General features: G+C 73.3%; 49 protein-coding genes and 1 riboswitch (2 of these 50 cut by a window edge). Of the genes, 28 read left to right on the top strand and 21 right to left on the bottom strand.

Going from position 1 to position 57,671, the window contains the following annotated elements:
• A protein-coding gene (locus tag O7625_RS30110; protein WP_282343358.1) for an AraC family transcriptional regulator crosses the window boundary here: on the top strand, positions 1-19 show its end. The gene continues 848 nt to the left of window position 1, outside the view; the window shows 19 of its 867 coding nt (coding positions 849-867); its start codon lies beyond the left edge, outside the window; its stop codon occupies positions 17-19.
• Here the strand turns inward: O7625_RS30110 and O7625_RS30105 are convergent.
• Complete coding sequence (locus O7625_RS30105; protein ID WP_282343357.1) at positions 16-1,155, bottom strand: site-2 protease family protein; 1,140 nt, start codon at positions 1,153-1,155, stop codon at positions 16-18. The two genes, O7625_RS30110 and O7625_RS30105, sit on opposite strands and share 4 nt — an antisense overlap.
• 136 nt (positions 1,156-1,291) lie before the next feature.
• Between O7625_RS30105 and O7625_RS30100 the strand changes: the two genes are divergently transcribed.
• From O7625_RS30100 to O7625_RS30070, 7 genes are all read left to right on the top strand, one after another.
• Positions 1,292-3,397, top strand: coding sequence for a prolyl oligopeptidase family serine peptidase (locus tag O7625_RS30100; RefSeq protein ID WP_282343356.1), 2,106 nt, complete (start codon positions 1,292-1,294; stop codon positions 3,395-3,397).
• A 198-nt stretch (positions 3,398-3,595) separates the two neighbouring features.
• Positions 3,596-3,796: a hypothetical protein gene (locus O7625_RS30095; RefSeq protein ID WP_067306804.1), complete on the top strand. Its 201-nt coding sequence runs from the start codon at positions 3,596-3,598 to the stop codon at positions 3,794-3,796.
• Between the two features lies 1 nt (position 3,797).
• Complete coding sequence (locus O7625_RS30090; protein ID WP_282343355.1) at positions 3,798-4,337, top strand: DUF6879 family protein; 540 nt, start codon at positions 3,798-3,800, stop codon at positions 4,335-4,337.
• Positions 4,338-4,351: 14 nt separating this feature from the next.
• Positions 4,352-6,532, top strand: a complete 2,181-nt coding sequence (locus O7625_RS30085; RefSeq protein WP_282343354.1) for a tetratricopeptide repeat protein — start codon at positions 4,352-4,354, stop codon at positions 6,530-6,532.
• Positions 6,525-6,932: a hypothetical protein gene (locus O7625_RS30080; RefSeq protein ID WP_282343352.1), complete on the top strand. Its 408-nt coding sequence runs from the start codon at positions 6,525-6,527 to the stop codon at positions 6,930-6,932. Before O7625_RS30085 ends, O7625_RS30080 begins: the two co-directional genes overlap by 8 nt.
• A 55-nt stretch (positions 6,933-6,987) precedes the next feature.
• The gene (locus tag O7625_RS30075) at positions 6,988-7,269 is read left to right on the top strand and encodes a hypothetical protein (RefSeq protein ID WP_282343350.1); all 282 of its coding nucleotides are present in this window, start codon (positions 6,988-6,990) and stop codon (positions 7,267-7,269) included.
• The gene (locus O7625_RS30070; protein ID WP_282343348.1) at positions 7,266-7,676 is read left to right on the top strand and encodes a hypothetical protein; all 411 of its coding nucleotides are present in this window, start codon (positions 7,266-7,268) and stop codon (positions 7,674-7,676) included. The genes O7625_RS30075 and O7625_RS30070 overlap by 4 nt, the downstream gene beginning before the upstream one ends.
• Before the next feature lie 9 nt (positions 7,677-7,685).
• On the opposite strand, the gene O7625_RS30065 is transcribed toward O7625_RS30070, so the two are convergent.
• From O7625_RS30065 to O7625_RS30055, 3 genes are all read right to left on the bottom strand, one after another.
• On the bottom strand, positions 7,686-8,417 hold the full coding sequence (locus O7625_RS30065) for an NPCBM/NEW2 domain-containing protein (protein WP_282343346.1): 732 nt from the start codon (positions 8,415-8,417) through the stop codon (positions 7,686-7,688).
• Positions 8,418-8,575: 158 nt separating this feature from the next.
• The gene (locus tag O7625_RS30060) at positions 8,576-8,776 is read right to left on the bottom strand and encodes a DUF397 domain-containing protein (RefSeq protein WP_282343344.1); all 201 of its coding nucleotides are present in this window, start codon (positions 8,774-8,776) and stop codon (positions 8,576-8,578) included.
• Positions 8,769-9,647 (bottom strand): helix-turn-helix transcriptional regulator, encoded by an 879-nt coding sequence (locus tag O7625_RS30055; protein WP_282347146.1) that lies wholly within the window; start codon positions 9,645-9,647, stop codon positions 8,769-8,771. The genes O7625_RS30060 and O7625_RS30055 overlap by 8 nt, the downstream gene beginning before the upstream one ends.
• 504 nt (positions 9,648-10,151) lie before the next feature.
• Here O7625_RS30055 and O7625_RS30050 point away from each other — a divergent pair.
• Entirely contained in the window at positions 10,152-10,406 is a 255-nt protein-coding gene (locus O7625_RS30050) for a hypothetical protein (protein ID WP_282343342.1), read from the top strand.
• A 225-nt stretch (positions 10,407-10,631) separates the two neighbouring features.
• On the opposite strand, the gene O7625_RS30045 is transcribed toward O7625_RS30050, so the two are convergent.
• Positions 10,632-11,477, bottom strand: a complete 846-nt coding sequence (locus tag O7625_RS30045; RefSeq protein WP_282343340.1) for an alpha/beta hydrolase — start codon at positions 11,475-11,477, stop codon at positions 10,632-10,634.
• Positions 11,478-11,897: 420 nt separating this feature from the next.
• Positions 11,898-12,785 carry a L,D-transpeptidase gene (locus O7625_RS30040; RefSeq protein WP_282343339.1) on the bottom strand — a complete coding sequence of 296 codons (888 nt, stop codon included), beginning with the start codon at positions 12,783-12,785 and terminating at the stop codon, positions 11,898-11,900.
• A gap of 241 nt (positions 12,786-13,026) precedes the next feature.
• Here O7625_RS30040 and O7625_RS30035 point away from each other — a divergent pair, with 241 nt between their 5' ends.
• Genes O7625_RS30035 through O7625_RS30020 form a run of 4 tightly spaced genes read left to right on the top strand, consistent with a single transcriptional unit; the run spans position 13,027 to position 17,797 of the window.
• Complete coding sequence (locus tag O7625_RS30035; protein ID WP_282343337.1) at positions 13,027-14,829, top strand: hypothetical protein; 1,803 nt, start codon at positions 13,027-13,029, stop codon at positions 14,827-14,829.
• Positions 14,826-16,292: an NADH-quinone oxidoreductase subunit NuoF family protein gene (locus O7625_RS30030; protein ID WP_067309415.1), complete on the top strand. Its 1,467-nt coding sequence runs from the start codon at positions 14,826-14,828 to the stop codon at positions 16,290-16,292. The genes O7625_RS30035 and O7625_RS30030 overlap by 4 nt, the downstream gene beginning before the upstream one ends.
• A gap of 21 nt (positions 16,293-16,313) precedes the next feature.
• On the top strand, positions 16,314-16,943 hold the full coding sequence (locus O7625_RS30025; protein WP_282343335.1) for a redoxin domain-containing protein: 630 nt from the start codon (positions 16,314-16,316) through the stop codon (positions 16,941-16,943).
• Positions 16,943-17,797 carry a cytochrome c biogenesis protein CcdA gene (locus O7625_RS30020; RefSeq protein ID WP_282343333.1) on the top strand — a complete coding sequence of 285 codons (855 nt, stop codon included), beginning with the start codon at positions 16,943-16,945 and terminating at the stop codon, positions 17,795-17,797. The genes O7625_RS30025 and O7625_RS30020 overlap by 1 nt, the downstream gene beginning before the upstream one ends.
• A gap of 48 nt (positions 17,798-17,845) precedes the next feature.
• Here the strand turns inward: O7625_RS30020 and serS are convergent, their stop codons facing one another.
• The 5 genes from serS to O7625_RS29995 form a co-directional block, all read right to left on the bottom strand.
• Complete coding sequence (gene serS, locus O7625_RS30015; protein ID WP_282343332.1) at positions 17,846-19,132, bottom strand: serine--tRNA ligase; 1,287 nt, start codon at positions 19,130-19,132, stop codon at positions 17,846-17,848.
• Between the two features lie 643 nt (positions 19,133-19,775).
• Complete coding sequence (locus O7625_RS30010) at positions 19,776-20,852, bottom strand: MerR family transcriptional regulator (protein WP_282347145.1); 1,077 nt, start codon at positions 20,850-20,852, stop codon at positions 19,776-19,778.
• Between the two features lie 46 nt (positions 20,853-20,898).
• Complete coding sequence (locus tag O7625_RS30005) at positions 20,899-22,080, bottom strand: saccharopine dehydrogenase NADP-binding domain-containing protein (RefSeq protein ID WP_282343330.1); 1,182 nt, start codon at positions 22,078-22,080, stop codon at positions 20,899-20,901.
• Positions 22,081-22,171: 91 nt separating this feature from the next.
• Positions 22,172-23,344, bottom strand: coding sequence for an alcohol dehydrogenase catalytic domain-containing protein (locus O7625_RS30000; protein WP_282343329.1), 1,173 nt, complete (start codon positions 23,342-23,344; stop codon positions 22,172-22,174).
• Positions 23,341-23,754 carry a hypothetical protein gene (locus O7625_RS29995; RefSeq protein WP_282343327.1) on the bottom strand — a complete coding sequence of 138 codons (414 nt, stop codon included), beginning with the start codon at positions 23,752-23,754 and terminating at the stop codon, positions 23,341-23,343. Before O7625_RS29995 ends, O7625_RS30000 begins: the two co-directional genes overlap by 4 nt.
• Before the next feature lie 185 nt (positions 23,755-23,939).
• Between O7625_RS29995 and O7625_RS29990 the strand changes: the two genes are divergently transcribed.
• Positions 23,940-26,894: a LuxR C-terminal-related transcriptional regulator gene (locus O7625_RS29990; protein ID WP_282343326.1), complete on the top strand. Its 2,955-nt coding sequence runs from the start codon at positions 23,940-23,942 to the stop codon at positions 26,892-26,894.
• Positions 26,895-27,181: 287 nt separating this feature from the next.
• Here O7625_RS29990 and O7625_RS29985 read toward each other — a convergent pair whose 3' ends face one another.
• Positions 27,182-27,727 (bottom strand): thioredoxin domain-containing protein, encoded by a 546-nt coding sequence (locus O7625_RS29985; RefSeq protein ID WP_282343324.1) that lies wholly within the window; start codon positions 27,725-27,727, stop codon positions 27,182-27,184.
• A complete protein-coding gene (locus O7625_RS29980) occupies positions 27,724-28,221 on the bottom strand; it encodes a redoxin domain-containing protein (RefSeq protein WP_282343322.1) in 498 nt (165 codons plus the stop codon). The genes O7625_RS29985 and O7625_RS29980 overlap by 4 nt, the downstream gene beginning before the upstream one ends.
• A gap of 324 nt (positions 28,222-28,545) precedes the next feature.
• Between O7625_RS29980 and O7625_RS29975 the strand changes: the two genes are divergently transcribed.
• Entirely contained in the window at positions 28,546-30,579 is a 2,034-nt protein-coding gene (locus O7625_RS29975) for a hypothetical protein (protein ID WP_282347144.1), read from the top strand.
• A gap of 175 nt (positions 30,580-30,754) precedes the next feature.
• On the top strand, positions 30,755-33,514 hold the full coding sequence (locus O7625_RS29970; RefSeq protein ID WP_282343320.1) for a cellulose binding domain-containing protein: 2,760 nt from the start codon (positions 30,755-30,757) through the stop codon (positions 33,512-33,514).
• Positions 33,515-33,805: 291 nt separating this feature from the next.
• On the opposite strand, the gene O7625_RS29965 is transcribed toward O7625_RS29970, so the two are convergent.
• Complete coding sequence (locus tag O7625_RS29965) at positions 33,806-34,204, bottom strand: hypothetical protein (protein ID WP_067309380.1); 399 nt, start codon at positions 34,202-34,204, stop codon at positions 33,806-33,808.
• Positions 34,205-34,349: 145 nt separating this feature from the next.
• Positions 34,350-34,493, bottom strand: a complete 144-nt coding sequence (locus tag O7625_RS29960) for a hypothetical protein (protein ID WP_282267280.1) — start codon at positions 34,491-34,493, stop codon at positions 34,350-34,352.
• Positions 34,494-34,836: 343 nt separating this feature from the next.
• Here O7625_RS29960 and O7625_RS29955 point away from each other — a divergent pair, with 343 nt between their 5' ends.
• Positions 34,837-35,199 (top strand): STAS domain-containing protein, encoded by a 363-nt coding sequence (locus O7625_RS29955; RefSeq protein ID WP_067309377.1) that lies wholly within the window; start codon positions 34,837-34,839, stop codon positions 35,197-35,199.
• A gap of 211 nt (positions 35,200-35,410) precedes the next feature.
• A complete protein-coding gene (locus O7625_RS29950; protein ID WP_282343316.1) occupies positions 35,411-35,884 on the top strand; it encodes an SRPBCC family protein in 474 nt (157 codons plus the stop codon).
• A gap of 59 nt (positions 35,885-35,943) precedes the next feature.
• On the opposite strand, the gene O7625_RS29945 is transcribed toward O7625_RS29950, so the two are convergent.
• The 4 genes from O7625_RS29945 to O7625_RS29930 all read right to left on the bottom strand — a co-directional run bounded on the left by O7625_RS29945 (position 35,944) and on the right by O7625_RS29930 (position 41,802).
• Positions 35,944-37,002, bottom strand: coding sequence for a hypothetical protein (locus O7625_RS29945; RefSeq protein ID WP_282343314.1), 1,059 nt, complete (start codon positions 37,000-37,002; stop codon positions 35,944-35,946).
• Between the two features lie 3 nt (positions 37,003-37,005).
• Positions 37,006-37,137, bottom strand: a riboswitch (cyclic di-AMP (ydaO/yuaA leader).
• A gap of 209 nt (positions 37,138-37,346) precedes the next feature.
• The gene (locus tag O7625_RS29940; protein ID WP_282343312.1) at positions 37,347-38,261 is read right to left on the bottom strand and encodes a cation diffusion facilitator family transporter; all 915 of its coding nucleotides are present in this window, start codon (positions 38,259-38,261) and stop codon (positions 37,347-37,349) included.
• Positions 38,262-38,372: 111 nt separating this feature from the next.
• Entirely contained in the window at positions 38,373-40,490 is a 2,118-nt protein-coding gene (locus tag O7625_RS29935; protein WP_282343310.1) for an AAA family ATPase, read from the bottom strand.
• A 346-nt stretch (positions 40,491-40,836) separates the two neighbouring features.
• A complete protein-coding gene (locus tag O7625_RS29930) occupies positions 40,837-41,802 on the bottom strand; it encodes an alpha/beta hydrolase (RefSeq protein WP_282343308.1) in 966 nt (321 codons plus the stop codon).
• A gap of 134 nt (positions 41,803-41,936) precedes the next feature.
• Here O7625_RS29930 and O7625_RS29925 point away from each other — a divergent pair, with 134 nt between their 5' ends.
• Entirely contained in the window at positions 41,937-42,578 is a 642-nt protein-coding gene (locus O7625_RS29925) for a carbonic anhydrase (protein WP_282343306.1), read from the top strand.
• A 202-nt stretch (positions 42,579-42,780) separates the two neighbouring features.
• Here O7625_RS29925 and O7625_RS29920 read toward each other — a convergent pair whose 3' ends face one another.
• Positions 42,781-43,110 (bottom strand): hypothetical protein, encoded by a 330-nt coding sequence (locus tag O7625_RS29920; protein ID WP_067315918.1) that lies wholly within the window; start codon positions 43,108-43,110, stop codon positions 42,781-42,783.
• 319 nt (positions 43,111-43,429) lie between these two features.
• On the opposite strand from O7625_RS29920, the gene O7625_RS29915 reads away from it, so the two are divergent.
• Together O7625_RS29915 and O7625_RS29910 are read left to right on the top strand one after the other, a co-directional pair.
• The gene (locus O7625_RS29915; protein WP_067315921.1) at positions 43,430-43,918 is read left to right on the top strand and encodes a DUF3145 domain-containing protein; all 489 of its coding nucleotides are present in this window, start codon (positions 43,430-43,432) and stop codon (positions 43,916-43,918) included.
• A 591-nt stretch (positions 43,919-44,509) separates the two neighbouring features.
• Complete coding sequence (locus O7625_RS29910; RefSeq protein ID WP_282347142.1) at positions 44,510-46,240, top strand: glycoside hydrolase family 3 N-terminal domain-containing protein; 1,731 nt, start codon at positions 44,510-44,512, stop codon at positions 46,238-46,240.
• 69 nt (positions 46,241-46,309) lie between these two features.
• On the opposite strand, the gene O7625_RS29905 is transcribed toward O7625_RS29910, so the two are convergent.
• Complete coding sequence (locus O7625_RS29905; protein WP_282343303.1) at positions 46,310-49,003, bottom strand: sugar-binding protein; 2,694 nt, start codon at positions 49,001-49,003, stop codon at positions 46,310-46,312.
• Between the two features lie 418 nt (positions 49,004-49,421).
• On the opposite strand from O7625_RS29905, the gene O7625_RS29900 reads away from it, so the two are divergent.
• The 7 genes from O7625_RS29900 to O7625_RS29870 form a co-directional block, all read left to right on the top strand.
• Positions 49,422-50,585 (top strand): ROK family protein, encoded by a 1,164-nt coding sequence (locus O7625_RS29900; RefSeq protein ID WP_282343301.1) that lies wholly within the window; start codon positions 49,422-49,424, stop codon positions 50,583-50,585.
• Between the two features lie 42 nt (positions 50,586-50,627).
• Positions 50,628-51,671: an extracellular solute-binding protein gene (locus O7625_RS29895; RefSeq protein ID WP_067314426.1), complete on the top strand. Its 1,044-nt coding sequence runs from the start codon at positions 50,628-50,630 to the stop codon at positions 51,669-51,671.
• Between the two features lie 198 nt (positions 51,672-51,869).
• Positions 51,870-52,943, top strand: coding sequence for an ABC transporter ATP-binding protein (locus O7625_RS29890; RefSeq protein ID WP_282343298.1), 1,074 nt, complete (start codon positions 51,870-51,872; stop codon positions 52,941-52,943).
• Positions 52,944-53,058: 115 nt separating this feature from the next.
• Positions 53,059-54,840 carry an iron ABC transporter permease gene (locus O7625_RS29885; protein WP_282343296.1) on the top strand — a complete coding sequence of 594 codons (1,782 nt, stop codon included), beginning with the start codon at positions 53,059-53,061 and terminating at the stop codon, positions 54,838-54,840.
• On the top strand, positions 54,837-55,799 hold the full coding sequence (locus O7625_RS29880; RefSeq protein WP_282343294.1) for a creatininase family protein: 963 nt from the start codon (positions 54,837-54,839) through the stop codon (positions 55,797-55,799). Before O7625_RS29885 ends, O7625_RS29880 begins: the two co-directional genes overlap by 4 nt.
• A 2-nt stretch (positions 55,800-55,801) precedes the next feature.
• Complete coding sequence (locus O7625_RS29875; RefSeq protein ID WP_282343293.1) at positions 55,802-56,806, top strand: amidohydrolase family protein; 1,005 nt, start codon at positions 55,802-55,804, stop codon at positions 56,804-56,806.
• Between the two features lie 9 nt (positions 56,807-56,815).
• Positions 56,816-57,671, top strand: partial view of a lyase family protein gene (locus tag O7625_RS29870; RefSeq protein ID WP_282343291.1) — the 5' portion only. The gene runs 596 nt beyond the window's last position; 856 of the gene's 1,452 nt are visible here — the first part of the coding sequence; it begins with the start codon at positions 56,816-56,818; its stop codon lies off the right edge, out of view.

The following is a 57,671-nucleotide window of genomic DNA, read 5'->3' as shown; positions in this document are numbered from 1 at the left end:
GGAGCGGGACGCCGGCTAGCGGTGTCCGGCGGGCTGGTCGCGCAGGCTGGCCCGCTGGACGGCGCGGCTGATGTCGCTGGGGGAGACGATGCCCACGAGCTGGTCACCGGTCACCACCAGCGCCCGTCCGTCGGCACATCCGGTGAGCCGGGGGAGCAGGTCGGTGAGCTGCTCCTCCGGCCGGGCCAGCACCAGGTCGTCGGCCCGGCAGGACACCTCGCCCAGCGTGGTGGCGGCCCGCCGGTCGGCCGGGGTGCCCCGGACCCGGTCCAGGGTGACCAGGCCGACCGGCCGGCCGTCCTCGGTGAGCGGCAACGCCGTGTGCCGGTAGGCGAAGAGGTAGTGGTCGACGAAGTCGGCGACGGTCAGCTCCGCCGAGGCGGTCTGCGGTTGCGGGGTCATCACCTCGCCGACCCGGACACCGGACAGCGCGCTGCCCAGCCGGGCCTGGCGTTCCTCCACCCCGGCCGCGCCGATCAGGAACCAGCCGATCAGCGCCAGCCAGATCCCGCCCACCCCGTAGCCGGCCAGGAACTGCCAGAGGCCCAGGCCGATCAGCAGCACGCCGAGCACCCAGCCGGCGCGGGCGGCCACCACCGACGCCCTGGCCCGGTCGCCGGTGGCCTTCCAGACGGCGGCGCTGAGCAGCCGGCCGCCGTCCAGCGGAGCGGCGGGCAGGATGTTGAAGACCGCCAGCAGCACGTTGATCCCGGCCAGCCAGGACACCGAGCCGAGCAGCAGCCCGTCCTGCCCGGCCAGGGCCAGCAGCACCGCGATCGCCCCGAAGAAGACCCCGAGGAACAGGCTGACCAGCGGGCCGACCCCGGCGATGCGCAGCTCCGCGCCCGGGTCGGGGGCCTCGCCGCGTAGCTCGGCGACGCCACCGAAGAGCCACAGCGTGATCCCCGCCACCTCGATACCGTGCCGTTTCGCCACCACCGCGTGGGACACCTCGTGGGCCAGCAGCCCGAGGAAGAAGACAACCGCCGCCGCCAGCCCGGCCGACAGGTACGCCCAACCGGGCCGGTCGGGGTACGAGCGGGGGAACTGGTCGGCCGAGAGCAGCCACCCGATCAGCGCGAAGATGACCAGGACACTCCAGTTGACCCCGACGGGCACCCCCGCGATCCGGCCGAGCCGGAAGGTCGCCCTCATGCCTGCGGCATACCCGGCGACGCCGCTCCCATGCCCGGGCGTCAGCTTCCCGACGCCCCGGTCGCCGACCGGGCAGCCCCGTCGGGTCGGCCGAACCCGGTCGGCGCGGTTGACCGGTTCGGGAATAGTGGCAGGGGTGACGCTGATCGATGAGGGTGACGATCCGTACCGCTGGTTGGAGGACCTGGAGGGGGCGGACGCCGCCGGCTGGGTCCGCGACCGCAACGCGGCGACCGTCGCGGCGCTGACCGGCGACGACGCGTTCGTCGCGGCGCAGGCCGAGATCCGCCAGGTGCTCGACGCCGACGACCGCATCCCGTACCCGGGCTGGCGCGGCGACGGGCACTACTACGACTACTGGCGGGACGCGGCGCACCCCCGGGGGTTGTGGCGGCGTACCACGTTGGCGGAGTACCGGCGGCCCGAACCGGCCTGGGACGTGCTGCTCGACCTGGACGCGCTGGCCGCCGCCGAGGACGAGAACTGGGTCTGGGGCGGGGTGGCGGTGCTCAAACCCGGCCACCGGCGCTGCCTGGTCAGCCTGTCCCGGGGCGGCAAGGACGCGGTGGTGGTCCGCGAGTACGACCTGGACACCCGCACCTTCGTCGCCGACGGGTTCAGCCTCGCCGAGGCCAAGAGCGACGTCACCTGGATCGACGTCGACCGGATCTACGTCGGCACCGATCTCGGCCCCGGCTCGCTGACCGCCTCCGGCTACCCGAGGGTGATCCGCCGGTGGCGGCGGGGCACCCCGCTGACCGAGGCCGAGATCGTGTACGAGGGACAGGTCGACGACGTGTCCGTGTACGCCTCGCACGACCCGACGCCCGGGTACGAGCGCGACTTCGTGGGCCGCAGCCTGGACTTCTACCGGACCCGGAGCCTGCTGCTGACCCCCGACGGGAGGCAGCTCCCGGTCCCGGTCCCCGACGACGCCCAGTGGGACGTGCACCGCGAGTGGCTGCTGGTCCGGACGCGCTCGCCGTGGGAGGTCGCCGGGGTCACCCATCCGGCCGGGGCGCTGCTGGCGGCCCGGTTCGACGACTTCCTCGCCGGTGACCGTGAGCTGACGGTGCTGTTCGAGCCCGACGAGCGGACCGCGCTCAGCTACCACGTCTGGACCCGGCACCACCTGATCCTGGCCACCCTGGTCGACGTACGACGGCGGTTGGCCGTGCTGACCCCCGACGGCCCGGAACCGGCCGACGCCCCGCAGCCGGCCGACGGGTCGGCGGCTCCCGACCGGCCGGCGGCGGGTGGTGGCGGGTGGTGGCGGCGGGAGCCGTTGGCCGGGGCGGCGGAGGACGACGACAGCTGGATCGTGGACACCGATCCGGATCTCGGCGACGACTACCTGATCGCCTCGACCGGCTACCTGCGGCCGGCGACGCTGGGGCTGGGGCGGATCGGCGGCCCGGTCGAGGTCCTCAAGCGGGAACCGACGTTCTTCGACGCCACCGGCCTGACCGTGCGCCAGTTCTTCGCCACCTCCGCCGACGGAACCCGGGTGCCGTACTCCGTGGTGGGCGACCCGACGGCGGTCGCCGGGCCGACGCTGCTCACCGGGTACGGCGGGTTCGAGGTGTCGCTGACCGCCCACTACGACGGGGTGGTCGGCCGGTGCTGGCTGGCCCGGGGCGGCAGCTACGTGGTGGCGAACATCCGCGGTGGCGGGGAGTACGGCCCGCGGTGGCACCGGGCGGCGCTGCGCGAGAACCGCCCCCGGGCGTACGAGGACTTCGCCGCGGTCGCCGAAGACCTGGTGGCGCGGGGGATCACCACCCCGGAGAAGCTCGGCATCGAGGGCGGCAGCAACGGCGGGCTGCTGATGGGGGCGATGCTGACCCGCTACCCGACGCTGGTCGGCGCGGTGGTGGCGAACGTGCCGCTGCTGGACATGCGGCGCTTCCACCGGCTGCTCGCCGGGGCCTCCTGGATGGCCGAGTACGGCGACCCGGACCTGCCCGCCGACTGGGCGTTCCTGCGGGGCTACTCGCCGTACCACAACGTGCGGCCCGGGGTGCGGTACCCGCCGGTCCTGCTGGTCACCTCGACCCGGGACGACCGGGTGCACCCGGGGCACGCCCGCAAGATGGCCGCGCTGCTGGGCGAGCACGGCTACGACGTGTCGTACTACGAGAACGTCGAGGGCGGGCACGGCGCGGCGAGCAACAACGAACAGCGGGCTTTCCTGTCGGCGTTGACGTTCCGCTTTCTGTGGCGGCGGTTGGGTGGCCGTTGATCGGGTTCGTGCGGGGTGCACCGCGATATCTCCCGGGAATAACGGTCCCCGACATCGGCGGTAACGGGAATTCCAGAGTGGACGTGAATGCGTATTCACTCTATTCATTTGTCGGTGACGTGACTCGATACCGTAGTTCCTTGAAGTCGGCGTGTGCAAATGACTACTATCTGTAGTTGCCGACTTCGGGGAGGGGCCATGAGGCTTCGTTTTCTCGCCACGTCCAGCAACTCTGGATCGTGTCCGAGCCTGTACGAGACCGACAACGGTGACATCGTGGTGCAGGGCTACCGGTTGACCGACCCGGAGGCGCTCGGCCAACTGCGGGACGTGTTGCCCGACGAGACATTCGTCGTGGTGCCCCGGGAACTGATGTCCTGGTTCGAGCAGAAGGACTGAGATGGGGTCGCTCGTCACCGACCCCGCCGCTTTCCGACGCCTTTTCGAGAGTTTCCAGCACGCCGCCTTCAAGCTGGAGGTCCGCCGGTCGTACGGCGTGCCCGCCGAGGACGAGCCGTTCCGGGTCTTTCTCACCGGGGCGGACCCGGGCGTCGACTGGCTGCGGCCGTGGCTCGACCTGATGCGGGCCGAGACGGCGCGGGGCAAGCGGGTGGAGCGGGTCCGGGTCGTCGACGAGCCGCCGAGCGACTACCTGCGGTTCGAGATGTCGGTGACGCCCCACAACATCGCGGCGGGCGAGGACATCCGCTACCTCGACCGCCGCCGGGCGACCGAGCTGGCGCTGCCGCACTACGACTTCTGGCTGTTCGACTCGCAGCTCGTCGCCTTCCTGCACTTCACCGAGGACGACCGGTTCGTGGGCTTCAGCACCACCGAGGACCCGGCCGAGGTGTTGCGGCACTGCCAGTCCCGCGACCGGGCCTGGACGCGGGCCACTCCCTTCTCGGCGCCGCCCGCCCCCGTCGCGGCAGCGGCCTGATCGCGGACCATCGCGTGGCCAGTGTCATGGGTGACGACCGGAACCGGGCGGACAACGACTTTTCCGGCCGCAGCGCGGCGGTGGTCCAGGCCGGGCTCATCCAGGGCGACGTGCACCTGCGGACGGTCACCGAGACGCCGTTGCCGTCACCACGGCAGTTGCCGCCCGCGACCAAGGGTTTCATCGACCGCGAGGTGCACATCCAGCAACTCGACTCGCTGCTCGACGAGGTGGAACTGATCACCGACAAGGCCCGGTTGCCCGTCGTCACCATCTCCACCATCTCGGGCAGCGCCGGGGTGGGGAAGACGGCACTGGCCGTGCACTGGGCGCACCGGGTGCGGGAACGCTTCCCCGACGGTGACCTCTACATCAACCTGCGCGGCTACGACGCCGTGCCGCCGCTGACCCCGCACGAGGCCCTCGACGGGTTCCTCCGGGCGATGGACGTGCCCGCCGAGAAGGTCCCCCGGGACCTGCACGACCGCACCGCGCTCTACCGGTCGCTGACCACCGGCCGGCGGATGCTGATCCTGCTCGACAACGCCGCCACCGCCGAGCAGGTGCGGCCACTGCTCCCCGCCGCACCGAGCTGCATGGTGCTCATCACGAGCCGCAGCCGGCTCTCCGGGCTGGCCGTCCGCGACGGTGCCATCCGGGCGGTGCTCGACGTGCTGTCGCGCCAGGACGCGACCCGGCTGCTCAGGGTGACCATCGGGGCCGAACGGGTGGACCGGCAACCCGAGGCGACGGCGCGGCTGATCGCGCTCTGCTCACACCTGCCGCTCGCCCTGCGGATCGTCGCCGACCGCGCCCGGCTCGACGAGGAGCGACCGCTCGGGGAGCTGGTCGAGGAGTTGGCCGCCGAGGAGAGCCGCCTCGACGCGCTGGCCGTCGAGGACGACGACCTGTCGGCCGTACGCACGGTCTTCTCCTGGTCCTACCAGGCCCTGCGGGCCGAGACGGCGCGGATGTTCCGGCTGGTCGGCCTGCACCCCGGAGCCGACATCGCGCTCGACGCGGCGGCCCGCCTCGCCGGCTGCGCCCCGTCGGTCGCGCGCCGGCACCTCGAATCGCTCGTCGGACTGCACCTGCTCACCCGCAGCGGACCCCACCGGTTCCGGCTGCACGACCTGCTGAGGCTGTACGCGATGGAACGAGCGACCCTCGACGAGAGCCCGGAGGCCGTCCACGCCGCCCGGGAGCGACTGCTGCGGTGGTACCTGCACCACACCTACGCGGCCTACCGGGCGATCCTTCCGCAGGGCCGGCCGCTGCCCGGCGTCGACGTCCCACCCGACGCCACGCTCGACGACGCGCTGCGGTGGTGCGAGCACGAACGGCTCAACCTGCTCGACGTCGTCCGCGCCGCCCCCGGGTGGGGCCACCACCGGCTCGGGTGGCAGATCGCGCTCGCCAGCATGGCCTTCTTCGAGCGCAGGTCCTACTGGAAGGCGTGGATCGACAGTCACCTGGCGGGCCTGGACTGCGCCCGGCACCTGGGCGACCGCCGGGCCGAGGGGTGGCTGCTGCTCAGCCTCGGCGACGCCTGGTGGGACCGGGGCGACCTCGACGAGGCCGGACGCTGCTACGCCGGCTCACTGGACGCGGCACGGGACGTCGCCGACGCGTGGACCACCGGGTACGCCCTACGCGGATGCGGCCTGGTCGAGGAGGACCGGGGAGACTTCGCCGAGGCGACCCGCTACGCCCGGGAGGCGCTGCTGACCTTCCGGCAGTCGGGCGAGGAACGCGGCACCGGCCTGGCCCTGATGAGCCTCGGCAACGCGCTACGCGGCGCCGGCCGCCACGCCGAGGCCCTCGCCTCGTACGACGACGCGATGACGGTCTTCGAGCGGCTGCGGAACCGGTGGAGTCAGGGGCTCGTCGCTCTCCACCGGGGGCAGACGCTGCTGCACGCCGGTGAGCCCGCCCCGGCGTTGGCGGCGGTCACCTCGGCCGGCGCGCTGTTCCGCGAACTCGGCGACCGCCGGCACGCCGCCCTGGCCCGCTCGTACGAGGGCGACGCCCAGCTCCGGCTCCATCAGCCGCACGCCGCCCGCGAAGCGCTCGCCGACGCGCTGCTGACCCTGCTGGAACTCGACGACCCCCTCGCGGCGGACGTGCGCCGACGCCTGGCCGCCCTCGACCACGACACCACCACTCCGGACCAGCAGGGGGAGCAGGATGGATGACCCGATCATCACGGCGGTCGCCGTGGCACTGTCGACCCGCGCCGTCGAAGGCCTCACCGACGCGGCACGGGAAGCCCTGGCGTCGGTGATGCGCCTCGTCCGTCGCAAGGCGGCGGAGCACCGCGCGCTGCGGACCGCGCTCGCCGCCGAGCCCGCGTCCGGCGGGGGCGACGACCGGGCCGTCGCGGTGCGCCGGGCACTGGCCGACGCCGCCGACCATGATCCGGACTTCGACCAGGAGCTACGCCGCCGCTGGGCGACCTTCCACCAGACGACCGTACGGGCTGACGCGGTGACCAACACGGTGTCGGGTCAGGTCACCGGCCCGGTGGTGCAGGCGCGCGACATCTCCGGCGGGGTGCACCTGGACCTGTCCGCACAGCAGCACCCCCGACGGTGACGGCGCGTCATGACGTGATGGCCAATCGTCAGTATGCAGCGGCTATGCTGAGAGTATGACTCGCCGTATCACGATCAGCTTGCCCGACGACGTGGCCGCCTACGTCGAACGCACCCAGGGCAACACGTCCGGTTTCATCGCGGGAGTCCTCCGGCGGAAGATGCGGGCGGACGGCCTCCGGGCGCGCTGGGCGCAGCTCGGTTACGTCGTCACCGATGACGACGTGGATTCGACGAGGAGTCGTCTGGCAGCTCTTCCCCCGATCAGTGACGAGCAGCATGCCCGGAATCTCGAATGGCTTCGCCAGTTCGACGAGGACGGCAGCGCCGCCGCGTGAACGGCCTGGTCCTCGACACCTCTGCGCTGCTCGCTTACGCCTCGGGAACCAGTGTCGAGCCCGGTTCCATGATCACTCTCGCCGAGGAGGACCCGGAGCAGCAGCTGTGGGTGCCCGCGCTCTGCCTCGGGCAGGCGCAGCTCGAACTGGCGGGTACCGCCTCCGCCGCCCTCCTCGACCTGCTGTTCACCGAGGACCGTGACATTCAGGTGGCCGTCTACGACGCCGCCACGAGCCGGCGGGTGGCGCGGCTGGCGGCGCGTACACAGGTGTCGTTGGATGCCGCGCAGGCCGTCACCACCGCCGTGCTCTACCGCTGCCATCTGGTCACTCGGGATCCGAAGGCCCTGACGCCGGCGCTGCCCCCGGGAATGGAGCTCCTCGACATCAGCGAGACCTGGGACTGACGGTACCGGTCAGCGCGGGGCGGCGGTGAGCACCGCCTTGCCGAAGGCGACGTGGGCCACGTTGGCCTGACGGCCCGAGTTGGCATTCCGTCCGGTGCAGCGGATCTTCAACTGGGTGGTGCCGGTGATATCGACCTTGACATGGGTGGCGGGCCCCAGCTTGGCCACCTTGTTGCTGTCGAGTTGCCCTCCGCTGTCCCGGTAGAAGGCCACGTCGGCCACCAGCCCGGAGGCACCCGGGGTGTTGTCGTCGATGCCCAGCCAGAAGTCGAGGGTCCGCATCCCTGCGACGGGAAAGACGAAGTAGGTGTTGGTGCCGTTGCAGCTGAGTTCGACGCTCCGGTCGTAGGGCTTGTTGCCCATGGTCACCAGCCCCTTGACGTAACCCCCGTTACGGTCCTCCGCGTCGAGTTCGTCGAGGTGGCGGACCGAGGCTTCCTCAGGGCTGTCCTCCGGGGTGGGTGTTGGGTCGACCGTCTCGGTGGGTGTGGGACGCGCCTCATCGCTCGGGCTCTCCGCGATGTCGGAGGTCGGGTCCTCGGAAGCCGGCGGCGGCAGGTACGCGGAAGGACTCGGCCCGGCCGCCGAGGTCGGTGCGGGATGGTTGGCCTGCGGGAATTCGATGCCGAACAGATCACGCCCAAAGCCGAGTGTCGCCACCAGGAGGCTCGCCGCGCCGATGACGACTCCGGCGAGAGCCAGCTTCTGATGATCCTTCACCCAGCCGAAGTAGCGTGACACAGTGCACCTTCCGGGCGGCGAATTCGACGTGGCCCCCACCTGTTCAGGTCGGGGCGGCCGATTGTGTGCCGTTCGGTCTGGCGTGTCGAGGTGGGTGTCGCAAAGCTGACGCCATCCGCGTCGCGCACCGGCACCGGATCGAGGGCGGGGCAGCCCTTTCAGTACCGGGGCGGCTGCTGCTTGAGGCTCGCCAGAAAACGCGTCCACGTTCGGGGTGCGAAGGTGAGGACTGGGCCGGTGGGGTCCTTGCTGTCGCGGAGCCCGACGACGCCGGGGAGGTTGTCCGCGACCTCGACGCAGTTGCCGCCGTTGTTGCTGCGGGTGGGCTTGCGCCAGACGGCACCGGTCAGGTCAGGCACGGGCGTACTCCTCTGCGACATCCTGGATCAGGCTTTTCGATCGGGAATCGTTCAGGGCGCGACCTGCCATGTCGGCCCAGATAGCGCGGTAGGCCGCCGTCTCGTGCGGCTTGTCGAGATAGATCGCTCCGGTGGCCGCCTCCAGATAGGCCACCGGCGGCTCCGACTCCCTGGTGCTTCCGTCCTCGGGGAACTCCAGGATCGAGAAGGCTCCGGCCATCGCCCCGGCATGCAATCCGGCAGAAAAAGTAAGCACCTGCACGGTTACGTTCGGTAGCTCTGCGGCCTTCAGAATCTGGTGTAGTTGATCGGTCATGATCGTGGCGCTACCGACCGGGCGGCGCAATACCGCCTCGTTGATTATCACGCTGAGTTGCGGAGCGGCGAACCGGGTGAGAAGTGCCTGCCGTTCGACACGGAGTTGGACGGCTCGCTGCTGCTCGTCCGTGGCTGTGGTGTCGACGGCACCGCCGGGCATCCGGAAGACCTGCTCCGCGTAGGCGCGGGTCTGGAGGAGGCCGGGGACCAGCTCCGACTCGTACTGACGGATGCGTGAGGCGGCCGATTCCAGTCCGATGTAGAGCTGGAACCAGCGGGGGAGGCCGGAGCCGATGTAGTCGTGCCACCAGTTCTTGTTCTCTCGGGTGGCCGCCGTCATGGCGAGGAGCAGTTCGCCGTCCTCGACGGAGGCGCCGTAGAGGTCGAGCATCTGCTGCACGTCGGCCTGCCGGTAGCGGACGTGTTCGGCGCCGTTCTCGATCCGGTGCAGGGTGGCCCGCGCCCGGTCCAACTGTTCGGCGGCCTGCTCCATCGTGAGCCCGGCCGCCCGGCGCAACGACTCGAACTTCCGCCCGATCTGACGGCGGAGCATCGTCGTCCCGCTCACGGATTGTGACACCATCGTCCTCCCGGCTTGGCTGGCCTGCACACCCTCCCGTCCAATTTTGACGGCCGAATGGTCAAGCAGTAATGGACACATTACACAGGGTGCTCATCTATGGCCAGGGGCCAGGTCGCGCAGGGCAATTGAGCTGTTGCAATCAGTGGTCGCCGGTGCTTGACTGCTTCGGCGGTCACCGGGGAGTTCTCGCTGCTCAGTGGCCAGGTGAGCCCCGCTGTCGTACGGCCGGTCGAGGCTGCGACGGCGGGTGCCGGGGTGGGTCCGCCGGTGCGCGGCGGGCCGGTGGACCCACCCCTCCACGGGTCGACCTCAAGGAGAGGCAGGTTCCACCATGCGTGACTTCTTCCACCGGGTTCCGCAGGGCCGGCGGCCGGGGCCGGTGTCGATCGGGCACTCGTCGCCCGTACCCCCTCGGTCGGCGTCCGGGCGGCAGGCCGGGCGGACGGACCGTCGCAGCGGGCGGGAGCGGGGCCGGTGACCGGGCGGTTCGTCATCCACCTGCCGGTCGTCGCCAGCGACCTGCTCTCCGCGCAGCGGTTGGCCCGGGTGGTGGCGCACTGGACGCACGTCCTGCCGCAGACCGACCCGGGCGGCACCACCGTCTCCGTCGAGGACGACCAGAGCGTCCACCACTGGGTGTTCTGCGACCGGCTGCTCTCCAGCGGCCTGCGCTGCCTGCTCCGGCCGGACCACGAAGGCGGCTGCTCCCGGCGGCGCGGGTGGCGGTGAGCGGACGACCGGTACCGCGCTCCTGACCGAACACCCGGTCACCGTGACGCCGCCCTGCTCAGCGCCGGGAGTGATCGGGACGCCGGGGGTGCTGTCCCGCTCCCCGCCGGGCGTCACCGTGACGTCGGGGGTGCTGTCCCGCTCCCCGCCGGGCGTCACCGTGACGTCGGGGGTGCCGTCCCGCTCCCCGCCGGGCGTCACCGTGACGCCGGAGGGTCGCCGTGCTCAGCGCCGGGGTGCGTCGCCCGCCGCCACCGGGGCCTGCGTTATCCGGGTCGCCCAGTCCAGGGCGTGGTCGGCGACCGCCTCCCAGCCCGGCTCACCCACCGTGAAGTGCGAGCGGCCGGGGAACTCGTGGTACGCGGTCACCGCCCGCGACTTCTGGTAGAGCCCGGCGTTCGCCTTGACCAGCGAGGGCGGGGCGACGTGGTCCTCGCCGCCGGCGATCAGCAGCAGCGGCGGCCGGTCGTCGCGGCCGGTGTCGACCGCTGCGGCCGAGTCCGGGTCGAGGTTGGCGAATGCCCCCTCGAAGAGGACGTGCCCGGCGGCCGGGACGGCGTAGCGCCGCCAGGCCCGGTCGGAGTCGTCGGGCTGGAGGGTGTTGCCGAAGGCGTACCGGAACTCGTCCGGGCTGATCTGGACCCCCCGGTGCCGGTTCACCGGGCTGTGCAGCACCGGGTACGACGCCCGCAGCGTGCTGATCGGCAGCCGGAGCACCCCCTTGACCGGGGCGGACGCCACCGCCACGACGGCCGCGCCGAGCTGCCGGTCGGCCAGCACCTGGGCGACCAGTCCGCCGAACGAGTGGCCGATCACGATCGGTGCGCTCGGCAGCTCACGGATCACCGCCGCGTAGTGGTCGATCACCTGCCGCAGGGTGGTACCGGCGACCGTACCCGGGTCGGCGCGCAGCGCGGTCACCTCCCGGTCGAAGCCCGGCCAGGCCGGCGCGAGCACCCGGAACCCGCGTGCCGCGTACCGCTCGGCCCACCCCTCCCAGCTGCGCGGTGTCATCCACAGCCCGTGCACGAACACCACCGTGTCGACCGGCCCGCCCGACGTGCTCCCCATGTCGTCCTCCCCACCTCACCCACCCCGCCCCGACCCGGCCCGCATACCCACCTCCCACCCCCCGATGCCCCCGACCTCACCCGTTCCCGCCTCCGCCCCCGTGCCCCGCCGTCCTACCGCCGCCGCCCCTTGCCCCTTGCCCCTTGCCCCCGAGCTTCCCCAGGCTCCCGCCGCCACCCCGTTGATCAAGAGGTTTGCGTCATGCCGCCCCGTGATCAAGAGATTTGCGTCATGCGCCGGCGGGATCCCTGACCTAAACCTCTTGATCACCGGGCCGGGCCGGGCTGAGCCGGGCCGGGGCCGGGCCGGGCCGAGCCGAGCCGGAGCCGGAGCCGGGCCGGAGCCGAGCCTGAGCCGGGCCGGGGCCGGGCCGGGGCGAGCGAGGCACCCGGGGTGAGCCGGGCCGGGGTCGGGTGGGGGTCAGGAGGTGGGGAGGGCGTCGACGACGACCAGTTCGGTGCCGGGGCGTATCTCGGCGAGGAGGGTCTGCTGGGCGGTGCGGGTCAGGCGGATGCAGCCGTTCGTGACGTCCTGGCCGAGGGTGTCGTCGTCCTGCCAGGTGTGCAGGCCGATGTGCGCGCCCTTGAGGCCGCTGGGGACCGCGTCCGGGTCGTCCGGGACGGCGCCGAGCGCGAAGATGTCCACCCCGCCGTAGACCGGTTCGGGTGGGGGCGTGGTGCCGAGGATGAAGGTCCGGCCGAGCGGGGTCTCCTGGCCGGGCAGGCCGAGGCTGACCGGCCAGCTGCGTACCGGCTTGCCGTGCCGGTTCCAGGTGAGCTGGTGGGTCCGTCGCTGCACCACGATCTGGTCCCGCAGGGCGACCGGGGTCCAGCCACCCTGGGGCAACCAGGCCACCCGGCGGCTCGCCGAGGGCAGCAGGACCGCCGTCCAGCCGGTGCGGCGCTCCACCACCGGCATGGTCAGCTCGACCCCGCTGATGGTGGGCGCGAGCAGGGCGCGCGGGCGTCCGCCGGGTGCGTCGTACGCGGCGATCTTCCGGGTGGGGGTGAGCCCCTCGGTCAGCGGGGTGACGTCGAGCGGGCGGGGGTCGGCCGGGAAGCCGGCGGGGGCCGGGTCGTAGTCGACCACCGGCAGCCCGGCGGGGGGCGGTGCGGCGGGCGGCACCGTCTCGTCCTCGCCCGGGGCGGCCACGGTGGGCGACGGTGGGGCGGCCCGTTGGCCGGGAAGGGGCGTGTCGGCCCGTAGCGCCGCGCCGACCAGCAGGGCCAGTGCCAGCAGCATCGGTACGCCGACGACAGCGGCGAGCGGACCCCGCCCCCAGCGCTCGATCATCCGGTCAAACAGCACAAATACACTCTAACGGGTACGAGGCTCCCGCCGGTGGCGAATCGTCCGGACGGGAGCCCCGCGTCGTCGGGAGCCGCCGGGGCGGTGCGCCGGGGGCTACACGCGTCCCGGGCCGGGCCGGTTCGAAGATCCGCCGAGAATTTTCGGCACCGGTGGTGATCCGTACGCGCCGGAGGTCCGTACTGGAGGTGGGAGCAAGGTCGGCCGGTGGTGGCGCCGCCGTTAGACGATCGAGGAGCAGATGGCCCGGGCAAAGCAGAACGAGCAGGCCGCGACCGTCCGGACCGCCACCAGCAGCCGTGGTGTCCGGACCGTGTCGAAATCCACGATGGCGTTGATGGTGGCGTCCGCCCTGGGCCTGTTCTGGGCCGGCGTCGAGATGACCGGCAACGGCACGGCGATGTACGCGTACGGCTTCTTCTTCACCGAGTTCTTCGCCGGGGTGGTCGCCCTGGTGGCGCTCAGCCTCACCGTGATGATGGGCCTGCTCGCCACCGACCGGCTGGTCCTCATGATCCGGCACCGGGTGCTGCTCCAGTCCGCGCACCGCGCCACCGGTGTCCTCGGCGTCGCCGGCCTGGTGTTCCACGTCATCACCAAGATCGCGATCGGCCGGGCCGGTCCCACCGACGCCGTGGTGCCGTTCATCGGCGGCAGCGGGCTCTACGTCGGCCTCGGCACGGTGGCCGCGTTCCTCATGGTGAGCGTCTTCTGGACCGGCATCGTCCGGGTCCGGTTCGCCGGCGTCGGCCCCAAGTGGTTCTGGCGCAGCCTGCACTCCCTGGCCTACCTCTCCTGGCCGTTCGCCCTGTTCCACGGGCTCAACGCCGGTCGCGCCGCGAAGTCCTGGGTGGTGCTCAGCTACCTGGCGTGCGTGCTGCTGGTGGTGGTGGCGCTGATGGTGCGGCTGTCGGTCTACCTCGGCAAGCGCACCCGCGAGCAGCAGCAGGCCGCCGCCCTGAACAAGGCGATGACCGCCAAGGCGGCCGACGAGGGCAAGGGCCGGACGCTGCTCAGCGGGCTCGGCCGCAAGAAGGAGGAGGAGACCAGGGACAGCCGGACCAGTTGGGCCGAGACCGCCCTGGCCCCGTCCTGGAACGCGCCGACCGGCACCGCCCGGCGACGCGACCCCGAGCGGTTCACCGTGCCGGTGGTGCCCGAGCCGGGCACCCTGCGCGAGCCGGTGCGCGGCGGTCGCAGCACCCGGGAGGCGGAGCCCACCCCGCGCCGCGAGCGCGACCTGGAGCCGGCGGCCCGCCGCCGGACCGTCGAGCGCGACGAGCGCGCCGAGCGGCCCCGCCGCCGCGACGAGGACGTGGCTCCGGTGTCGGGCAGCCGTCGTTCCCGGTACGAGGAGGAGGACGCCCCGGTCTCCGGCGGTCGTCGTTCCCGGTACGAGGAGGACGTGGCGCCGGTGTCGGGTGGCCGTCGCTCCCGCTATGAGGAGGACGTCGCCCCGGTCTCCGGCGGTCGTCGTGCGCGTTACGAGGAGGACGTGGCTCCGGTGTCGGGTGGCCGTCGTTCCCGGTACGAGGAGGACGTCGCCCCGGTCTCCGGTGGCCGTCGTGCGCGCTATGAGGAGGACGTGGCTCCGGTGTCGGGCAGCCGTCGTTCCCGCTATGAGGAGGAGGACGCCCCGGTCTCCGGCAGCCGTCGTTCCCGGCGCGACGACGACGTGGCCGCCCGCTACTCCGCCCCGCCCCGGCGGCGCACCGACGCACCCGAAGAACCGTGGGACAGCCCGAGCCGTTGGGAGGGGTCCAACCGGCCCGTCTCGGCCGAGCCGATCTCCGCCGCCCCGCGTAGCGGCTCCGGCCGGCACAGCGTCGAACCGGACGTGCCGGAGGAGCCGGACTACTGGCGTCCGCCGGCCCGCTACGTCGCCGACGACGTCCCCGTCGACGACACCCCGACCCTGGTCGACCTGGCCTCCCGGCGGGCGCGCAAGGCCACCGGCGACGGCCGGGGCCGACGCAAGGGCAAGGCCAACGCGGACGCCGTGGACGGGGCGTACTGGGCGGGGCTGCGCGGTGAGGCCAAGTGATGCGGACCAAGGTCCCCCCGGTCGCCTGCGTCGGCGAGCCCCGGCTGACCGCCGGCTTCGCCGAGTTCGGCCGGCTCGACCTGATGGCGCACGAGACGGTGCACGGCCCGATCGGTCCGATGGAACCGGCCAACCTGCTCCGGCTGGCCGAGGCCATCCAGCTCAAGGGCAAGGGCGGGGCGGGCTTCCCGTTCTACCGCAAGTTCAAGGCGGTGCTGGAGTCCTGCGAACGGCAGGACCTGCCTGCCGTGGTGGTGGTCAACGCCACCGAGGGGGAGCCGGCGAGCTGGAAGGACAAGGTGCTGCTCACCCGGGCCCCGCACCTGATTCTCGACGGTGCCGCGCTGTCCGCGTACGCGCTGGACGCCGAGGAGATCGTGCTCTGCGTCGCCGACGACCTGATCGGCCGGGACTCGCTCACCGAAGCCCTTGCCGAGCGCCGGATGCCGGTGCCCACCAGCATCGTCACCGTGCCGCACCGGTTCATCTCCGGCGAGGGCGGCGCACTGGTCAACGGGATCAACGGGCTGCCGCACATCCCACCGGGCACCAAGAAGCGGTCCAGCGACTCGGGCGTGCGTAACCTGCCGACCCTGCTGTCCAACGCCGAGACGTACGCCCAGGTGGCCATCGCCGCCCGGCTCGGCCCGTACGAGTACGCCGCCCTCGGCACCGACGACGAGCCGGGCACGGTGCTGCTCACCGTCACCGGCCAGGCCAAACGCCCCGCCGTGGTGGAGTGCGCCGCCGGCACCCCGCTGCGGGACATCCTCGAACTCTGCGAGGTGCCGGAGGGGCCGGGCATCCTGATGGGCGGCTACCACGGCCGGTGGATCACCTGGGAGGCGGCGCAGCGGGCCGAGATCACCCGCAGGAGCCTCACCAGCGTCGGCGGCACCCTCGGCGCGGGCATCATCATCCCGCTCGGTCGGGACACCTGCCCGCTCGGCGAGGCCGCCCAGGTGGTCCGTTACCTGGCCGGGGAGTCCGCCGGGCAGTGCGGGCCGTGCAAGCGCGGCCTGCCCGACCTGGCCCGCGCCGTCGACCTGGCGGTCTCCGGCAGCGCGCCGGTGGAGGTCGTCCGGGCCGCCGCCGGTGACGTCAAGGGCCGGGGCGCGTGCAGCCACCCCGACGGTACGTCCCGTTTCGCGCTCTCCGCGATGGAGGTGTTCGCCGACGACCTGCGGCAGCACACCACCGGCGAGGGGTGCGGCAAACGGGTCAAGGGCGTGATGGGGCTGCCCGGTGCACCCGACGCCGACCCGCGCATGCTCACCCTGGACTGGTCCCGCTGCGACGGGCACGGGCTCTGCGCCCACGTCGTGCCGGACTTCATCCGACTCGACGGCAACGGCTACCCCGCCTTCCCGTCCACCCCCGTGCCGACCTGGCTGAAGGAGGGGGCGATGAAGGCGGTCAAGGTCTGCCCCGAACTCGCGCTGCGGCTGGTCGAGGTCAAGTAGCACCACCGAGAGGAGCACCGGATGCGGTCGTCGTCGTACCCCAGCAACGGGCCGGAGGGGCGCCCGGCCGCCCGGCTCGCCGTCGCCGCCGCCGCCCTGGCCGGCACCCTGCTGGCCGCCTCGGCGTGCGCCGTCGGGCCGACCACGGCGCAGCCGGCCGCCGAGGTCGCCGTCCCGCTCGCCACCGCGTCGTCCGCCGTGCCCACCCCGACCGCTGCGCCCACTCCGACCGGCGCACCCGCCGTGGTGCCCGACGCGCTGCGCTTCACCGCCAGGACCCTCGACGGTACGGCGTTCTCCGCCGCCGCCCTGGCCGGCCGCCCGGTGGTGCTCTGGTTCTGGGCACCCTGGTGCGCCACCTGCGCCAGCCAGGCCTGGACGGTGGCCGAGATCGCCCCGAAGTACCGGGACACCGTGCCGATCGTCGGGGTGGCCGGGCTCGGCGAGCAGAAGGCGATGCGCAGCTTCGTCACCGAGTTCGAGCTCGGCGGCACCACCCAGATCGACGACCGGGCCGGCGCGCTGTGGCGGCGCTTCGAGATCGTCGAACAGAGCACCTTCCTGATCATCGATCGGGAGGGGAAGGTCGTCCACCAGGGCTTCCTCGACGGTGAGGACCTGACCCGCCGGGTCGCCGCGCTGGCCGGCTGATGACTGGCCCGCTGCTGCTCGCGCTGACCGCCGGGATGCTCGGCGCGGTCAACCCGTGCGGCTTCGCGATGCTGCCGGCGTACCTGTCGCTGCTGGTGGCCGGGCCGGCGGACGGCCGGGGCGCGATCGGCCGGGCACTCACCGCGGCGGCCGGCCTGACCTGCGGGTACGTGGTGGTGTTCGGGGCCTTCGGGCTGGCCGTGGCACCGCTGGCCGACTGGCTGCGCCCCCGGCTGCCCTGGCTGACCGTGACGCTGGGGCTGGGCCTGCTGGCGCTCGGGGTGTGGCTGCTCGCCGGCCGTCGGCTGCCCACCCCGCGCCCGTCGGCCCGCGCGCCCCGGCTGACCCGGTCGCTGCCGTCCATGGCGCTGTTCGGCATGGCGTACGCGCTGGCGTCGCTGAGCTGCTCGATCGCGCCGTTCCTGGCGATCGTGGTGACCAGCCTCCAGGCCGGCTCGACCCTGCGCGGGCTGGCGCTCTTCGTCGCGTACGCGATTGGGATGGGTCTGGTGGTGGCGGTGGCGGCGCTCGGTGTGGCGCTGCTGCGCGGCCGGGTGGTGAGCGGGCTGCGCGGGGCCGGTGCCTGGGTGCCCCGGCTCAGTGGCCTGGTGCTGCTCCTCGCCGGCGGCTACGTCGCCTGGTACGGCTGGTACGAGGTCCGGCTGGCCCAGGGCCGGCACGACGCCTTCGGCGACCCGGTGGTCGTCGGTGCGGCCCGGGTCCAGCGGACCCTGGTGACGGCGCTCGACACGGCCGGCCCGGCGGTGCTGGCCGCGACGCTGGTCGGGCTGCTCGCGGTGGCGGCGCTGCTGCACCGCCACCGCACCCGGGCAGGCGACGCCGAACGGACCTGAGGTGCGGCCGTCCGGTCGGGAGTCCCGGTCGGCCGCCCACCCGGAACCTCAGCGCAGCGGGGTGAGCCGGTCGGTGCCCAGCCGGTCGCGGAGCACCTCGGGCACCAGCACCGAGCCGTCGGGCTGCTGGAACTGCTCCAGGATGGCCGGGAAGAGGCGGCTGGTGGCCAGCGCCGACCCGTTGAGGGTGTGCACGAACCTGGTCTGCTTGCCGCCCGGCTCGCGGTAGCGGATGGCCGCCCGGCGGGCCTGGTAGTCGCCGGCCCAGGAGACCGACGACACCTCCTTGTACTTGCCGGTGCTCGGCATCCACACCTCGATGTCGAGGGTCTTCTTCATCGACGCGCTGGCGTCACCGGCCGACAGCAGGCTGCGCTGGTAGTGCAGGCCCAGCCCCTCCACCAGGCTCTCCGCGTGGGCGAGCATCTCCTCCAGCGCCGCGTCGGCCTGCTCCGGCAGGGTGAACTGGAAGATCTCCACCTTGTTGAACTGGTGACCGCGCACGGTGCCGCGCTCGTCGGAGTGCGAACCGGCCGCCTCCCGCCGGTAGCAGGGGGTGTAGGCGAACGCCTTCAGCGGCAGCTTCGAGGTCTCCAGGATCTCGTCCTGGTAGGCCCCGAGGATGGCCGTCTCCGAGGTGGGCAGCAGGAACTGCCCGCGCGGGGCGGACTCCCGGTCCAGGTGGTAGACGTCGTCGTAGAACTTCGGGAACTGGCCGGCGGCGAAACCGGCGGTGTCCAGCAGCAGGTGCGGCGGGAGCAGGAACTCGTACCCGGCCCGTACGTGCTCGTCGATGAACCAGTTGATCAGCGCCCACTCCAGCCGGGCGCCCAGGCCGGTGTACATCCAGAAGCCGGAGCCGCCGAGCTTGACGCCCCGCTCGTGGTCGACCAGGCCCAGCGCGCGGCTCAACTCCACGTGGTCGCGGACCTTCTCGATGACCGGTGGCTCACCGAAGGTCTTCACCACCCGGTTGGCCTCCTTGCCGCCGGGCACCACGTCGTCGGCGGGCAGGTTGGGCAGCTCGCTCATCGTGCCGTGCAACCGGGACCGCACCTCGTCCAGCTGGGACTCCAGCTCGGCGAGCTGCTTGCGCTCGGCCTCCGGCGCGGCGGGCTCCGGCGCGGTGCCGGCCCGCTTGGCCTGCGCGTACGCCCGTGCCTCGGCCTTGCGGCGCTGCCGCTCGGCGTCGATCTCGGTGATCAGGGCGCGACGCTCCTGGTCGAGTCGCTGGATGTCGTCCAGGACCCGGTTGACCTCGGCGGGATCCAGTCGCTTCGCCAGCGCGGTCGCCACCGTCTCGCGATCCTTCCGGATCAACTCCATGTCGAGCATGCTGCTCCGTACGCTCCGTCCAGGCGGTCAGGTGGGACCTCACGATGCTACCGTCGCGCCCCCCGGCCCCCGGCCCCGCCCGGAGTTCCCCGCACCCCCGCCGCTCAAGCGCACGCCGGCACCGGTTGGGCACGCGGCACCGGTTGGGCACGCGGTGCCGATTGTGCGTGCCGATGTCGGCGTGCGTGCCGGCACGGGGACCTGCGTCCGGCCCCACGGGAGCCGACCACCAGACCTTCCGTTACCCACGGTGTTGTCAGCGGTTCCGGTCTCCGTCTTCACGCTCAGTGATCGCGCTGGTCGCCGCCCCACGGCATTCTGCCAACCCGCTCACCGCCTCATCCCCTTGACCAGGGGATTGGCTCAGTGGCTTCATCGCCCCCCACTTCCCTCCCTCGCCCACTTTGCTCTGCCGCCCTCGGCGCGACGGTCACTTGAGGTCACCGTCGCCTACGAGGCAGCAGAGCAAAGTGGGCGGAGGGGAGAGGGTGGAGGAGGAGGGAAGTCACGGTGCGTGGTCGTGTGACGAGTGTTGGTGGTCCGGTGGTGGTTCGCGGGGTGGCCCGACGTGGGGACCATTCGGTACGGCGCGGGGAACCGGTGACCGCCGGCGGGGTGGAGGCCTGGCCGGCGGGCGGCACCGTCAGAGGCGGATCGGCATCAGGATCGAGAAGGTGTCCTCGTCGTCCGGGCGGCGGACGGCCAGCGGGGTGATCGGGCCGTCGAGCTCCAGCACCAGCTGCGGGCCGTCGGCGGCGTCCAGCGCGTCGAGCAGGAAGTCCCCGTTCACCCCGACCAGCAGGTCGGCCCGCCGCGGTCCGGCCAGTTCGGTCGCGTCGACCAGGCGCAGCCCGTCGCGGTCGTCGATCCCGAGCACCGTCACCGGCAGCGGCACCCCCTCGTGTTCCCGGGTGACCGTGGGGGTGCCCGCCCGCAGCGCGGCGCGCAGGGTCGCCGTGTCGACCGGGATCCGCCGGGTCGGCACGCCAGCCGGTCGGTGCAGCAGCCGCCGGTAGTCGGCGAACTCGTACGGCAGGACCGGCGCGCCGGCCCCCGCGTCGCCGACGGCGATGTCGACCCGCTCCCCGGCGATCGTCAGGCACGCCTCCGACGCGCCGGTGGCGGCCAGCAGCGCCCGGAACTCGTCGACGGCCGGCACCGGGAGCAGCGCCCGGACCGGCGGGCCGTCCACCCGACCGGCGGCCCGGCCCAGCGCCATCCGGTACCGGTCGGTCGCGACCAGCCGTACGCCGTCGGACTCCACGTCCAGCAGCACACCGGCGAGCACCGGCAGTTCGGGGTCGTCGCCGACGGCGAACCGGACGGCGTCGACGGCGGCGGCCAGGGCGGCGGGGGGCAGCACGATTCGGGTGGTCATCGGAGACTCCTCGGGATCGATCAGGGCACGGACCCGGGAGAGTTCGCGGCGGGCGTCGGCGAGACCGTTCTCCAGCCGGCGCAGGTGCGCGTCGAGCAACCGGCCGGCCCGCGCCGGTTCGTCGTCCCGCAGCCGCAGCACGGCGGCGATCTCGGCCAGCGGCATGCCGACCCGTCGCAGACCGGCCACCAGCTGGGCCGGCGTCACCTGCGCGTCGGTGTACCAGCGGTAACCGTTCACCGGGTCGACCAGCGACGGGGTCAGCACCCCGGACCGGTCGTAGAACCGCAGCGCGCTGACCGTCAGGCCGCTGGTCCGGGCCAGCTCGCCGATACTCCGCAACTCGCTCTCCACGCCCATGATGCTGTCGCCTCAACCAGGTCGAGGGTCAAGCCCGCGCCGGCAGCACCCGGAACGTCATCCCGGCCTGCACCAACCGGTCCAGCAGCGCGTCACCCATCGCGGCCACCGGGGTCAGCTGCCCGGCCGTGGCCGGCAGGTCGTCGTACGCCAGGCAGAGCGCCGACTCGGCGAGCATCTTGGCCGTCTCGTCGTAGCCCGGATCGCCGCCGGAGACCTCGGTGCGGACCGTGCGGCCGCCGCCCGTGCCGACGAACCGCACCCGGAACCACGACCTGGCCCGCTGCTCCGCGCTCGGCCCCTGCCCGGAGGCCCGTCGGCCGAGCAGCCAGCGCCGGGTCGGCGGCAGCCGCACCAGCCCGACGAGACCGGCCATCCCCACCCCGGCCAGCAGCACCGTCGGCAGCCGCCGGACGGCGGCGAAGTGCCGGTACCGGAAGTCCGGGCCGTACTCCGGCAGGGCGGCGGCCGACCGGCGGACCACCTGCGGGTCGATGGTGGGCAGCGGCACCGCCCACATGCCGGTCGCCGCCGAGCGGCCCACCCTGCCGGGCACCGCCCGGACCCGGCGACCGTCCGGTCGGGGCTCGACCGCCCGGCGGGCCAGCGCCGCACGCTTCGCCTCCCCGGTACGCGCGAACGCGGTGAGCGCCGAGTGGTACGTCCCTGCGGAGAACTGCCCCCCGGCCCGGACGAACCCGTCCACGGCGATCGGCCCGTCCGCCGGCAGGTGCCGGACCGTGTACCAGACGCCCAGGTCGTGCGGGACCGAGTCGAAACCGCAGGCGTGCACCAGCCGGGCACCGGTGCGTACCGCCTCGGCGTGGTGCCGCACGTACATCAGGTCCACGAACTCCGGCTCACCGGTGATGTCGAGATAGTCGGTGCCGGCGGCGGCACAGGCGGCGACCAGCGGCTCCCCGTGGTGCACGTACGGCCCGACGGTGGTGGCGAGCACCCGGGTGCCCTCGGCCACCGCGCGCAGCGACGCGGCGTCGGTGACGTCGGCGGTGAGCAGCGGCAGCGCGGCCAGGGCCGGGTCGATGCCGGTGAGCCGGTCCCGGACCGCGGCCAGCTTCGCCGGATCCCGTCCGGCCAGCGCCCAGCGCAACCCGGCCGGGGCGTTGCGGGCCAGGTACCCGGCGGTCAGCCCGCCGGTGAAGCCGGTCGCGCCGAACAGGACGATGTCGTACGGGCGGTCGTGGGGCATCCGCCGAGTGTGCCACCCGCGCCCGGCCGTCACCTGGTGGGCGACCCGACCGCCCGGCCGTCCGCTGGTGGGCGGCCCGACCGGGCGGCCGTCACCCGTGCGGTGTGAAGACCGCCCGGACGCAGCCGTCGGCCCGGTCCCGGAACAACGCGTAACCGGCCTGGCCCTGGTCCAGCCCGAACCGGTGCGTCGCCAGGTGCTCGGTCCGCAGCTCGTCGCGGGCCATCCGCTCCAGCAGCATCGGAATCCACCGCTGACCGTGCTGCCGGGCGCTGCGCAGGGTGAGCCCCTTGTGCATCACCGCGCCCAGCGGAAAGGAGTCCACGAAGCCGCTGAAGCTGCCCGAGACGAAGACGGTGCCGCCCTTGCGGCAGGCGTGCACCGCCTCCCGGACCGCCAGCGGATCCTCGACCGGGCCACCCCGGCCGGTGAACCGGTCGGCGAGCGAGATCGGACGGCCACCGCCGTCGGCCACCCCGGCCGCCTCCACACAGACGTCAGGACCCCGGCCGCCACTGCGTTCCCGCAGTTCGGCGGGGACGTCGGTGTGCTCGTAGTGCAACGTCTCGGCACCGGCGTGCCGCTCGGCCATCAGCAGCCGGTCCGGATACCGGTCGATCACGATCACCCGGTCCGCGCCGAGCGCCGTCGCCGCCTGCGCGGTGAGCTGCCCCACCGCCCCCGCCCCCCAGACCGCGACCACGTCACCGGGGCGGACCGCACCCAGCTCGGCCCCCATCCACCCGGCGGGGGCGGCGTCCGAGGCGAAGACCGCCCGGTCGTCGCTGATCGGGTCGGGCACCGCGAACGCCCCGACGTCGGCGTACGGCACCCGGACGTACTCGGCGTGGCCGCCGGCGAACCCGCCCGCCGCCCGGGGGTGGCCGTAGCAGCCGCCGGTGGGCTGGCCCCAGGCCGCTTCGGTGGCCGTCCCGGTGGTGGTGCCGTTGTCGCAACAGGAGTAGAGCCGCTGCCGGCAGTACCAGCAGTTTCCGCAGGCCACGGCGGCGCAGACCACCACCCGGTCGCCGACGCGGTGCCGGCGTACCGCCGGTCCGACCTCGGCCACCTCGCCGAGGAACTCGTGCCCGAGCACGTCCCCGGCGGCGAGCCCCGGCACCCGGCCGGCGAGCAGCGGCAGGTCGGCCCCGCAGGTGGCGCTGCGCCGGACCCGGACGATCATGTCGTGGGCGTTGCGCAGCTCCGGGTCGGGCACCTCGCGTACCGCGAGCTGGTCGGCGCCCTCCCAGCACAGCGCCCTCACCCGGGCACCACCGGGCGGACGGCGACCGGCCGGTGGTGCGCCGGCCGCTCGGCGACGGGCCGGTCGGCGCGCAGCTCCTCGCCGGTCTCGACGAGCTGCCGGACCGCGCGCAGCACCTGCCGCAGGTAGCCGTCGGGATCGTCGCCGACCAGGTGGGCGGCCATCCCGGGCAGGGCGGCGACGCCGTCGAGCGGACGGACCGCCAACTCGGTGCCCCGACCGCCGGGTGCCGGCCGCAGGTCGACCTCCACCGCGTCGGCGAGCGACCGCAGCGGCTCCGGCCACCGCCCCTCGGGCAGCAGCTCGACCGCCGGTACGCCGACGGTCACCACCTGCCAACGACCCGATCCCGCGCCGGCTCCGGCCGCCGGTCGGCGATGCCACCACCGGGGTACGCCCAGCCGTCCCATCCGTACCACCCGCCTCTCCCGTCGGAGCGGTCTGTTCCGCGCGGCCCGTCCCGTCCGGTCGGTCGTCCGGTCCGGCCATGGTCGGCGGCGGCCGGGTGAACCGCACTCGTCCCGAAGGGGTGAACCGGGCCGCGTCGGGTAACCGCCGCCGACCGGGGGAGGCCGTGCGGACGGGGGTGGGACGGATGCCGCAGCAGCGCACCAGCACCGGGGGCGGCGAGACGTCCGGCGGCCCGCCACTGCTGGCGTCCCGGCTCGCCCCGCCCGCCCTGCCAGAGCCGATGCTCTGGCGACCCCGGCTGCTCGGCCTGCTCGACGACGGGGTCGCCGGCAGCCTCACCCTGGTCCGGGCACCCGCCGGCTGGGGCAAGACGACGCTGCTCACCGCCTGGGCGCGCGGGTCGGACCGAGACCAGGGCCGGCAGCAGGAGCCACCGGCCTGGGTGCAGGTCGAGGCGGGAGACAGCGGGGAACGGCTGTGGGCCTACCTCGCGGCGGCCCTGCGCGAGGCGGGCCGGGCCGGGCCGACCGCGTCGTCGACGGTCACCCCGCCCCGTCCCGAGCAGGTGGAGTCGCTCGCCGCGGAGCTGGCGACCCGGGAACGTCCGGTCCGGCTGGTCCTCGACGATCTGCACCGGGTCACCGATCCGGCCGTGCTCACCGGGCTGGAGTTCCTGCTCCGGCACGCGGACGGGCGGCTACGTCTCGTCGCCGCCGCGCGGGCCGACCTCCCGCCGGCCCTGCACCGGCTACGACTGGCCGGCGACCTGACCGAGCTGGGGCCCGACGACCTGGCCTTCACCGTCGACGAGGTGGCCGACCTGATGGTGGCGCACGGGGTGCCGCTGCCGGCGGCGGCGGTCGGACGACTGCGGGAACGCACCGGCGGGTGGCCGGCCGGCCTGCGGTTCGCCGTGCTGGCCGCCCGGCAGCAGCCCGATCCGGCCCGGTGGGTGCAGCGGTTCGGCGGCGACCATCCGGACGTGGCGGCGTACCTGCGCGCCGAGGTGCTCACCCAGCTGCCGCCGCCGGCCCGGGAACTGCTGCGGCGCTGTGCCGTCGGTGGCGCGGTCCGTGCCGACCTGGCCGACACGCTGACCGGGCGGACCGACTCCGGTCAGGTGCTGGCCGGGCTGGTCCGCGAGGGCGGATTCCTGCACCGCGACGACAGCGACCCGCCCTGGTACCGGCCGCACCCCATGCTGGGCGACCTGCTCCGGCAGGAACTTGCCGCCCTCGACGAGCGGGAACGCGGCGAGCTGCACCGCCGGGCCGCCGACTGGCACGCCGACCACGACCGACCGGCCGACGCGCTGCGCCACGCGCTCACCGCCGGGCAGTGGGACCGGGCCACCGAGCTGCTGCTGACCCACTGGCCGGAGCTGGTGCCCTACCAGACGTCGCAGGTGCCACCGCCACCGCCACCGCCGGCCGAGGCGGTCCGGCGGGATCCGGAGCTGGCGTTGGCGGCCGGCACCGAACGGGCGTACGCGGGGGACACCGAGATGGCGACCTCCCGGCTGCGGGACGCGGTGGCGGCGGCCCGCACGCTGCCGGTCCCCCGCCGGGACCGGTTCCGCCGGCTGGCCGGGGCACTGGAACTCACCCTGGCCCGACTGGCCGGCGACCATCCGGAGGTACGCCGCAGAGCCGTCCGGCTGCTTGCCGTCGGTACGGCTGATGCCGGCATGGCGAGAGCGCCGATGCGGGACGGTCCACCCGCTCCCTCCGGCATGGCGGATGCCGGCACGGCGGGAGCGCCGATGCGGGACGGTCCACCCGTTCCCCCCGGGGTGGCGGATGCCGGCGTGGCGGGAGCGCCGACGGACGACGACCCCCGGACCGGGGAGGACGCGGACGTGGGGGCGGTGGCGGGCACCGCGCTGGGGCTGACCGACCTGGCCGAGGGGAACCTGGTGGCGGCCAGGACCCGGTTCGCCGGGGCGCTGGCGGCGGCCCGGCGGTCCGGTCGGCCCCGGACCGAGCTGGTCGGCGCGACCCGGACGGCCCTGCTGCTCGCCCTCGCCGGCGAGCTGTCGCCGGCCGAGGAGACCGCCCGGGCGGCCCTGGCCATGCCACCCTGCCAGGGCTGGTCGAGCCGGATCGACTGCGGGTACGCGCACCTGGCGCTGGCCCTGGTGGCCCTGTACCGGGACCAGCCGGCGGAGGCGACCGCCGAACTGGCGGCGGCCGGTGCGGCCCTCGGCACGGTCGGCACCGACCCGGCGGTGGCGACCGTCGAGCTGGCGGCGGCCGGTGCGGCCGGTGGCGTGGTCGACACCGACCCGGCGGTGGCGGTCGTCGGTGCGGTGGCGGCGCTGTGCCGGGCGGCATTGTTGCGCGACTCCGGTGAACCGGCAGCGGCCATCGAGGTGGCGCTACGCGCCCGGAACGCGCTGTCCGACGTCAGGGAAGCGGCCGGGGGCGGGGAGCTGGCCGACCGGCTGCTGGCCGTGGAGGTCGACGTCCGTGGCGAGCAGGGCGATCTGGACACCGCCCGTCGGCTGCTGGCCGAGCGGGCCACCCGGCAACCGGACCCGACGCCCGTGCTGGCCCTGGCGCTGGCCCGGGTGGAACTGCGGGCCGGTGACGTCCGGGCCGCCACCGGCGCGCTACCCGACTGGGATGCCCCGGACGCCGCCGACTGGCCGCTGTCGGTACGGCTGGCCGCCGGTGTGCTGGACGCGGTGCTGTCCCGGCGGGCGGGTGACGGACGGCGGGCCGGCCGGCGGTTGGAGCGGGTGCTCGACCTGGCCGGTCGACACGGCCACCGGCGGGTGTTCACCCGGGCCGAACCGGAGGTTCGGGATGTGCTCGCCGCTCACCTGGACTCGGGCACGGCGTACTGGCCGCAGGTCAGCGAGCTGGTGCGCGATGCCGAGACACCGGCAGGGCAGGGAGCGGGCGGCCCGCACCGGGGCGCCGGCGAGACGGTGCCGGCGCTGGGGGAGCCGCTCACCGAGCGGGAACTGACCATCCTGCGCTACCTGCAGAGCATCCTGTCCAACGTGGAGATCGCCAGTGAACTGTCCCTGTCGGTCAACACCGTCAAGACGCACGTACGCAACATCTACCGCAAACTCGACGCCACCCGCCGCCGCGAAGCCGTCCACCGAGCCCGAGCCCTCCACCTCCTCTAACCAACCCCTCCCCACCGTGCCCATCCCACCCAGCCCTCCTCGCCCCGCCCTCCGTGCCCATCCTCCTCGCCCCACCCTCCGTGCCCGCCCGCCCCCGGTGATCAAGAGGTTTGCGTCACGTGATCAAGAGGTCTGCGTCAACTTTGATCTTCAAGATGGCGTAAACCTCTTGATCACTGGGGCTGGGGCCGGGGCCGGGGCGGGGCGGGCGAGGGCGGGGCGCGGGGCGGGCGTGGGGCGCGGGCGTGGGGTGGGGTGGGGCGCGGGTGGTGGGGTGGGCGGGTTGGTTACGGGGTGGTGGTGTCCACTGCGGTCAACAGGGCGGGTAGGTCGAAGCCGCCCTCGTGGCGGTGGCCGTCGATGAACAGGGTGGGAGTGCCGTTCACCCCGCTGCGGATGCCCCCGGTGAAGTCGTGCCGCACCCGGTCGCCGTAGGCGCTCCGGTCGACCTCCGCGCCGATCTCGTCCGGCGGCAGCCCCACCTGCTCCACGCCGAGCGCCAGGTGCACCGGGTCGAGTTGGTCCTGGTGTTCGTAGAGCCAGTCGTGCATCTCCCAGAACCGGTCCCGCCGCCCCGCCGCCTCGGCCACCTCGGCGGCCCGTTCGGCGTACGGGTGGAGGTTGGTGATCGGGAAGTGCCGGTAGACCAGCCGGACCGTGTCCCGGCGCTGCCGCAGCAGCTCCGCCAGGTTCGGATACGCCGCCCCGCAGTACGGGCACTGGAAGTCGCCGTACTGGACCAGGGTGACCGGGGCGTCCACCGGGCCGCGGATGTGGTCGGATTCGGTCACCGGTGTCCGGAGTCGGGCGGTGACCTGCAACGGGGTACTCATCGGGCCGTCACCTGCCGTTCGGCACCGAGCCGGTCCAGCGCGTCGAGGATGCCGTCGGCCCCGGGGTTCACCTCGGCCGGGGAGAGGTAGCTCCAGGCCACCGTGCCGGCCGGGTCGACCACCACCAGGGCCCGGGTGGCCTGCCCCTGCGGGGTGTACGCCCCGTAGCTGCGGCTCACCTCGCCCTTGGGTTCGAAGTCGGCAAGCAGCGGAAACCGGATGCCCTTGGCCGCCGCGAAGGCCCGGTGTGACCAGATGCTGTCCACGGAGATGCCCAGCACGGCCGCGCCGTACCGCTCGAACTCGGGCATCGCGGCCTGGTACAGCGCCATCTGGTCGGCGCAGACCGGGGACCAGTCGGCGGGGTAGAAGGCGAGCACCACCGGTCGGCCACGGAACTGCCCGGGTCCGGTCTGTCGCCCGTCCGGGGTGGCCGGCAGGGTGAACGCGGGGGCCGGAGCTCCGGGTCGGATCAGTCCGTCGGATCCAGTCATGCCTCCCACCCTCCGCCGGCCCGGGTGAGGCCGGCTCACCCGGGCCGGGTGGTCCTCGGCAGGCCGTCGGCCGTGCCTTCCGGGCGGTCAGGGCGGGTGCCAGCCGCGCCCTTTCCGGCCGTCACCGCCGGGTGGTCCGTGGCGGGCATCCTCCGGTGTCCGGGCCGCCCCGACGGCCGCCCGGCCGCCCGGTCAGATCGGATTCGGACCGACGGAGCGGACCCGGCGTCGAAATTCGGGCGGGTCGCGGTGTCGACAACCGGATCGGACTCGGGCAGTCTGACGGACGGCGAAGGGCGGGGTGGAGAGATGGACGTCGATCGGATGCGGATTGTCGGCCGCCGGCTGGCGGGTGTGTCGTGGCGGGTGGCCCGGCACGAGTGGACGCTGGCGGCGGTCGCCGCGCTGGTGCTGGCGGTGGTGCTGACCTGGCCGACCCTGCGCGATCCGGCGAGCACCATCCCGCAGGACACCGGGGATCCGACGCTCCAGGCCTGGCAGGTGGCCTGGGGCGGGCACGCGCTGCTGACCAACCCGTTTCAGGTCTGGCACTCGAACACGTTCTATCCCGAGCCGTACACCTACGCCTACTCCGACACGCTGCTCGGCTACGCCCCGTTCGGCATGATCGGGGACGGTCCGGTGGCCGCCGTGGTGCGCTACAACCTGCTCTACATGCTGACCCACGCGCTGGCCCTGTTCGGCGCGTACGCGCTGGCCCGGCAGTTGGGGGCCGGTCTGGCCGGTTCGGCGGTGGCCGGGGTGTCCTTCGCCTACGCCCCGTGGAAGCTCGCCCAGGCCGGTCACCTGCACGTGCTCAGCATCGGCGGGATCGCCCTCGCACTGGCCATGCTGGCCCGGGGGCACGGCTGGTCGCTGCGGCACGGTCACCGCCCCGACCGGATCCGCCCCGGTTGGGTGGTCGCCGGCTGGGCGACCGCCGCCTGGCAGGTCACCCTCGGCTTCGGCATCGGCCTGCCCTTCGCGTACGTGCTGGGGCTGATCTGCCTCGGCGTCGCGGTGACGTACGGCGTGGTGTGGTGGCGTCGCCGGTCCCGTCCGGCGGTGCCGCGTCGCCTGCTCCTGGCCGACCTGGCCGGCGGGATCGGGTTCGCCGGGGTGACCCTGGCGATGGCCGCGCCGTACTTCGAGGTGGTGGCCCGCAACCCGTCCGGCCGGCGGACGGTGGCGCAGATCGAGATGTTCTCCCCGTCGTGGCGCGGGTTCGTCACCGCCCCGCCGGAGTCCTGGCTGTGGGGGGAGCGGCACGAGGCGGCCCGGGCCACGCTCGGTTTTCCCGGTGAGATGACGCTGCTGCCCGGGGTGGTGCTGCTGTCGGTGGCGATGGCCGGGATCTTCTTCTCCGCGTGGCGGCTGCGGCACCGGCTGATGCTGGCCGGTGCGGCGCTGGTCAGTGTGGCGCTGGCGGCGGGCACCACGTTCGGGGGCGACGGCGACCCGGGCTACGTGACGCTGGTCGAGCACGCCCCCGGCTGGGACGGGGTACGCACCCCGGGCCGGCTGGTGCTGTGGACGACCCTGCTGCTCGGCCTGCTCGCCGCAGGGGTGTTGACGGTGCGCGAGCCGGCGTCCGCTCCGGCCCGTGACCCGCTGCCGGAACCGGCATCGGGGACGGAGCCGGCCGGTGAGCAGGTGCCGGCGTCGGGGGCGCGACCGGCCGGGGAGCAGGAGCCGGAGCCAGGGTCGACGGAGCCGGGGCCGGAGCCGGGGCCGGAGCCGGCGTCGGGGGCGCGACCGGCCGAGGAACAGGTGCCCGAACCGGTGGGGGCGCGGTCGGCGCTGCGGCCGGCGGCGTGGGCGGACGCGGAGCCCGGGGCGCGGCCGGTGCTGCGGCCGGCGGCCTGGTCCGCAGCGGCGACGCAGGAGGTCGCCCCGGAGCCGGCCCGGAAGCAGGGCGGGCCGCGGTGGCGGCTGGCCCGGCTGGCGCTGCTGCTGCCGCTGGTGCTGGTCCTGCTGGAGGGGGTCAACCGCACCCCGCACGTGCCGGCACCGGAGCAGCCGGCCGTGCTGCGCGGGTTGACCGGTCCGGCGTTGGTGCTGCCCAGCGACGGTATCCGGGAACTGCACGTGATGCTCTGGTCCACCGACGGGTTCCCCAAGGTGGTCAACGGGCTCGCGTCGTTCACCCCGCAGTCCCAGGAGCGGATCCGGGCGGCGAGCATGACCTTCCCGGACGCCACCTCGGTGGCGTACCTGCGGCAGGTCGGGCTGCGCACGGTGGTGCTGCTGCCCGGCTGGGCACCGGGCACCCCGTGGGCGGACGTGGCCGCCCGGCCGGTGGACGGGCTGGGTATCAGTCGCGAGATGGTCGGCGAGGACGTCATCTACCGGCTCTGATGGCCGAGTTAGTTGGGAGCGCTTCCTAATTCGGCGGCGTACCGGTTACTGTTGACTTCTTCTTCGGCAGCGGGAGCCAAGCGTGCCGGCGGGGAGCCAGGGCAGCTCTTCGCACCTGTCGACGTCCCTCGTCGGGCCGTCGCACCTCACCCTGGCATCCCGAGAGGAACCGCAGATGCGGAGAAGTCTCGTCGGCGCGGTCACCACCGTGCTGGCCGCCGCGACGGCCGTCGTGGCCGTACAGTTCACCATCGCACCGTCCACCGAGGCCGCCGCGGCGGCGGCGGAACCGTACACCTGGAAGAACGTCCGGATCGACGGCGGCGGCTTCGTCCCCGGCATCATCTTCAACCAGACCGAGAAGAACCTGATCTACGCGCGCACCGACATCGGCGGCGCGTACCGCTGGGAGCAGTCCAGCCAGTCCTGGACGCCGCTGCTCGACTGGGTCGGCGCGGACAAGTGGGGCTACAACGGGGTGGTCAGCCTGGCCACCGACCCGGTGCAGACCAACCGGGTGTACGCGGCCGTCGGCATGTACACCAACGACTGGGATCCGAACAACGGCGCGATCCTGCGCTCCTCGGACAAGGGCGCCACCTGGCAGGCCACCGCGCTGCCGTTCAAGAACGGCGGCAACATGCCCGGCCGGGGCATGGGGGAGCGGCTCGCCGTCGACCCCAACAAGAACAGCGTGCTCTACTACGGCGCGGAGGGCGGCAACGGCCTGTGGCGCAGCACCGACTACGGGGCCACCTGGGCCAAGGTGGCGAACTTCCCGAACGTCGGCAACTACCGGGCCGACCCCAACGACACCACCGGCTACCAGAGCCAGAACCAGGGTCTGACCTGGGTCACCTTCGACAAGAGCACCGGTACGGCCGGTAACGCCACCCAGACCATCTACGTCGGGGTGGCCGACAAGGCGAACCCGGTGTACCGCTCGACGAACGGTGGCACGAGCTGGGAGCGGATCGCCGGCCAGCCCACCGGCTACCTGGCCCACAAGGGCGTGGTCGACCCGGTCGGCGGCTTCCTCTACATCGCCACCAGCGACACCGGCGGCCCGTACGACGGCGGCAAGGGTGACGTCTGGAAGTTCAACCGGGCCACCGGCGCGTGGACGCAGATCAGCCCGATCCCGTCGTCCAGCAGCGACGCCTACTTCGGCTACTCGGGGCTGACCATCGACCGGCAGAAGCCGAACACCCTGATGGTCGCCACCCAGATCTCCTGGTGGCCGGACGCGATCTTCTGGCGCAGCACCGACGGCGGCGCGACCTGGAGCCGGATCTGGGAGTTCGGCAGCTACCCGGAGCGCACCAAGAAGTTCACGATGGACATCAGCTCGGTGCCGTGGCTGACCTTCGGGGCCAACCCGGCCCCGCCGGAGGAGTCCCCGAAGCTGGGCTGGATGAACGAGTCGGTGGAGATCGACCCGTTCGACTCCAACCGCTTCATGTACGGCACCGGCGCGACCATCTACGGCAGCAACGACCTCACCAAGTGGGACACCGGCGGCAAGCTCACCATCAAACCGATGGTCAAGGGCCTGGAGGAGACCGCCGTACAGGACCTGATCAGCCCGCCCACCGGGGCGCCGCTGATCAGCGGGCTCGGTGACATCGGCGGCTTCCGGCACACCGACCTCGACGCGGTGCCGCCGATGCTGTTCACCCAGCCGGTCTTCACCACCACCACCAGCCTCGACTACGCCGAGGCGAACCCGGCGACGATGGTCCGGGCCGGCAACTTCACCGACGCCGACCGCCCCAACGACAGCCACGTCGCGTTCTCCACCGACGGCGGGGCGAACTGGTTCCAGGGCAGCGAGCCCGGCGGGGTCAACAACGGCGGCACGGTCGCCGCCGCCGCCGACGGCAGCCAGTTCGTCTGGGCCCCGGGTGACCCCGGGCAGCAGGTGATCCGCTCGGTCGGGTTCGGCAACTCGTGGACCGCGGCCACCGGCATCCCGGCCAACGCCGTGGTCGAGTCCGACCGGGTCAACAAGAACAAGTTCTACGGCTTCAGCGCCGGCAAGTTCTACGTCAGCAGCAACGGTGGGGCCAGCTTCACCGCCTCCGCCGCCACCGGCCTGCCCGCCACCGGCAACGTCAAGTTCAAGGCGGTGCCCGGCAAGGAGGGCGACATCTGGCTGGCCGGTGAGGGCGGGCTGTGGCGCTCCACCGACTCCGGGGCGAGCTTCACCAAGCTGGCCGGGGTGTCGGCGGCGGTGAACGTCGGCTTCGGCAAGGCCGCCCCCGGGCAGACGTACCCGGCGGTGTTCACCTTCGGCACCGTCGACGGCAAGAGCGGTGTCTACCGCTCCGACAACGCCGGCGCGGCGTGGGTGCGGATCAACGACGACCAGCACCAGTACGGCAACGCGGGCGAGGCGCTGACCGGTGACCCGAGGGTCTACGGTCGGGTCTACCTGGGCACCAACGGCCGGGGCATCCTGGTCGCCGACCGGCTCGGTGGCACGCCTCCGCCGACGACGCCCCCGCCCACCACGCCTCCGCCGACGACGCCTCCGCCGACCACGCCCCCGCCGACGACGCCTCCGCCCACCACGCCTCCGCCCACCACGCCCCCGCCGACCACGCCGCCCCCGACCACGCCTCCGCCGACCGGCGGTTGCGCGGCGACGTACAAGGTGACCGGATCGTGGCCCGGTGGTTTCCAGGGCGAGGTGACGGTGCGCAACGCCGGTACCAGCGCGATCGCCGGCTGGACGCTGGGCTGGACGTTCGCGAACGGCCAGACGATCAATTCGCTCTGGGGTGGCACGTACACCCAGACCGGGGCGACCGTCTCGGTGCGTGACGCCGGGTGGAACGGTGCGCTCGGCGCCGGTGCCACCACCAGCATCGGCTTCACCGCCAACGTCACCGGCAGCAACGCCGTCCCGGCGGTCACCTGCACCAGTCGCTGACGACTGTCCGACACCCGCCGGCTCCCCCGGTCCACCCGGGGGAGCCGGCGGCCTGTCCGGCCCGCGCCGTCGGCCTTGATCGACTCGTTGGTGGCGAGGTAGCGGCATAGCTCGTGGTGATGCCGCTACCTCGGCCCAATGGAGTGGATCATGCGCTTGTCCGAGAGGGGAGTCGGCGGCGGGGGCGCAGCCGGTCGGGGTGACGTCGGGTCGGGGTGGTGGAACGGTGCAGGCCCCGGTCGACGCCGAGGGGCGCGACCGGGGCCTGCCGTGCAACAGGGCCGGGCCGGGTCAGTCGTCCAGGCCGACCGGGGAGTTCGGCCGGTCCACGTCGACGAACTCGATGTCGTCGGCGGCCCGGTCGCTCTGGCTGCCGGCGGCCCGCGCGGCGGTGCCGGCGGCCCAGCCGATCGCCGCGCCGACCAGCGCGGCGCTGATCAGCAACGCCCAGGGCAGGGCCGGACGACGACCGGCGAGCGCGTCGAAGGCGAGGGTCGCCCGCCGACGTGCCTCGTCGGCGGTCGAGCCGACCAGGTCGCCGGCATCGGTCAGCCCGGAATCCCGGACCGACCGGGCGGCGTCCCGGACGCTGTCACCGGCCGAGTCGACCGCGGAGAGCAGCTGGTGCCAGGCCTGGTCGGCGATGCGCTCGGGCCTGCTGCGGCGCTCCAGAAGGTTGCTGCCGAACATCGTGGTTACCTCCTCGGGTGCCGAAGTCTGCGGCCACTTCGGACTTCGACGTCTCTGCGGCGCGTGGCGGTTCGCTCGCCGGCCGGTGCTCCGGCCGGTCACCGACCCAGTGCCCCGACCGGCCGGAGCGCAAACCCCGGTGCCGCTAGCGGACCGTGACCACGGACGTGGCGCGGGCGAAATCGTCCCCGTCGTCGTCATCGTCGTCGTCTCCACCGCCGAAGCCGCAGGCGAGCACGAGAGCGAGCAGCGCGCCGACCCCGGCCAGACCGAGTAGTCTCCTGATCATCGATCGTCTCCTCCGTCGTGGTGACCCATCTCTCGCCCACGTTAGGTACCTGGCACAACCAGCGCCGCCACGTCCGGCAGGGCTCGCCCGACCTGCGGGATTCGGGTCGTGGTGGACCCGGGCCGCTACTCTGGGACGGTTGGAACGGCCGGGGCGTACGGGCCGTCCAAGGGAAGTCGAAGAGAACAGGACCAGCAACGGTGCGGAGAGGGACGGTCCGGTCCGTCCGGATCCGCGAATTGCTCATCCCGAGGGGTGGCGACCGAGGCCATCGGAGGAATACTCTCGGTCGCGGCCCGCGTACTGATGAGGCGCCCGGAGACGGGCGAGTGGAGGTGCTCGCGTGAGCCTGTCGATCGTGAAGTCGGTCCTGCCGGCCGGTGTCATCGAGATCGCCCCCCGTGGCGAGATCGACGTCGACACCGCATACGAGGTGCGTGAGGCGATCGCCGAGGTGCTGGCCAAGGGGCGGCCGGCGCGGATCGAGCTGAACATGCGGCTGGTCACCTTCATCGACTCCGTCGGCATCAGCGCGATGGTCGCCGGCTTCCAGACGGCCGAGGTCAGCGGGGTCAAGCTGATCGTCACCGAGCCGAGCCGGTTCGTGCACCGGCAGCTCTGGGTCACCGGCCTGCTCGGCCTCTTCGGTGCCCCGGAGCCGTACTTCGCCGGTGCCGCCACCCCCGAGGTGCTGCCGGGGGCCTGAGCCGGGCCGCGGGCCCGCCGCCGGTCTGAGCCAGGCCGCGGGCACACTGCCGGCCGGGTACCGGCGGGGCCGGTGTGAAGACCTCGGGTACCGGCGGGGCCGGTGTGAACACCTCCTGTCACCGTCGGTGTCGTCGCTGTCCGGCTGGAACGTTGCCAGCCGGTCTCCGGTACGGCACGATCGGGCGACCGACGACAGGTCAGGAGGCCCGGTGGTGGTCCGGCGGGAGAGCTTCAGCTACACGGTGCAGGCGCACTGCTCACGGGCGGACGCGGTGGCGCTGCTGAGCGATCTGTCCCGGCAGGAGGAGCTGCATCCCCTGATCGTCCGGGTGCGCCGGTTGCCGGCCCGACCGGGCGCCGCGGCCAGCTATGCGATCACCGACCGGCTGGAGTTGGGGCCGCTGCGGTTCCCCGTCACCTACCAGGCCGACGTCCTGCTGGTCGGGCAGGACGAGATCGTGACGGTGGCCCGGCAGCAGCCCGCCACCACGGTCCGCAACCACACCCGGCTCCGGATGGAGGGTGACCTGCTGCGGATCGACGTGGAGATCACCCTCGCCGCGCCGGCACCGTTGTTCGGCTACGCCTTCCGGCAGGCCCGTGCCGCTCACCTGGGGCTGGCCAGCCGGCTCGGCGCGGTGCTGGACGGCCGGTCCGGCGGCGACGCTCCGGCTGCTGCCTGACCGTCGGCGGGGTGGTGGGGGTGGCCCGCCCGCCGTGCACGGGCCACCCGAGCTGGTGCTCAGATCATCGACAGGTGAACGTGGTTGGTGTGGTCGCTGGACGGGTCGCCGTTGCCCCCGCTGTACGACTTCCAGCCGCTGCTCGGCAGCCAGATCCGCTTGAACCAGATCACGTAGAGCACACCGAGCCGGTCGGCGTTGCGAATGAAGTACGCGGCCAGGTTGTTGCCGTACGTCCGGTCGCCGCCACTGGCCACCCCGCCGAAGCCGTTCTTCTGGGCGGCGAAGTCGCACGCCCGCCCCTTGGGGTGCTCGCCGGACCCGCTGGGCCGGTGGCAGGAGACGTACCGGGTGAAGCCGGCGGCCTTGGCCTGGTTCAGGGCGTTGAGGGTGCGCGGGGTGATGCAGCCGTTGGCCGGCGTCGGGTCGTTGACGCTGCACGACTCGGACGGCCAGGAGCCGTCGGAGTTGCGGGGCGCTCCCTTGGCGTTGCTGCTGGACGTGCCGTCCGAGCTGCCGGAGTCCCGGGAGGTGGGGGCCGGCTTGTCGGCGGCGGCCACCGCCAACGCGCGTTCGGCCTGATCCTTGCGCTTGCCCATGGTGGCGACCTGCTTGCGCTGCTCGGTGATCTCGCGGCTGACCGCCGCCCGGGTCCGGGTGGCCTGGTCCCGGGTCTCGATCATCGTGCGCAGTTCCTGGTCCTCCCGGGCCGCGACCGTCTCCAGCGCCGCCGCGCGGTCCAGGAAGCCGCCCGGGCTGTTGCTGTTGAGCAGGGCGGACATCGGTCCGAGGCGGCCGGTGCGGTAGGCCGCTCCGGCGATCTGGCCGACCTTTCCGGTCTGCACGACCAGTTGGGCCTCGATGCTCTTGAGCTGGCCGTCGAGTTCCTGCTGGCGCTTGGTGGAGCGCTCCAGGGCGGCCTTCGCCTCGACCCAACCCTTGCTGGCCGCGTCGAGCTGCTCGCGGAGCGCCGGTGTGCCGCCCTCGTCGTCGTCGCCGGGAGCGGCGAACCGGGTGACGGGCGCGGCGACGGCCGGGGTGAACGGCGCGGACGACACGCCGAGCGCGAGGGTCGTGACGACTGCGGCCAACAGCCGCGTGGTGGTTCCTACCCGCATACAGAGTCCTTCCGTCAGCCGCCGACCGGGTTAGCTGACGGGTTCGGGACGGAAGATCCCTACCGCTGACGCGGATGCACCCCAGGAACATGGTTCCCCGGTTCGCCCTGGTGGGCGATTAGGCGGCGGCCACCGCCGGCGCCGGTGGGCGCCGCCTGGCGGAGGCCGGAGCCGAGCCTACCGGTACGGGTGGGACGCCCGTCCACCTCGTGACTGAGGGTACGGGAGTGAATACCCCCTTATGGGGTAAACGGGACAAAAGCTAGCGTGATCGCCGCGCTCGCGGAGCTTCCGTGACGCTCCGGTGGTATCGCGCCCGCCCGCGGGGCGGTTGGCCTCCGCGGTCACCAGTGCGTCGGGCCGCAGGCGCCGGGGGCGCTGCCCGGCTCGATCTGGAGGGTGGCGTGCTCGATGTGGAAGTCGTCCCGCAGGGCGCTGCGGGCGGCGGCCAGCACCGTGCCGACCTCGGCCCCGGTGGCCAGGGTGAGGTGCGCGGAGGCGACGTCCATGCCCGAGGTGAGCGTCCAGACGTGCAGGTCGTGCACCTCGGTGACGCCGGGCACGGCGGTCAGCCGGTCGTGTACGGCGGTCACCTGGAGGTGCTCCGGGGCGGCCTGTACCAGGATCCGCACCGCCGCCCGCCCGAGTCGCCAGGTGCGGGGCAGGATGAACACGCCGATCGCCACGGCCACCACCGGGTCGGCCCACCACCAGCCGGTGCCGGCGATCAGCAGTGCGGCCACGATCACGCCGAGGGAGCCGAGCAGGTCGCCGACCACCTCCAGGTACGCCCCGCGCAGGTTGATGCTCTCCTTCGCGCCCTCGCGCAGCAGCGCGAACGCGACCAGGTTGGCGAGCAGGCCGAGCACCGCCACCACCAGCATCGGGGTGGCCAGCACCTCGGGTGGCTCGCCGAACCGGCGGACCGCCTCGATCAGCACGTAGACTGCGACCCCGCTGAGCAGCACGGCGTTGGCCAGTGCGGCGAGCACCTCCAGCCGGTAGAGGCCGAAGGTGCGCTGCGGGTCCTGCGCGGCCCGTCGGGTCGCGGTGATCGCGGCCAGCGCCATCCCGATGCCGAGCACGTCGGTGAACATGTGCCCGGCGTCGGAGAGCAGGGCCAGCGAGCCGGTGCCGAACGCGGCCACCGCCTCGACCAGCATGAACACGGTGAGCAGCCCGAACGCCGCCCAGAGCCGACTGCGGTGCCGGTGCGCGGCGTTGCTGATCGTCGCGCTGTGGTCATGACCTGCGCCCACCTGCACACCCTCCGTCGCCGCCGCGAACCCGGTCCAATGTATGCTCACATCGCTATGTATGCAAGTGATGGTCGGACCTCCGGCCGGCTCGGGCCGCTCGGGGCCGGTGGTTCAGTCGACGGGATCGACGGTGGTCAGGCGCTGGGTGGCCCGGGACAGCGCCACGTAGAGCGTCCGCACCCCGGAGCCCGGCTCGGCCCGGATCTCGCCCGGACAGACCAGCACCACCCCGTCGTACTCCATGCCCTTGGCCTGGAGGCTGTCCACCACCTGGAGTCGCGCCCCGCCCCGGTCGCCCAGCCAACCGGCGACCTCGTCCCGGCGGGGCACCGGCGTGATCACGCCAACCGTCCCCGCCACCTCGGCGAGCACCGTGTCCACCGCGTCCACCGTCGCCGGGGCCAGCTCCGCCGCCGGCACGGTCAGCGCCACCGGGTCCACCCCGGTGGACCGCACCGCGCTGGGTAGCTCCAGGTCGGGGTGGATCCGGCGGATCTCGGCTGCCGCCACCGCGAAGATCTCGGCCGGATTGCGGTAGTTGGTGGTGAGCGTGAACCGGTGCCGCCGTCGTCGGCCCAGCGCCTGGTCCCGGGCCCGGTCCAGCTCCTCCTGGTCGCCGGTCCAGGCGGTCTGCGCCGGGTCGCCCACCACCGTCCAGGAGGCGATCCGGCCACGGCGACCGATCATCCGCCACTGCATCGGCGAGACGTCCTGCGACTCGTCCACCACCACGTGCGCGTAGTCCCGGTAGTCCTCCGGCCGCTCCCGGGCCGCGGCACGGGCCGCGCGCTCCCGGTCACCGAACGTGCTCAGCTCCCGGACCCCACCGGCGAGCTGGAACGGATCCCGGCTCGCCCTCTTCGGGCGTACCGGCTTGCCCAGCAGCGCGTCCAGCTCGTCGAGCAGGGCGATGTCGGCCACCGTCAGCCCCTCGGTGTCCAACGACCGGTACGCCCCGGCCAGCAGCGCGGTCTCCGCCCGGGAGAGGATGCCGGCCGCGTACCGGTGCAGCCGCTCCGGTCGGGCCAGCCAGCCCAGCACATGCCGGGGGTGCAGCCGGGGCCACCAGGCCTTGAGGAACTCCCGGAACTCCGGCCGGTCGATGATCTCGTCCTCGAAGGCGGGCTGCTCGGGCAGCCCGGTGACGGCCAGCCGGCGGGCCTGTGTGTACAGCGCGGCGAGCACCCCGTCGAAGCCGACCCGGCGGACCTCGTTGCGGCGGGCACCCCGGTGCAACGCCCGGTCCCGGATCCGGTCCAACTCGCGCCGCTCCAGCCGCAGCAGCGTCCCCCGGTAGAGCAGCCGCAGCTCCCGTGGACCGTCCGGCACCGCGTCCCGGGCCGCCCGTTCCAGCACCCGCCGCATCCGCAGCGACCCCTTCACCGCCGCCACCTCGGGGCCGTCGGTGCGGGTCGCCGACAGGCCGGGGAAGAGCGAGCCCAGCGAGTGCAGGGTGGCGGTCTCCTCGCCCAGCGACGGCAGCACCGACGCGATGTACTCGACGAAGACCGCCGACGGACCCACCACCAGGATGCCGCCGCCGGCGTACCGGCTGCGGTCGGCATAGAGCAGGTACGCCGCCCGGTGCAGGGCCACCGCCGTCTTCCCGGTGCCCGGCCCGCCGGAGACGATCGTGACTCCCGTGCCGGGGGAGCGGATCACCTCGTCCTGCTCCCGCTGGATGGTGGCGATGATGTCCCGCATCCCCCGCCCGGTCGCCCTGGACAGGGTCGCCAGCAACGCGCCGTCGCCGACCACCGGCATGTCCGGCGGCGCCGACGCCGGGTCGAGCAGCTCGTCCTCGATCCGGGTGACCTTCTCGCCCGACGAGCTGATGGTGCGTCGCCGTACCACCCCCAGCGGCTCCGCCGGGGTGCCCCGGTAGAAGGCGGCGGCGGCCGGGGCCCGCCAGTCGACCACCAGCGTCTCGGCGTTCTCGCCGCGGATCCCGAGCCGGCCGACGTGCAGCACCTGACGGTCACGCAGATCGAGCCGGCCGAAGACCAGCCCCTCGTGCTCGGCGTCCAGCAGGTGCCGACGCTGGGCGGCGTGGAAGACCATGGCGTCCCGCTCCACCAGCGCGCCGAAGTTGCCGACCCGCGCCAGCCGGTAACCGTCCCGCTCGGCGCGGACGGCCGCCCGGCGCAGTTCGGCGAGCCGGGCGTACACCCGGTCGAGATGCCGTTGTTCGGCGGCGATCTCCTGTTCCAGGGTGGTCTGGTCGGTCAACGTACCGGCTCCTGTGCGACGGCGACGCCGGGCACGGGTGCATGCCAGGCGGAATGAGGGTACGGGCAGCCGCCCACCCCGCGTCGGGCCGATACCCGTCCGGCGACCTCCGCCACCTCCGGCGACGCCGGCACCGGCCCCGCCCACGGGTGCGCGGTGCCGACTTCGGGTCATTCCAGATGGCGGACCAGTCGTCCGCCCCTGCCCCCGCCCACGCGTGCGCGGAGCCGACAGCTTAACCAGCTCGACCATGGTCCGAGCCGAACCCCCGCCCACGGGTGCGCGGTGCCGACGGCCGGGCGTGGACCGGCGCGGGACGGGGGTTGTGCGGTGCCCGCCGGGTGGCTCAGGCGGCGGCCGTGCGGTGGCCCGGGGCGTCGGCGGGGCGGCGGGCGGACGCCCGACCGGCGGGGACGGCGGTCAGCACCCGGTCGAGCACCCCGGCGAGGGCGGCGTTCACCTCGTCCGGACGTTCCATCATCAGCATGTGCCCGGCCCCCGGGCAGACGGTCAGCTCGGTGGCCGGCAGCACCGCCGCGATCGACTCGGCGCACGGCGGCGGGGTGAGTCGGTCCCGGTCGCCGACCAGCGCCGCCGCCGGCAGGTGCGCCAGTGCGGCGAGGGTGTCGAGCCGGTGCTGGGCGCCGATGGAGGCGCGGAAACCGCCGATCGAACGCAGTGAGGCGCGGGCCACCGCCGAGGTGACCAGGCGGATGTCGGAGCCGGAGCAGTGGTCGCCGAAGAGCATCCACCGGATGCTCGGGGCCAGGGCGCGCAGCAACGGGCGGGGTGGCCGCCAGGAGCCGCACCGGGCCAGCACCCCGGCCCCGGTGGTCTCGGCGACCCGGATCAGCCGGGCGATCCGGGGCGACAGGCCGTACGCGGTGTGCGTGTGCCCCTCGGCGGTGGTGGAGACGAACACCAGACCGGCCGTACGGGCGGCGAAGTCGGCCGGGTGCCGGTGGGCGTACTCCATCACCGTCATCCCGCCCATCGAGTGCCCGACGAGCACCACCGGCCCGGTCGGGGCCACCTCGTCGACCACCGCCGCGAGGTCGTCGCCGAGCTGGGCCAGGGTCGCCGTCCGCAGCGCCATGCAGCTCGACCGGCCGTGCCCACGGGCGTCGTAGCTGACCACCCGGACCCGGTCGCCGAACCGGTCAAGCAGGTCGGCGCGCTGCCGGTGCCAGGCCCGACCGTCCAGCGTCCAGCCGTGCAGCAGGATCACGGTGGCCTCCGCGTCGGCCGGGCCGCTCACCTCGACGTGCAGGCGTACCCCGTCGGGCAGCCGCAGCTCCCGTTGATCCGGCATCGCCACCTCCTCAGGCACCCGGAACCCATCGACCGGCATGACCCGGCTACCCGCCCGGAGTGCGCGCCAACCGTGCCGGTGCGAAGATTCCCGACCCGGCTGCGCGCGGCCGGCGCGGCGACCAGGCTGGGGGCATGCCCCGTTCACCCGCCCGACCTGCCCGGACGCCCCGGACGGCGCTGGCCGAGCTGCTCACCGGCAACCGTCGTTTCGTCAGTGGCCGTCCCGTCCACGGGCACGACGTCACCGCTGCCGCGGCGGTCGCCTCGGGCGACCAGCAGCCGTACGCGGTGCTGCTCGGCTGTATCGACTCGCGGGTGCCGCTGGAGGCGATCTTCGACCAGACCTTCGGGTCGATCTGTGTGATCCGCACCGGGGCGCACGTGCTGGACCGGGCCGTGCGGGGATCGATCGAGTTCGTGGTGGAGCAGCTCGGGGTGACCCTGGTGATGGTGCTCGGGCACGAGCGGTGCGGGGCGGTCGCCTCGACCGTGGAGAGCCTGCGCACCGGGCGGCGGCCGGACGGCGACCTGGGGTACGTGGTCGACCGGATCACCCCGGCGGTGACCGACGTGGGTCCGTACCATCCGGCCGTGCACCCCCTGGCGGTCCGCCGGCACGTGTGCCGCACGGTGCGGGCGCTGCGCGCGGACGAGCTGCTGGCCGGCCCGGTCGCGGCGGGAAAGCTCGACGTCGTCGGCGCTCTCTACGACCTGGACACCGGCGAGGTCACCCTGCTGGAGCCCGGCGGTGACCACCCCTCGGCCGGGCACTGACGGCGACCACCCCCCGACTGCGCCCGGCGGTGACCACCCCTCGGCCGGGCACTGACGGCGACCAACCCCCGACTGTGCCCGGCGGCGACCCCCCCCGACCGGGCGCTGACGGGTGACCACCCCACCTGCCGGCCGCGGGAAAGCGGGAACCGCCCGTCGGGTTGACCCGACGGGCGGTTCCAGGTGTTGCTCGGGGAGGGACTCAGCCCTCGAAGACGCCGGCCTCGACGAGACGCTTCTCGGTCTTGTCCCAGCCGTCGCCCGGGTGGGCGGCGGCGAGGTTGTTGATCTCGGCACGGATCTTGGCGGCGTGACCGGCGCCGGCCAGCACCCGGATCTCCTCGACGAAGGCGTCGGAGTCGGTACGCAGGTGCGCGGTCTTGCCGTTGGTCAGGTTCCGCACGTAGGCGTGCTTGCCGCCGTTGAGCGGGATGAGGTACTTGAACTCGCCCAGCACGCTGAGGGCGCCACCCTGGCCAGCCTGGCCGGCCCGGACTGACGCGCGCGCGGTCTTAGAGGTGTTGCTCGCCACGGAGATGCTCCTTGCAAGACGTACGGGAGGACGGAAACGTCCGGGGGCTGTAGCGGGCGACGCCCGGGTCGGGCCTCGGCCCCGCGAAGTGGTGCGACGGCGCAGAACCGCCCAGAGAAATATACACGACCACGATGCCTGGCAGCTCATCGTGCCCGTCGGAGAGCACAACCGGAGTCACCGGTCCGGGTATTTCCCGGCGGCGAATTTTCCGATTCCCTGGCGCACCATCCGTCACAGCAGTCATCATGTGTGGCAACAGCCACTCGGGTGGTCGAGGTCGTAGGGGAAGACGCACCTCGCTCTCCGGGAGGTCACCGTGCCAACGCGTGGCGTCGTATACGTCCACTCGACCCCGCTCGCCGTGTGCTCACACGTCGAGTGGGCGATCGCGCGCGTTCTCGCCGCGCCGGTCAACCTGCACTGGACGGCCCAGCCCGTCGATCCCGGCGCCCGCCGGGCCGAGTGCGGATGGACCGGTCGCCCGGGGACGGGTGCCGAGCTGGCTGCTGCCCTGAGGCAGTGGCCCATGATCCGTTTCGAGGTGACCGAGGAACCCAGCGCGGGCGCGGACGGCGAGCGCTTCATGCACGTGCCCGGCCGGGGTCTGTTCCGGGCCACGGTGGGCGTGGCCGGGGACATCCAGCTCGGCGAGGACCGGCTGCGCAGCATCATGGCCTCGGTCCGCCCCGAGGCGCTGGCGCACGCTCTCGACAAGGCGATGGGCACCGCCTGGGACGCCGAGCTGGAGCCCTACCGCTACGCCGGGGACGGCGCGCCGGTGACCCTGCTCACCCGGGTCGGCTGACCGCAGGCCCACCGGTCTCACCCCCGCCGGTCTCACCCCCGCCGGTGTCACCCCCGCCGGTCTCACCCCCGCCGGTCTCACCCCGCTGGCACCTGTGCCGATGACGATCCGGCCGACCGCGCCGACGGCTGGGTTCCGTGCCGGCTGCTCCGCCCTGGGCGCAATGTCTCCGCGGAGAGCGTTATGCCTGTCCGTCATATTTATGACGGACAGGCATAACGCTCTCCAGGAAGTCGTACCCCCGAGCGCGCACGGCCGGTGGAGCGGCCCGGTGACCGTGTTCCGGGTGGGCGGCACCGACGCCGAGGCGGCGGCCGGGGCGACGCCGACGTGGAATGGCCGGGTGACCGTGTTCCGGGTGGGCGGGGCATGTCCGTCGCACGAGCGGCCGCACTCGAGGTGGGCACCCTGGACCACCGACCCGGGTGAGGGTGGCCGCCGACCGAGCGGCAGTCCGGGTGAATCCGCTCACCCTGCCCGGCCGCGTCCTGCCCGGGGCACGCCGGGGAGCCGGACACCCGGTCGGGGACGGGCCCGCCGCCCCCACCGCCTGACCTGGCCGGGTTGCCGCTGATCTTCGGCGGGGGTTGGATGGGCCGGGTGCCGATCTCCCCGCGACGTGCCGGCGTCGCCGTCGCCGCCCTGACCGCGCTGCTCGCCTCCGGATGTGCGGGGGAGGGGCAGGTTCCCGCGCCGGCCCTGTCCGGGGCCGCCCCGACAGCCAGCCCGACCGTCGCCGCGCCCACCGCCGACGACCCGGCCGGTCGGGCCGCCGCACTGGCCGGCGCGCTCGGCGACGAGGACCTGGTCGGCCAGGTGCTGATGCCGTACGCCTACGGCAGCTCGGCGACCACGGTGACGCCCGGCTCGGCCGCCGGCAACCAGGCCCTCGCCGGGGTCGACACCCCCGCCGAGATGATCGCGAAGTACCGGCTCGGCGGGTTGATCCTGGTCGGCTTCAGCGCCGACGACCCCACCTCCGGCAACCAGTCCACCACCAACGTCGACAACCCGGCCCAGGTGAAGAAGCTGACCACCGGGCTACGCGAGGCCGCCGGCAAGCTGGCCGCCGGCCCGGCGCCGTTCCTGGTCGGCACCGACCAGGAGTACGGCGTGGTCACCCGGATCACCGACGGGGTGACCGCGCTGCCCAGCGCGCTCGCCGCCGGGGCGGCCGACGACCCGGCCCGGACCGAGGCAGCCTGGAAGGCCGCCGGCACCGAGCTGGCCGCGATGGGGGTGAACCTGGACTTCGCGCCGGTCGCCGACGTCCTCGCCACCCGCAGCACGGTGATCGGCTCGCGGTCCTTCGGCGCCGACCCGAAGCGGGCCGCCGCGCAGGTCGCGGGCGCGGTCCAGGGGCTGCAGAGCGCCGGGGTGGCGGCCAGCGTCAAGCACTTCCCCGGGCACGGGCTCAGCGCCGCCGACTCGCACCAGGAGGTCCCGGTGGTGGCACAGCCCCGGGCCGAGTTGGACAGTGTCGCCTTCCCGCCGTTCCGGGCCGGGATCGACGCCGGGGCGATGGCGGTCATGTCGGCGCACCTCGACGTCACCGCCGTCGACCCGGGCACCCCGGCGACCTTCTCCCGCAAGCTGCTCACCGACGTGCTGCGGGGCGAGCTGGGCTTCCAGGGGGTGGTGATCACCGACGGGATGAACATGCCGCCGGCCAAGCGGTACCCGCCGGGGGAGGCGGCGGTGAAGGCCCTGCTCGCCGGCAACGACCTGATCCTGATGACCCCGAACGTCGGCCAGGCGTACGACGGGCTGCTGGCCGCGCTCCGCGACGGCTCGCTGCCCCGGGAGCGGCTGGTGACGGCGGTCACCCGGGTGTTGACCATGAAGTTCCGGCTCGCCGACCGGCCGACGCCGGCCATGTCCACGCTCGACAGCGCCCCGCACCGCGCCGCCGCCGCCGAGCTGGCCGCCGCGGCGGTCACCCAGCTGCGCGGGAAGTGCGGCGCGGCGGTGTCCGGCCCGGTCAGCGTCACCACCTCCGACGGGCGGGACAAGACCCGGGCGGCGCTCACCGCGGCGTTGACCGCCGCGGGCGTACGGGTGGTGTCGAAGGGCGGCACCCGGGTCCACCTGGTCGGCTACGGGGACGGGCCGAAGGACCTGGCGGCCGGCGCGGCGGTGACGGTGGCGATGGACACCCCGTACGTGCTGGAGAAGGCGACCTCGCCGACCCTGCTGGCCACCTACTCGTCCAGCCGGGCGTCGATGACCGCGCTCGCCGCGGTGCTGGCCGGCAAGGCGAAGCCGACCGGGCGTTCCCCGGTGCCGCTGACCGGGCTGCCCGCCACGAGTTGCGCGAGCTGACCCCCTGACACCGGTGTGGCCGGCCGCCGACGGAGGTCGACGACCGGCCACGGCCGGTACGGTGGTGGGTCAGTTCAGCGGGACCTGCTGGGCCACGGCGGCACCGCCGGACTCGAAGGCGGCCAGCAGCGACGTCGGGCTGCCCCCGCTGGTCGGGACCGTCACGGTGACCCGGTCACCGGCGGCCAGCCGGACGGTGTGCTCACCCCGGGCCGTGTCGCCGTCCCAGGCGTACAGGTAGGCGGTGCCGGCCCGGTCGGCACGCAGGGTGACCCGCACGCCGTCGGTGACCCGCTGGGCCGAGGTCAGCCGCAGCGCCGAGTTCTTCAGCCGGGGCACGGCGGCCGGAGCCACCCCGTCCACGGCCGACTGGGCGATGGTCTGCGGGCTGTGCACGCTGCGCGCCGAGGTGTCCGGGAACACCGGCGTGCTGGGCTGCCGGGCCGCCGGCTGGTAGCCGGGCAGGGTGGTCAGGCCGTAGCGGTACGGGTCGGCCCGGACGCCGGTGAAGGTGGACCAGCCCAGCCGGGACTGCGAGCTGAGGTCCTGGGTGTCCGAGTCGTAGACCAGCACGTTGAAGCCCATCCGGGCCGGGTCCACCGCGTCGGGCAGCACCGCGAACGGGATCATCGTCTCGATGGTGTACCCGGTGTACGGGGAGCTGACCTTGCTGACCACTGTCATCCCGGGTGCGGTGGTCGCCCCCGGCCCCTGCCGGTTGTCGGCGTCACGCTGCCAGCACGGCGGGTTGCCGTTGGCCGGGTCGTCCGTGATCGGGAAGATGCCGGCCTTGAACACGGTGGAGGTGTCCGTCGAGTTCCCCTTCGGGTCGACGATGATCTCCACGCTGTCGGTGCGGCGCTGCCGCTTGCAGTCCTGCGGGACCACCTTCTTGCCCAGCACGTCGTCGGTGACCTGGACGATCACCTTCAGCCCGTCGGCGGTCCAGGCGATCCGACCGGTCGCCGAGGCGTCCTGCGGAGTCGTGGCCTGCCCCTCCCAGATCCGGGAGAAGTCCAGCTCCGGGCCGGGGTACTCGCCGGGCGAGGCCACCCCGTCGACGGTGCCGTCGCCGGCCCGCGGGACCTCGGTGGTCGGCACGATCTCCAGTGCGCCGGTCTCCACGGTGCTGCCGGCGGCGCTGGTGGTGGTGATGGTGATGCCGTAGTCCCCGTCCGTGCCGCCCTCGTTGGCGGTCGGCAGGGTGGCGTCGGTGTTGGTGACGGTGAAGGTGACCGCCCCGGACGCACCGGGGGCCAGCGCGGGGTAGCTCTTGGTGGCCGCGTCGGCGGTGAAGCCGGCCGGCAGGCCGAGGGTGACGGTGCCGCTGCGGCTGACCCGGCCGTGGTTGCGCAGGTCGATCCGGACCGACCGCTGCTGGCCGGAGCCGATGGTGAGCACCGGCTTGATCAGGGTGTCCAGCTGGGGGTATCCGCCCTCACCGGCCCAGGTGCGGAACGTGCCCACCTCGGGCAGTGGCTCCAGGGTGCCCCGGACGTCGGCGACCACCCGGACGGCCCGGTCGGTGCGCCCGACGCCCTGGCGGGTGGTCAGAGTGGCCCCGATGAGCTGCTGCTGGTTGGTGTCGGCGTCGGCCGGCACGGTGACGGTGAACGTACGGGTCCGCTCCTTGCCCGACGGTACGTCGTTGTTGAGCACGCCGGAGCCCCTGGCCTTCCAGCCGGCCGGCAGCCGCAGGTCGATCCGGGGCTTGACCAGGGCGCGGTTCTGCGGGGCGCGCAGGTGCGCGGTGACCTCGACGGTCGCGCCGGGGGCCAGGTCGAACCGGTCGGTGGTGAGGTACAGCTCGGTGCCCTTGGGCAGGCCACCGGTCGCCGGCGGCAGCACCGAGCCGCGCAGGATCGCCTCCGGCGAGGTGTCCGCCGGGTCGTACGGGACGCGGCTGTCGATCAGGGTGTAGAAGTCGCACCGGATCTTCGTCGGGTCGGTGGGGGCGGCGGCGGTGCCGGCCCAGCCCTGGGTGACGTACTCCCGGCGGGCGTCGACCTCGATCTCGGCCCAGGTCTTCCCGCTGGCGCTGGGAGTGCCCTCCCAGACGCCGAAGACCTGGTCGGTGGGGACGGTGGGGGTGAAGCTGGTCGCGCACTGCGGCCCGGCGGCGGAGCTGCCGGTGCCGCCGCTGCGCAGGAACTTCGCGGCCCGGAACGGGCTGAGCCCCTCGGCGCTGAGCTGCTCCGGGAAGGCGTTCGGGTCGGCGGCGGCGGTGAACGCCTCGGCGGCGAACCGGGCGGCCTGCTGGTGGTTGCCGTGGTTGCCCGGGGTCGGCGACGGGTTCATCGTCATGATGATCTCGGGCCGGGTGGTCCGGATGACCCGGACGATCTGGGCCAGGGTGTCGTCGTGTCCCCAGATCTGCTCGGACAGCGGGGCGGACGCGGTGTACCAGAAGTCGACCCGGTCGAGGTTGTAGAGGTTCTCCACCCCGGCCTTGCCGATCGCGGTGCGTTCCTCGCGTTCGCGGATGATGCCCAGCGGCGGCCCCTCCTCCAGACCGACGGCGTTGCCGCCGCCCTCGCCCCGGGTGATGGTGACGACGCCGGCCTTGGCGCCGTACTTCTCCTTCCACTGGCCGAGGGTGGCGAGGCTGCCGGCCTCGTCGTCGGGGTGGGCGCTGACGAAGAGCACGTCCAGGTCGACGGCCTTGGCGGGGCGGGTGTCGGCAGGGGCGGCGACGGCGGTGGCGGGTGCCCCGGCGACGGCCAGGGCTAGTGCGGTGGGTAGCAGGAAACCCTTGATACGCATGCAGATCCTTCCGGAACCACGGCGTCCGGGCGGCGACCGTCCGCATCGGACGCGGGGCGTCGGACGCGGGGTCGTCAACGGACGGTGAGGCGGCGGGAACGGGGAACGGTGGGCGTCGTCGGACGCGGTGCACCGGGTGGGGCAGCGGTACGGGTTCCGTACACACTGGAAGGCCTTCGTCCGGTGACGCTAGGGACCGGCCCGGTGCTACGTCAATCCCCTGGAAGGTATTTCTTTCTTTTAAGAAGAAATAAAGTACCCGCCGTCCGGGATGTCCGGTGCCGTGTCGCCGCGGTCGCCCCGTCCCGGCCCACCGCCCGCTGTTGGTGACGTTCCTGCTGCTCCGGTGCCTCACGGTGGGCGGCCCGAGACGCACTTGTTACTTGACTCTTTAATTCGTTCGCCGTAGGAAGGAAGTGTGACAGACGTGGTGACGCCACCGACGAGCCCGGTGAGCCGGGAGCGGTCCAAGGAGATCAAGCGGCTTTCCGTGATCTCCATGGCCCGCCAGGTCCGGGTGCTCTCCCGGGCCGAGTTGACCGAGCTCACCGGCCTGAGCCCCGCCACCCTCACCCCGCTGGTACGCGATCTGATCGCCGAGGGCTACCTGATCGAGCGCGGGCCGGGCGCGTCCCGGGCCGGTCGGCCCCGGGCCATGCTGGAGTTCAACCCCCGGGCCGAACTGGTCGCCGCCGTCTCGCTGGAGCCGTCCCGGATCAGCTGCGAGATCGCCGACAGCGACGGTGCGGTGGTCGCCCACCGCGCGGTCCGGCTGACCGGCGACATCGTCGACACCATCTGCCGGTCGGTGCCCGAACTGGCCGGCGACGGGCTGCCCGCGCTGCGCGGGGTGGCCATCGCCGCGCCCGGCGTCATCTCCGGCGGCGCGGTCCGGCTCGCCCCCTCGGTCGGCCTGGTCGAGGGCCGCCCGATAGGGGAGTCGGTCCAGCGGACCCTGGGCGTCCCGGTGGTGGTGGACAACGACGTCAACCTGATGGCGGCCGGCGAGCACGCCGCGGGTGCCGGCACCGACGTCGCCGACCTGCTGCTGCTCCACGTCGCCGACGGCATCGGCGCGGGCCTGGTGCTCGACGGTCAGGTCCGCCGCGGCGCCCGGGGCGCGGCCGGCGAGGTCGGTTTCCTGCCGCTGGACCCGGCCGACCGGGGGCACGACGGGATCGGCCCGTTCGAGGCGCGCTGGTCGGAGAACGCGATCGCCGAACGGGTGGTCGCGCTGGCCCCCGGCCGCCGTCCCGACTCGCCGGTACGCGCGCTGGTCGAGCTGGCCGCCGCCGATCCGCGCGCCGCCGGCTACCTCGACGACCTGCTGCACGCCTGGTCCCGGCTGATCGTCTCCTGCGTCTGCGTGATCGACCCGGGTCGGGTGCTGCTCAGCGGTGCCGCCGCCGACCTCGACGACACCGCCGTCGACCGGCTCCAGGGCCTGGTCACCGCCGCCGCGCCCAGCACCACCGAGGTGCGCCGGGCCGTGCTCGGCGACCGCGCGGTGCTGCACGGCGCAATCAGCTACGCCCTCTCGGCCGCCGCCGCCGGGCTGCCCACCCTGTTACCGACCCCCTGACCTGCCCTGCCTCACTTCTCCCCAACCCCTCGGAGGTACCCCATGAGACGTCGACTTCTGCTCGCCGGAGCGCTCGCCACCGTCCTCGCCGCCGGCACCGCCTGCGGCGGCGGCTCGGACGACACCGCCGCCGGTGAGACGGAGAAGCTGACGATCTACACCGCCCGCGACAAGAAGGTCTCCACCTTCGTCGTGGACAAGTTCACCGCCAAGTACCCCGAGTACAAGGGGAAGGTGGAGATCCTCAACCTGGGCGCCCAGGAGATCCTGGAGCGGGTCCGGGCCGAGAAGGCCAACCCGCAGGCCGACGTCTGGTGGGGCGGCACCCAGCAGGGGCTGGCCGCCGGTGCCGGCGAGGACCTGCTCACCGCCTGGCAGCCCGCGTTCGCCGGCAAGATGGACGCCAAGTACAAGGACGCCGAGGGCCGCTGGTTCGGAGAGATCCTGCTGCCCGAGGTCATCATGTACAACAACAAGGCGCTCACCCCGGAGCAGGCCCCGAAGGACTGGGACGACCTGCTGAAGCCGGAGTGGAAGGACAAGATCGTCATCCGGGACGTGGCCGCCTCGGGCACCATGCGGTCGATCTACGCCGCGATGATCATGCGGCAGTCGCCGGACGGCAGCAACCCGCAGCCCGGCTACGACTGGCTCAAGAAGCTCGACGCCAACACCGGCGCGTACGCGGCCAACCCGGCCGACCTCTACCTCAAGCTCTCCCGCCAGCAGGGCACCCTGAGCGCCTGGAACCTCCAGGACATCCTGCTCCAGGCCAACCAGTCCAACATGCCGTTCGGCTACGTGATGCCGGCCTCCGGCGCCCCGGTGCTGGTCGACGGGCTGGCCGCGGTCAAGGGCGGCAACAGCACCGGCGCGCAGAAGTTCATCGAGTTCCTCTTCGACGACACGCTCCGCGCCGACCTGGCCAAGGACTACTACCAGATCCCGGCCGTGGAGATCGCCCAGCAGCCGGAGTGGCTGGCCCAGCTCAACCTCAAGCCGCTCGACGTCAACTGGGACATCATCGGCAAGAACGAGACCGAGTGGATCAACCACTGGAACAGCCAGATCAAGAACAAGGGCTGACGGCGCGGGTGCCGGGGGCGCGACGCGCGTCCCCGGCACCGCCGCCCGCCCACGCCGCGGCGGCCCGACCGCGACCCGCCCCGGTCCCTGCGGCGACGGTCCGACGGCGTCCCGCGACCCGTACCCCGTGCCCCACCGGTCCGTCCCCGTACCACCGCCCGCCCGGCCAGGCCGGTACCGCATGAAGGAGAGGACATCATGATCGATGTCACGCTGGAGTCGGTGAGCAAGCGCTTCGCGCGTGCCGGCGACACCGCTGCCGTCGACGACGTCGACATCAGCATCGCTGCCGGGGAGTTCTTCACCCTGCTCGGCCCGAGCGGCTGCGGCAAGACCACCACCCTGCGGATGGTGGCCGGGTTCTACTTCCCCACCTCGGGGCGGATCCGGTTCGGCGCGGAGGACGTCACCCACCGGCCGCCGAACAAGCGCGACACCGGCATGGTGTTCCAGAACTACGCCCTCTTCCCGCACATGTCCGTCGCGCAGAACGTCGCGTACGGGCTGAAGATCCGCAAGGTGGGGCGGGCCGAGTCCGCCCGGCGGATCGAGGAGGCCCTCGGCCAGGTGCACCTCGCCGGCTACGGCGACCGCCGGATCGACCAGCTCTCCGGCGGCCAGCAGCAGCGGGTGGCGCTGGCCCGCGCCCTGGTCATCCGGCCGCGGACCCTGCTGCTCGACGAGCCGCTGTCCAACCTCGACGCCAAGCTGCGCGAGGAGACCCGGGTGGAGATCCGGCGGATCCAGCAGGAGGCCGGCACCACCGCCATCTACGTCACCCACGACCAGGCCGAGGCGATGGCGATGTCCGACCGGATCGCCGTCATGGAGTCCGGCCGGGTCCGGCAGATCGGCGCCCCGCAGGAGATCTACCACCGGCCGGCGACCGCCTTCGTGGCCCGGTTCATCGGCCGCAGCAACGTGCTCGACCTGCCGGTGGTCGCCGCCACCGCCGAGACGGTCACGGTGGGGCTGCCCGACGGCAGCGAGACCGCCGTCACCGCCCCCGCCGACCACGGCCTGCGCGCCGGGGACACCGCCCTGGTCTCGGTACGCCCCGAGCACCTCGGCCTCACCTCGGTCACCGAGCCCGGCGCGCTCACCGGCCGGGTGACCGAGCTGGAGTTCACCGGGATGGCCACCAACCTGGTCGTCGAGGTGGCCGGCGAGCCGGTGCAGGTCGCCGCCATCGACGTGCCGACCGGGATCACCATCGGCGACCAGGTAGGGCTGCGGCTGAACCGGGAACGGATGTGGGTGGTGCGCCCGTGAGCGCGAGGAGTGAGCCGGTGTTGCGAGCCCCGCAGTCGCGAACCGAGGTGACACTGGTGAGCGCGAGGAGTGAGGCGGTGTTGCGAGCCCCGCAGTCGCGAACCGAGGTGACGCCGTGAGCACCATTCCTGCTACGCCGAGCCCGGCCACCGTGCCGCCGGTCACCCAGGACCCCGCCCCGCCGAAGGCCGACCGGCCCCGGCGCGGCCTCAACGCCAACTCGCCCTGGTTCCCGTACCTGCTGGTCTTTCCGCTGGCGCTGATCCTGTTCGGCTACGTGGTGCAGCCGATGTTCGCCACCTTCGCCGAGAGCGTCGGGGTGGACGGGGTGGCCAACTACACCGAGTTCGTCACCGGCACCGGGGTGGCCCGGTCGGCGCTGCTCACCTCGCTGATGATCTCGGCGGCCAGCGTGCTGCTCTGCGGGATCGTCGGGGTGGCGATGGCGTTCCTGCTCAAGCGCTTCTCGTTCCCCGGGCGGCGGCTGATCGAGGCGATCATCCTGGTGCCGGCGGCGCTGCCGCCGCTGATCGGGGCGATCTCGTTCCAGCTGCTCTACAGCGAGACCGGCATCCTGCCGCGCGGGCTGCAACAGCTGCTGGGCACCGAGAACCCGGTGCTGCCGTTCACTGGTATCGCCGGGGTGCTGGTGGTGCACACCTTCACCATGTACCCGTTCTTCTACCTCGCCGCGTCCGCCGCCCTGGTCGGGATGGACCCGTCGGTGGAGGAGGCGGCCTACAACCTGGGCGCGAGCCGGGTCCGGGTGTGGCGCACCGTGCTGCTGCCGATGCTCACCCCGGCGCTGGTCTCGGCGTCGCTGCTGGTCTTCATGACGTCGCTGGCGTCGTACACCGCGCCGTTGCTGTTCGGGGTGGACCGGACGATGACCATGCAGATCTACATCAACCGCACCAACGGCGACCTGCCGATGGCCTCGACCTACGCGTCGGTGCTGGCGGTGTCCTCGGTGCTGTTCCTGCTCGGCATGCGCTGGTACGAGGGGCGGCGCAGCTACCGCTCCCAGTCCAAGGGTGTCGCCTCACACCGCCGGGAGATCACCAACCCGTTCGGCAAGTGGTTGGCCCTGGTCGCGTCGGTGCTGGCCACCATGGTGCTGCTCGCCCCGGTGGCGACGATCGCCCTGGTGGCCTTCTCCCGGGACGGCTCGTGGACCACCGAGGTGATCCCGGCGGAGTACACGATGCAGAACTTCGTCACGATCTTCTCGGACCCGGGGGCGTACCGTCCGATCCTCAACTCGTTGCAGATGAGCCTGCTCGCCACGGTCGGCTGCGTGGTGGTCGGCGTGCTGATCGCGTACGCGGTGCGCCGGCTGGACTTCCGCGGCCGGGGGCTGCTCGACGTGGCGGTCATGCTGGCCTGGGCGCTGCCCGGCACGGTGGTGGCGATCAACCTGATCTCGGCGTTCAGCACCGGCAACGCGTTCAGCTTCGGCCAGGTGCTGATCGGCACCTTCTGGATCATGCCGCTGGCGTACTTCGTGCGGTTCCTGCCGCTGGTGTTCCGGTCGAGTTCGGCGACGCTGGCCCAGATCGACCCGTCGCTGGAGGAGGCGGCCCGTAACCTCGGCGCCCCCTGGTGGCGGGCGTTCGGCACGGTCACCCTGCGGCTGATGCTGCCCGGTGTGCTGGCCGGCGCGCTGCTCGCGTTCGTCAACGGGGTGGGCGAGTTCGTCGCCTCGGTGCTGATCTACACCTCGGAGACGGCACCCATCTCGGTCGAGATCAACAACCGGATGTACTCGTTCGAGGTCGGCACCGCCGCCGCGTACGGCATGCTCCAGGTGGTGTTGATCTTCATGGTGATGGTGTTCTCCGGTCGTCTGCAGAACGGCGGCCGGGCCACCCGGGAGGCGGCGAAGTGGACGGCGTGACCTGGCCGACCGGGGGCGGGCTGCTGCCCGCCACCCGGATCCCCGGCGGCGAGCTGGCCGCCGTCGCGGCGGCGGCCGACTACGCGGTGCTGCCCGTCGGCGCCGTCGAGTGGCACGGCCCGCACCTGCCGCTCGGCACCGACCTGATCCTCGCCGAGGGCTTCGCCGCCGAAGCCGGCGGTGCAGGTGGCCTGGCCGCCGAGGCCGGTGGCGCAGGTGGTTCGGCCGCGGAGGCCGGCGGCGCGTCCGTTCCGGCCGCCGAGGCCGGCGGCGCGTCCGTTCCGGCCGCCGAGGCCGGTGGCGGGTCCGGCGCGGTCGGGCCGCGGGGGGTGCTCTTTCCGGCGGTGCCGTACGCGGCCTGCCCGGGGCAGACCCGGCCCTGGCCGGGGACGGTGTCGATCCGGCCGGAGATCGCCGTCGGCTACCTCGCCGACGTGATCGAGGGGATCGTCGCCGCCGGTTTCCCCCGGCTGCTGATCGTCAACGGCCACGACGCCAACATGTCCACCGTGCGGGCCGCGATGGAGTGGGTCTCCGGCCGGCGTACCGCCAGCCTGCTGCTGGTCAACTGGTTCCAGCTGGTCACCCCGGCGGAGACCACCGAGCTGTACGGGCCGCTGACCGCCCGGGGGCACGGGGGCGCGTACGAGACCTCCGGGGTGCTCGGGTTCGACCCCGGCGCGGTCCGGCTCGACGCGGTGACCGACCTGCCGCCGAAGCCGAAGCTGCCGGTCGGCCACCCGTACGTGCTGGTCGAGTCCCGGCCCGACCCGTGGCAGGGCTGGTCCGGGCACATCTCGCTGGCCTCCGATGCGGCCGGTCGGCAGGTCCGCGCCACGGCCGGCGCGCGACTGCGGGAGATCGTCGCCGCCTGGGTGGCCGCCCCGCCGCCCGCCCCACCCACCGCCGACCCGCTACCCGACACGTCGGCCGACGTGTCGGACGGGGGAGGAGCGTGAGCGTGGACCGGGGACTCGACATCGTCGACTTCCACCTGCACTTCCGGATCGGCACCGACGAGACCATCCACGCCTGCGAGGACGCCGCCGGGATGCACCCGGGCGGGGAGCACGAGCGGGCCGTCCGGGCCGCCGGCTCCGCCCCGTACGCGAAGGCGTGGCGGCAGGCGTGGAGCTTCCCCGACCCCGAACCACCCGCCGCCCGCTGGCAGGACGAGGCGGACCGGTGGGCCGACGAGCTGCGTGCGGTACGGGTACGCCGGGCCGTCTTCGTCACCGGCGGCGGCAACGACACCGTCGCGGACGTGGTCGACCGGCACCCGGACCTGCTGCTCGGCTTCGCCCACCACGACCCGTACTCGCCGGGGGCCGCCGCCGAGCTGGAACGTGCGGTGACCGAACGGGGCCTGCGCGGGTTGAAGCTGTTCGCCCCGCTGCTGCGCGGCCCGCTGGACCACGCCGACCTGGACCCGCTCTGGGCCACCGCGCAGCGCCTCGGCGTGCCGGTGCTGATCCACATCGGCCACTACGGCAGCGCCGGGGGCCTCTCCTTCGGCCGGTACGGCGGCCCCGACGAGCTGGCCCGGATGGCCCGCCGCTTCCCCGAGCTGACCGTGGTGGTGCCGCACTTCGGCGTCCAGCACGTGCAGGACCTCCTCTTCGCCGCCTGGGGCTGCCCCAACATCCACGTCGACACCTCCGGCTCCAACCAGTGGGTGCGCTGGATGCCGTACAAGCTGACGTTGGAGGACCTGTTCCGCCGCTGCTACGAGACGATCGGCCCGCAGCGCATCGTGTACGGCAGCGACTCGTCGTGGTTCCCGCGCGGCTACGTCACCCGCTACCTCGACGACCAGCTGCGGGTCTGCCGCGAGCTGGGGATGCCCGACGACCACCTCCGCGCGATCTTCGCCGGTAACGCCGAACGGCTGCTGGGCCTGACCGACCGACCAGCCGAGAACCCGGGAACCGGCCCCCGTGCCGCGTCCCGGCCCGGAAGGAAGTAAGGAACCGCCATGAGCGAGCTGACAACCTACCAGCGGCACCACCTGGCCCCGACCTACGACCACCACGTCGGGCACCTCTACCCGGCGATGGTGCGCGCCAGCCAGGCGCACGTGGTGATGCTGACCGAGCAGGGGCTCATCCCGGCCGAGCGGGGGGCCCGGCTGCTGCGCGGGCTGGCCGCGCTGCGCGCCGACGGCAGCCCCCCGCCGGCGTTCGACGGCAGCTTCGAGGACACCTACTACCTGCTGGAGAAGACCCTCGCGCAGGCGTGCGGGCTGCCCGCGTCCGAGCTGGACGTGCAGATGGCGCGCAGCCGCAACGACCTGGACGCCGGGGTGTTCCGGATGCTCCTGCGCGACCAGCTTCTCGACGTGCTGGAGAGGGTGCTGACCACCGGAACGACCGCGCTGGACGTCGCCGACCGGTACGCCGACGTGGTGATCACCGGGTACACCCACCGCCGGCCGGCCCAGCCCACCACCATCGGGCACGCCCTGGCCGGCTACGCCGAGGCGCTGGCCGGTGAGGCCGCCGCGTACGCCGACGTGATCGACCAGCTCAACGTCTCCCCGCTGGGGTCCTGCGCGTTCGCCGGCACCGACCTGGACATCGCCCCGGCCCGGGTGGCCGAGCTGCTCGGCTTCGACGGCCTGGTGACCAACTCGTACGAGGCGGTCGCCGGAGCCGACCACCTGGTCCGGGTGGGCACCCTCAACGCGCAGGCCCTGGCCACCGGCGCCCGGCTGGCCCGCACCCTGATGGACTGGCTGACCTGGCAGTGGGTGGCCACCCCCGGCGACTTCACCCAGGGCAGCAGCATCATGCCGCAGAAGCGCAACCCGGTGGTGCTGGAACACCTGGTGT

It is taken from the genome of Micromonospora sp. WMMD714, from assembly GCF_029581315.1.
Classification (GTDB): Bacteria; Actinomycetota; Actinomycetes; order Mycobacteriales; family Micromonosporaceae; genus Micromonospora; species Micromonospora rifamycinica.
Note: the sequence above shows the minus strand (reverse complement) of the source record. Positions and strands in the feature narration are given on the sequence as shown.

Bases quoted from the DNA above. Each gene is read 5' to 3' on its own strand.
- O7625_RS30105 (WP_282343357.1), bottom strand. From the start codon at position 1,155: ATGAGGGCGACCTTCCGGCTCGGCCGGATCGCGGGGGTGCCCGTCGGG.
- O7625_RS30095 (WP_067306804.1), top strand. From the start codon at position 3,596: ATGAGGCTTCGTTTTCTCGCCACGTCCAGCAACTCTGGATCGTGTCCG.
- O7625_RS30090 (WP_282343355.1), top strand. From the start codon at position 3,798: ATGGGGTCGCTCGTCACCGACCCCGCCGCTTTCCGACGCCTTTTCGAG.
- O7625_RS30080 (WP_282343352.1), top strand. From the start codon at position 6,525: ATGGATGACCCGATCATCACGGCGGTCGCCGTGGCACTGTCGACCCGC.
- O7625_RS30075 (WP_282343350.1), top strand. From the start codon at position 6,988: ATGACTCGCCGTATCACGATCAGCTTGCCCGACGACGTGGCCGCCTAC.
- O7625_RS30055 (WP_282347146.1), bottom strand. From the start codon at position 9,647: ATGCTCCGCCGTCAGATCGGGCGGAAGTTCGAGTCGTTGCGCCGGGCG.
- O7625_RS30045 (WP_282343340.1), bottom strand. From the start codon at position 11,477: ATGGGGAGCACGTCGGGCGGGCCGGTCGACACGGTGGTGTTCGTGCAC.
- O7625_RS30035 (WP_282343337.1), top strand. From the start codon at position 13,027: ATGGCCCGGGCAAAGCAGAACGAGCAGGCCGCGACCGTCCGGACCGCC.
- O7625_RS30025 (WP_282343335.1), top strand. From the start codon at position 16,314: ATGCGGTCGTCGTCGTACCCCAGCAACGGGCCGGAGGGGCGCCCGGCC.
- O7625_RS30020 (WP_282343333.1), top strand. From the start codon at position 16,943: ATGACTGGCCCGCTGCTGCTCGCGCTGACCGCCGGGATGCTCGGCGCG.
- serS (WP_282343332.1), bottom strand. From the start codon at position 19,132: ATGCTCGACATGGAGTTGATCCGGAAGGATCGCGAGACGGTGGCGACC.
- O7625_RS30005 (WP_282343330.1), bottom strand. From the start codon at position 22,080: ATGCCCCACGACCGCCCGTACGACATCGTCCTGTTCGGCGCGACCGGC.
- O7625_RS29995 (WP_282343327.1), bottom strand. From the start codon at position 23,754: ATGGGACGGCTGGGCGTACCCCGGTGGTGGCATCGCCGACCGGCGGCC.
- O7625_RS29990 (WP_282343326.1), top strand. From the start codon at position 23,940: ATGCCGCAGCAGCGCACCAGCACCGGGGGCGGCGAGACGTCCGGCGGC.
- O7625_RS29985 (WP_282343324.1), bottom strand. From the start codon at position 27,727: ATGAGTACCCCGTTGCAGGTCACCGCCCGACTCCGGACACCGGTGACC.
- O7625_RS29980 (WP_282343322.1), bottom strand. From the start codon at position 28,221: ATGACTGGATCCGACGGACTGATCCGACCCGGAGCTCCGGCCCCCGCG.
- O7625_RS29975 (WP_282347144.1), top strand. From the start codon at position 28,546: ATGCGGATTGTCGGCCGCCGGCTGGCGGGTGTGTCGTGGCGGGTGGCC.
- O7625_RS29970 (WP_282343320.1), top strand. From the start codon at position 30,755: ATGCGGAGAAGTCTCGTCGGCGCGGTCACCACCGTGCTGGCCGCCGCG.
- O7625_RS29965 (WP_067309380.1), bottom strand. From the start codon at position 34,204: ATGTTCGGCAGCAACCTTCTGGAGCGCCGCAGCAGGCCCGAGCGCATC.
- O7625_RS29960 (WP_282267280.1), bottom strand. From the start codon at position 34,493: ATGATCAGGAGACTACTCGGTCTGGCCGGGGTCGGCGCGCTGCTCGCT.
- O7625_RS29945 (WP_282343314.1), bottom strand. From the start codon at position 37,002: ATGCGGGTAGGAACCACCACGCGGCTGTTGGCCGCAGTCGTCACGACC.
- O7625_RS29930 (WP_282343308.1), bottom strand. From the start codon at position 41,802: ATGCCGGATCAACGGGAGCTGCGGCTGCCCGACGGGGTACGCCTGCAC.
- O7625_RS29925 (WP_282343306.1), top strand. From the start codon at position 41,937: ATGCCCCGTTCACCCGCCCGACCTGCCCGGACGCCCCGGACGGCGCTG.
- O7625_RS29910 (WP_282347142.1), top strand. From the start codon at position 44,510: ATGGGCCGGGTGCCGATCTCCCCGCGACGTGCCGGCGTCGCCGTCGCC.
- O7625_RS29905 (WP_282343303.1), bottom strand. From the start codon at position 49,003: ATGCGTATCAAGGGTTTCCTGCTACCCACCGCACTAGCCCTGGCCGTC.
- O7625_RS29895 (WP_067314426.1), top strand. From the start codon at position 50,628: ATGAGACGTCGACTTCTGCTCGCCGGAGCGCTCGCCACCGTCCTCGCC.
- O7625_RS29890 (WP_282343298.1), top strand. From the start codon at position 51,870: ATGATCGATGTCACGCTGGAGTCGGTGAGCAAGCGCTTCGCGCGTGCC.